A 56520-nucleotide genomic window follows, 5' to 3' on the forward strand; every position below is an offset into this window, starting at 1 on the left:
AAAAACAATGTCTGACCAAACACATGGCTCATCCGGCAACGGAAACACGGGCCTTGCATTCATCGTTGGTATCCTCGTGGCCGTCGTCGCCATTCTGGCGTATTTCATGCTCACCACGGGTGATGCAATCTCGGTCGAAGGCCCCGACACCGTCATCGAAGGCGCCGCCGAAGCTGTTTCCGGCGACTGACGACACCAACAAGACTAAAGACAAGGCCGCCGGGGTGATTTCTCATCCGGGCGGCCTTTTGCGGTGCGCCCCTGTGGCACAGCGATCGGCACTTTTCAGCCGTCAGGCGCGCGTCACTCCGGCTTGCCCTCGCCGAAAGACACCGGGGATTCCCGCCGATGTTGCGACCCGTGCCCCAGCCGACAGACTGGCCTCCCGTAACAAGGAGACACAACCATGGCTGACTATACGACCCACAACGACGGTGTCAGTGGTAAAGGCATCTTTATCGCGCTTTTGGTTATCGGCGCGTTTGTCTTCCTGCTGGCGGTACTGGGTACCGGCACGGTCCCATCCGATCCTGATGCAGCTGGTGATCCGGCAGCCATCGAGTCCGCACCTGCAGCCCCTGCTGAAACAGCACCGGCTGTCGTCGAATAACTCCCACTCAATTGTGCGGACCGCCGGAGGCGGGCGTTTTGTGACGCCCGCCTCTTTGCTGTGCCGCGAAGAGATTGCCGGAATACCCTCATGCTAACGCTGACCTGTCCCGTTTGCGGTGTGACCGCAGAAGAAACCGAATTTCATGGCGGTGGCGAAGCCCACCTCAAACGCTTTGGCCCCGGTGCCACGGATGATGATTTCGAGGGATATCTCTTCATGCGCGAAAACCCCCGGGGCGTGCATTTTGAGCGCTGGCGTCATGCCTATGGCTGCGGCAAATGGTTTCACGCAGCGCGCTGCACCACAACCTTGCAGGTCTTCGGCACCTATCCAGCTCAGACCTTTGAGCCGCCAAAAGAGATCTGTGACAAAATCAGCGAAGCCCGCCCGGGCTGGTCCTGGAGGGCGTTCAAATGATCCCGTGCCCCATTTCTTCTGGCCAAAAATATCCCCGCCGGAGGCTCCCCACCCCGACACCGACGCTGAGGTTTGATCGATGAGCACCCGCCTCGCTGCAGGCGGTCGCCTGCTGAACAAAGAAAAAGCGCTGTCTTTCACCTTCAATGGCAAGCAGATGCGCGGCTTTGAAGGCGATACTCTTGCCTCGGCACTTCTGGCGAACGATCAGATGTTGATCGGGCGTTCGTTCAAGTATCACCGGCCGCGCGGTGTCGTCGCTTCGGGCGCCGAAGAGCCCAACGGTCTGGTGAACCTCGGCGCCGAGGGCAGTTTTGAACCCAACCAGCGCGTCACCACAACGGAGCTCTTCGATGGGTTGACCGCGACCAGTCAGAACCACTGGCCCAGCCTCGAATTTGACGTAGGTGCGATCAACACGCATCTCAGCCGTTTCCTGCCCGCGGGTTTCTACTACAAGATGTTCATCCATCCGCGCCCGCTGTGGAAACATGTCTATGAGCCTTTCATCCGGCAATCCGCAGGGCTGGGCCGGGCACCAAAGGCGCGGGATGCTGACACCTACGAGCATTTCTATTTCTTCTGCGATGTGATGATCATCGGCGGGGGTGTCGCGGGCTTGCAGGCGGCCAAAACCGCAGCGGCGTCAGGTGCAAAGGTTCTTCTGATCGAGCAAACCGCCTATTGGGGCGGGCGTGCGCCGGTCGACGGGGGCACCGTGGATGGCATCCCTGTGGATAACTTTGTGGAACAAACCGTCGCCGAGCTTGAAGCGATGCCAAATGTCACCCTGCGCAAACGGACGATGGGCGCGGGCGTTTATGATCACGGTTACGTTCTGGGATACGAGCAACTGCGTGACCACGCGCCTGAAAAACCCGGTCCACGCCACCGTTTATGGCGAATCCGAGCAGGCCACATCGTGACGGCGACGGGCGCAATCGAGCGGCCACTTTCCTTTGCCGGAAACGACATTCCGGGTGTGATGCTGGCCTCGGCCATGCGCGACTATGTGGTCAATTACGGGGTCTCGGCCGGGGACCGCACAGTAATCGTCACCAACAACGATGACGCTTACCTGACGGCATTTGCCCTTAATTACGCGGGTCTCAGCGTACCTGTCATCCTGGACGCGCGCGTGCTGGCGGAGGACAGCCCGGCGATGGAGCAGGCCAAGGCCATGGGCATCCGCGTGATGATGGGACACGCGGTCGCAAAGGTAAAAGGTGGCAAGCGCGTCACCGGGGTCGCGGTCTGCAGTCAGGCGGGCGAAGGTGCTGTTTTGGAAGAGATTGCCTGCGATGCGGTGGCCATGTCGGGGGGATGGTCCCCCGTCGTGCATCTATGGTCGCATTGCGGTGGCAAATTGTCTTGGGACGACGCTCAAGCGCATTTCCGACCGGATGTGGACAAAGCGCCGACCGGCGCCGATGGACAGCCCTTTGTGACCACCGCAGGGGCTGCGAGCGGCGCGCTGCACCTGAGCGATGTGCTGGGTGATGGCGATCAGGCGGGCAAACTCGCGGCCGCTGCTGCAGGTTTCAAGGTCAAACAGACGCGGTGCCCGGTGGGTGAGAGCCCAGAAGAGGCCCCGATGATGCCGATTTGGTTGATGCCACAGGGCGCCGGCGTTGAGCTGCGCAGTAAATCCTGGCTGGATTATCAGAATGATGTCAAAGTCTCCGACGTGCAGCTTGCCGCGCAAGAGGGATTTGAAAGTGTCGAACATGCGAAACGCTACACGACGTTGGGCATGGCCACGGATCAGGGCAAGCTGAGCAACATCAACGGATTGGCGACGCTGGCCAGCGCGCTGAACACATCGATCCCGCAGGTGGGCACCACCACGTTCCGCCCACCTTACACGCCCATTTCAATGGGGGCCATCGGCGGCGAGGCGCGCGGCGATGTGTTCCAGCCGATCCGCCGCACTCCCATGCATGACTGGCACGATGCCAATGGCGCGGAGTGGGAACCGGTTGGGCAGTGGCGCCGACCCTACGCCTATCTTCGCCCGGGCGAGAGCGTGCATGATGCGGTGATGCGTGAGACGAAAAACACGCGCGAAAATCTGGGTCTGCTGGATGCCTCCACGCTGGGCAAGTTGATCGTGAAAGGTCCGGATGCGGGGCGTTTCCTTGACATGCTCTACACCAACATGATGTCGACCCTGAAGCCGGGCAAATGCCGCTACGGGCTGATGTGTTCCGAAAACGGCTTCCTGATTGACGATGGTGTGGTGGCCCGGATCGACGAGGAGACCTTCCTTTGCCACACGACCACGGGCGGCGCCGAACGCATCCACCAGCATATGGAAGAGTGGCTGCAAACCGAATGGTGGGACTGGCAGGTCTATGTGGCCAATGTCACCGAACAATATGCGCAGGTTGCCGTTGTTGGCCCCAATGCGCGCGCGGCGCTGGAAAAGCTCGGCGGCATGGACGTGTCCAAAGAGGCGCTCGGTTTCATGGAATGGGCGGATGGCGAACTCGGTGGCTTCAAGGTCCGGGTTTATCGCATCTCCTTCTCTGGCGAGCTGAGCTACGAGATCGCCGTGGATGCAGGCCACGGGCAGGCGTTCTGGGACGCGCTGATGGTTGTGGGCAACGATCTCGGCGTGATGCCCTATGGGACCGAGGCCTTGCATATCCTGCGGGCGGAAAAAGGGTTTATCATGATCGGGGATGAGACCGACGGCACGGTGATTCCGCAGGATCTGGGATTGCACTGGGCAATTTCGAAGAAAAAAGACGACTTCCTGGGCAAGCGCGCGCAGGAAAGATCGCATATGACGGACCCCACCCGTTGGAAGCTTGTGGGCCTTGAAACCCTATCCGGGGCGGTGCTGCCGGATGGCGCCTATGCTATCGGTGAGGGCGAAAACGCCAATGGCCAGAAAAACATGATCGGACGGGTCACCTCCAGCTATTACTCACCAAATCTCGGGAAGGGCATCGCCATGGGACTGGTGCTGCATGGGCCGGACCGGATGGGCGAGGTGATCGAATTCCCCGGAACCGAGGGCGCGACCTATCGGGCGCGCATTGTCGATCCGGTATTCTATGACAAGGAAGGGGAGAAGGGGAGTGTCTGAACCGATCACCGCACTTGCCGGCGCCGCGTCTGAGACTGGCATCGCCCGGATTACGGAGCTTCCCCTGCAGGGGATGATCACGCTGCGTGGCGATCTGGCGTCTTCGGCGGTCCAGAAGGCGGCCTCGGGCGTGGCGGAGGTAGAGATGCCCGGCCCCAATCATGCCAATTGCGTTGAGGATCGCGGGATCTGCTGGATGAGCCCGGATGAGTTGTTGATCTTATGCCCGTACGACATGGTGGCGGCGAACATCGACAAGATGACCGAGACGCTGGGCAACGCCCACTCTCTGGCGGTCAACGTGTCGGACGCGCGCGCGGCGTTCCGGATCACCGGTCCGCAAGCGCGCGAGGTCCTTGCGAAACTCTGCCCCGTGGATCTGTCGCCTGAAAACTTCGCGCCGGGCATGTTTCGACGCACCCGGATGGCGCAGGTACCCGCCGCGTTTTGGATGACGGATGCGGAGAGTTTCCAACTCGTTTGTTTCCGCTCACAGGCGCGTTATGTCTTTGATCTTCTTAGTATTGCCGCCCAGCCCGGGTCAGGCGTTAAGATTTATTTAACCTAACTGTTGACGCCACTTGGCGTCAATGTCATCCTCTCTACAGATTTAATTCGGTGCGCGGATTGTGGCGATGGTTCTGTTGGCAAGCTCTGCAGTGTGATGCAGCAACGGATGCCGCGGACGCGCACCTTTCAAAGGACGTGTTCGTGTTTCGGTCTCTGTTGTTTTATCTCATCTTGTTTACCCCTTTGCCTGTCGCTGCGGCTCAGGGCGTGCTTTACGATTGCACTATGACGCAGCTTTCGCGGGGCGGCGGCTGGATTTCTGAAAAAATCGGCATTGCACTGCACGAGAACGGGCGGGTCACAGTAAGTGATCGCATCATTCTGCGATCTAGCTCGGTGCCGATTGATGCAGATCGTGTGCGCAAGACCGACCGGAAGCTGGTCGTGAACTGGGTGCTGCGTGACTTCAAGAACAGCGACAGCCAAACGACCTCGCGGTTCAATTTCGATGCCACCATCCGTAAGGATGGCAAAATCACCGTCTACGCGCGCCCGTCCGGTTATCGCAATCGTTTTTCTGGCACTGGCACCTGCACCACACGCAAGCCTTAGACGCCCGCGCCCAGAGCAGATGATGGTCAATTCTTTGCCATATCGCCGTTGGACCGCACGGGCACCCGGGTACCAGGGCGTGCTTGCGGACAGCGTTAACGAAGATATCGTGCTGGGATGGACCATCCCGTGCGGCACCGATCAGTTCCGCGCCATAACACTGGGTTGGCTTGTGAGCATGGCTTGGAGGCCTTCCCAATCCCTGCGCAAAGGTTTAACTCACACTGAAATGGCCGCGCGACCTTTGAGTTATTTTAATGATTAAGGATCGAGAAGAATGAAGAATTTTTGGATGGGCCCCCTGGCTGCAATGTTATGTGCCGTGGCTGGCGCGGTCCCGGCGGCGGAAACAATCTACGGCTGTGAAGCGACGTATGTGTCTAAGCAGGGTTTTGTTGGACCGGAAATCTATTTCTTCCTGGATGAAGAAAAGGGTACTGTGCGCGTTCTGGATGGTGTTGTGCAATCCGTCACAGACGGGCCCATGGCGGGCAAGCTGACCAAGCGATCAAATGGCATCTACCGGGTCAACTGGACGGTCGCCAACATCAAGGGCCGCACAACTGAGCTGACCGTGAACTACACGGGCAATCTATATCTCGAGAAAAACAAATACACCATATCCGCGGTTGTCAGAGGTTACGACAACAAGGTGCGGGGAGAAGGCCGCTGCAAGATCCTCAAATGAGCCGGCCTTCTTCTAAAAAACGCTTGCCGTCGAAGATCCGGGTGGGCGGATGCATTGCATTTGTACTCATGGTGTCGGGCAGCACGGCCGCGGGCGATCAATCCCGCGGCGTGTTTTACGACTGCAATATGCGCGTCACCAAGAGCAACGATTTCTGGGTATCCAACAAGATCGGCATCGTGGTTTTGAACAACGGCAAGGTCGTGGTGTCGGATGGTGTCATCCTGGGCTATGGCCTGAGCACGGTGACGGCAGAGGTTGTGAGCAGCACGGACAACGAATTGCGGCTCAAGTGGCAGGTAGAAGGCGGATTGCGCGAGAAAAACTATATACTGCCCGATGCGCAGTATACCGCCCGGATCAAAAGACCGTCCAACCAGATCACTGTCCGGGGCAAACTGCCCGGGTACCGCAAGAATTTCTCAGGCAAGGGGCAGTGCACGCTGCGCCAAGAATAGCCTTTTTCAAACAAACCCAAGAGAGTTTTATGCTTATCCGAACCCTATCTGCCTTTTTCCTTATCATTCTGGGCTCCTCAGCTTTGGCTCAGGGAACACTATACGATTGCGAAATGGAACAAACGCGAAAAGGAGGCGGCTATATACCTGAAAGGATAGAATTTTCCATTCAATCAGGCGGCGTGACGATCAAGGTTTTACGTGGGCGGGCACCTATCATTTTCGGTGCCGCCAAGGTTACACGCTACAATGCGCGTAAAACCGTCATATTTTGGACGGGACATGGGCTTGGGGTTTCGAGTAACAACGTGAGTTTGCCGCGTTTCAAATTCAATGCGACAATCCGAAAGGGTGGCAAGATCACCGTTCATGCAAGCCCATCCGGGTATAGCAACAGGTTTTTCGAGACAGGAACTTGCACGATGCGCACCCAATGATCGCGCGAAACGTCGATCACGGGGAACCCGCATGTCAAAGCTAAAGTGCGAAATCGGCGTTTCTGGTACTTTTTAGACTCGTTAACACTTGAACTCGGGAGCGGGTGCGCTTCATGTGCAGTGTACCCAACCAAAATGACAAAGGGGGCCCCAAATGGCTTTTTCACTTCCTGATCTTCCTTATGCCCATGACGCGCTTGCTGGCAAAGGCATGTCAGCGGAGACGCTGGAGTATCACCACGATCTGCACCACAACGCCTATGTGACCAACGGCAACAAGGCCATCGAAGGCACCGAGTGGGAGGGCAAATCCCTCGAAGAGATCATCAAGGGCACCTATGACAGCTCGGCCGTGGCGCAGAACGGCATCTTCAACAACATCAGCCAGCTGTGGAACCACAACCAGTTCTGGGAGATGATGGGCCCGGGCGATAGCGTCATGCCGGGGGAGTTGGAAAAGGCGATCATCGAAAGCTTTGGCTCGGTCGACACATTCAAGGATGACTTCAAGGCCGCGGGCGCGGGCCAGTTCGGCTCGGGCTGGGCGTGGCTGGTCAAGGATACCGATGGCAGCCTCAAGGTCACCAAGACCGAAAATGGCGTGAACCCGGTGTGCTTCGGTCAAACGGCTCTGCTGGGCTGTGACGTGTGGGAGCACTCCTACTACATCGATTTCCGCAACAAGCGTCCGGACTACCTGGCAAACTTCCTCGACAATCTGGTCAATTGGGAAAACGTCGCCTCGCGCCTCTGAGGCTCCGCTTTTCTGCGCATTCGAAAGGCCTCGCCACTTGGCGGGGCCTTTTTGCTTGTTGGCGGGTCGTTTTGGCTTCACAACCCTGAGCGAGAGGGGTTCGGTGATGATGAGCGAACGGGCAAAGGGTGTGGCGGCAATGATCGGGGCCTGCAGCATCTGGGGCCTGTCCCCGATCTACTACAAGCTGCTGTCCCATGTGCCCGCCCTCGAAGTCCTGTCGCATCGCATGATCTGGTCGCTTGTCATTTTCGCGATGGTGTTGGCCCTGCAGGGGCGCTTGCGCGAAATCGCCCGCTCCATGAACAGCATGCGTTCCTTCGGGTTGGTTGTGGTCGCCGCTTTGATGATCGCGGCCAATTGGACCCTGTTCATCTGGTCCGTGCAGACCGGGCAAACCACCCAGACCTCGCTGGGCTATTATATCTACCCGCTGGTGGCCGTGGTGATTGGCCGTGTGATCTTTGGGGAGCAGTTGACGGCGCTGCAGTGGCTGGCCGTTGCCATGGCAACGGTTGCGGTGGCGCTGCTGACTTTCGGGCCCGGGGTTGCGCCGTGGATCGCGCTCACGCTGGCGGCGACCTTCGGCGTCTATGGCCTGATCAAAAAGCAGCTCAACGTGGGCCCGGTGGTTTCCGTGACAGGGGAAGTGCTGCTCTTGACCCCATTTGCTGTCATCATTCTGTTGCAAACCTATCACAACGGTGGCGCGGTTTTTGGGGGTGATTTGCAAACAATGGTGTTGCTGGTCTTTGCCGGGCCGATCACCGCGCTGCCGCTGATCCTGTTCAGCTATGCCGCGCGCAGGCTCGCCATGACATCGTTGGGCTTGCTGCAATACATCAACCCGACCCTGCAATTTGCCTGCGCTGTCTTTGTGTTTTCAGAGCCGTTCGGGCTTTGGCATCTCATTGCCTTTTCGCTGATCTGGAGCGCTCTGGCGCTTTACTCCGCCGCGTCCTTGCGGTTGGAAAGCACGCGGCGCAAGGCCGCGCGCGCCGCCGAGGCATCGGGGACCACCGTATAGTATTTGTGCAGGCTCTCATCGGCAAATCCCTGGCGCGTGACATGCAGCAGCAGCGCGATCAGCGGATCCCAGTAGCCATTTGTATTCACGAGGAAAACGGGCTTTTCATGCAGGCCCAGCTGGCGCCAGGTGAGGACCTCAAAGAGCTCATCCAGCGATCCCGCGCCCCCGGCCAGGACCACCACGGCATCGCAGTTCATGAACATGACCTTTTTGCGTTCATGCATCGTTTCTGTAATCACGTAGGACGTCAAATCCGTCTTGCCGACTTCCCAGTCGACCAGATGCTTTGGAATGACCCCAAAGGTTTCTGCTCCGGCCTGTTGTGCCGAGCGTGCCACCACACCCATCAAGCCCACATCGCCCGCGCCGTAAACCAGCCGCCAGCCTTCCAGGGCAAGGGCCTGGCCCATATCTTCTGCATCCTTGAGATACGCAGGGTCCGCCCCGGGCCGGGAGCCACAATAAACGCAGACGGATTTTGGTCTCATATGGTCATCCCTTGCAGGTGTATTTAAAGGAAATGTGACGGTCGGGGTTTTGACCGGTGATAGAGCAGTTGCTATGTAGGCTCAACGCCTGTCGCCCTGCTCGCGAGAGGCGTCCTAACAGAAAGACGGGATTTATGCGCGAAGACGAGGCTGTCACCAAATCAGGTGGCACGGGATTGATGATGGCTGGCATTGTGATCGCAGGTGTGATCGCAGCTGGTTTTCTCATCGGTTTTCGCAGTGATACCGGCCCCAGCGAGGAAGATCTGGCGGCGGTCGTGGCACCGGGGTCTTCGGTACCTGCCACCCCTGAGACAGAGACAGCGCCCACCTCCGCTGAAGACACCCCAGCCGGTGACAGCGCAGAAGGCGCGGCCGTGGAGCAGGCGGAAACACCTGAGGTATCCACCGAAAGCGCCGCCAGCGCGCAAGCGCCCAGCATTGATGAGGTGCGTCTGGAGGATGACGGGCTGACGGTCATTGCAGGCAACGCGGCCCCCGGGGCGACGGTTTCGGTATTGGTGGATGGCGTCGAGGTTGCCACCACCGTGGCTGATGGCCGGGGTGATTTTGCCGCCGTGGCCGTGGTGGAGCCAAGCGATGCCGCACGGGTATTGACGCTTAAAGCAGAGAGCGAAGAGGCGACGATCGCCTCGGCGGAGGACGTCATTCTGGCGCCTGTCGCCAAACCAGCGGAGACTGCGCAGGCCTCTGAAGTACCAAAGGGTGACGCGGGATCAACGGAGGCGGAAGCGACCCCACCGACATCCGCAGAAATCGCTTCGGGCGCTGAGCCCGCGCCGCAATCGGATACGGCGGATGTGGTCGCACGCGCAGACCCTCCATCAGGAGCGACCCCGGCGGATCAGCCCACACCGCAAGGATTGGCGTCGGAGACACAAGAGACGGATGTTCCCGCAGCGCCAGGACCAAACGAAGATGTCGCAGCGCTGGTCACACCAGAAGACACGGTGGTTGAACCGAGCGTGGATGATGCCCCTGCATCACCGCCGGAGACCGCATCCGAGACGCCCTCCATACCTGAAGCGACGGCGCAGGCTGAACCGAAAACCGACCCAGAAACAACCACACAATCCGTGACCGTTCTGAAATCCACCGCGGACGGCGTCGAATTGCTGCAGCCGGATAGCCGCCCCGCGCCGAATGTGGCGATCGATACCATCGGATACTCCGATACCGGCGATGTGCAATTGGCCGGGCGTGCCGTTCCGGGCACATTCGAGGTGCGGGTGTACCTCAACAACCGATTTGTTGCCTCGATACCGGTGAATGCGGATGGCAGTTGGCGCGGGACAATCGCCGATGTAGCCGCAGGCGTCTACAGCTTGCGCGTTGATGAAATGAACACCGCAAGCGTTGTGACCAGTCGGATTGAGACGCCCTTTAAACGCGAAGCGCCAGCGGTGCTGGCCGAAGCGACCGAAGGCCAGGATGGCCCGGTCACCGCCGTCACCGTCCAGACCGGCGATACGCTCTGGGCAATTGCCCGGGATCGTTATGGCGAGGGGCCGCTCTATGTGCGCGTCTTTGAAGCGAACATCGCGGCCATTCGCGATCCGGACCTGATTTATCCGGGACAGGTGTTCGACCTCCCCGTGGAATAGATGCGTAACCCAAAGAGTTGCGCCTTTCAGATCGCGTAACGGGCTGATCCACAGCAATTTATCCGCCCCAAGACTGGCAAAGGGCCGGGGAGTGAATTAGGTAGCACTCTGAACGCAAGCAGGACCTTTCATGCCAGCCGATACCACTGCTCCCACCGGCGCTGACGCGGCGCAGGGCTCAAAACAGACCGAAATCAAAGAGCGCCAATCAGGTTTGCGCACCATTCGCAAGGTCGCGCCCTATCTGTGGCCCGCGGATCCCGCGTGGGTGCGGCACAAGGTGATCGGGGCCATGGCGCTGCTGATTTTCTCAAAGATGATCTCTGTCGCCACACCGTTTTTCTACAAAGGGGCGGTGGACGCGCTGGCCGAGGAAGGCGTGCCGATGCTGGCGCTCGGCGCCATTGGGCTGACGGTTGCCTATGGCATGGCGCGCCTGATGACGGTTGGGTTTCAGCAGCTGCGTGATGCGGTTTTTGCGCGTGTGGGCCAACGGGCGCTGCGCATGCTGGCGCTGGAGACCTTTGAGCATATTCACCGGCTGTCGATGCGCTATCACATCACGCGCAAGACTGGGGGTTTGAGCCGGATCATCGAGCGGGGCGTCAAAGGCGTCGATTTCCTGCTGCGGTTTTTGCTGTTTTCCATCGGGCCATTGATGCTGGAGCTGGTGATGGTGGGCATCATCCTCGCGGTGGTTTTCGACTTCTACTATCTGCTGGTCGTCGCGGGCACCATTGCTCTCTATGTCTGGTTCACCTTTGCCGTGACCGAATGGCGAGTGAAGCTGCGGCGGGAAATGAACGATCAGGACACGGATGCGAACCAGAAGGCCATCGACAGCCTGCTGAACTATGAAACCGTCAAGTATTTCGGCGCGGAAAGCCGCGAGGCACAGCGCTATGACGCGGCGATGGAAGGCTATGAGGCGGCAGCGATCAAGACCAGCTATAGCCTGGCGTTTCTGAATTTCGGGCAATCCCTGTTGATCACGGCAGGCTTGATCGGAGTGATGGTCATGGCCGCCATCGGGGTCCAGAATGGCAGTCTGACCGTGGGAGATTTCGTCATGGTCAACGCCTATATGGTGCAGATCACGGTGCCGTTGAATTTCCTAGGGACCGTCTACCGCGAAATCCGTCAGGCGCTGGTGGATATGGGCGAGATGTTCGATCTGCTGGAGCAGCCCGCCGAAGTGGTCGACAAACCCGACGCCAAGACCCTGAAGGTCACCGGTGGACGTGTTGAGCTGGATCAGGTGCGCTTTGGCTATGATGCGGAACGCGCCATTCTGAAGGGCGTGTCCATCGCGGCGGAACCGGGCGAGATGGTGGCCATTGTCGGCTCCACCGGGTCAGGCAAATCGACGATCGGGCGCCTGCTGTTCCGGTTTTATGATGTGGGCGACGGGGCGCTGCGGATTGATGGCCAGGATGTGCGCGACGTGACGCAAGACAGCCTGCATGCGGCCATCGGCGTGGTGCCGCAGGATACGGTGCTCTTTAACGACACCATTCGCTACAACATTGCCTACGGTCGGGAGGGTGCGACCCAGGAAGAGATCGAAGCCGCCGCCCAGGCCGCGCAGATCCATGATTTCATCGTGCAACTGCCGGACGGCTATGACACCGCCGTCGGGGAGCGTGGGTTGAAGCTTTCAGGGGGTGAAAAGCAGCGTGTGGGCATCGCCCGTACTTTGTTGAAAGACCCGCCGATACTGCTGCTGGACGAGGCGACATCCGCGCTGGATTCCGAGACCGAACAGGAAATCAAAGAAGCCTTGATGCAGGCGGGGCGCGGGCGCACCGTGCTGACCATCGCCCACCGTCTGTCGACCATTGCAGAAGCCGACAGGATCATTGTGCTGGAACAGGGTGAAGTGGTCGAACAGGGAACGCATGACGATCTGCTGGCCCAAGAGGGCCGCTATGCGCAGCTCTGGCATCGCCAGCAATCGGACGAAGCGGCCTAGCCTTGGAAATCTGAGGCCGCGCTCGCGGATGGTCCGCCGCGCGGCCTCAGGGATGGATGATTATTCAGCTGCGGTGGCTTTGGACGTCAGCTTGTTGAGCGCGCCTGTCATGGTCTGCAGGAAGGGCGCTTCGGCATCAATGCCATGCGCTTCGGCCATGGCAGCGGGGGCGTGATAGACCACCACCGTTTCACCCGCTTCGTTTTCATAGGCCAGCACTCTGAGCGGCAGGTCCAGACCGGAGGTCTGCGCGGCCTGCATGGCCGGGGTTCCGATCTTGGGGTTGCCGAAAATCAAGAGCTGCGTGGGGCGCAATTCGGCGTCGACCTTGGCGGCACCTGCGGCATGATCGACACGTGCGAACACCGTGGCACCGGCACCCTCGACGGCCTGTTCCAGCCGGTCAATGGTGTCGGAAACCGAATGAGGGCTGGTGATCTTGATCATGTCGTCTGCCAGTGCTGATGTGGTGAAAAGGGCCGTGCCGAGGGCAAGGCTGAGAGTTAGGGACCGTATCATGGTGCGCTCCTGCTGCGATTAATGCGACGACCCTAGCAAACTGGTTTCGGGAGTCCCATCACAAGCCTGTGTCCGCATGTCACTCGGCAGCTTTGAGCGCGCTCTCAACGTTTGGCTGGTCTGCGGTGGCGGGCAGATCTTCCCACAGGATCTCGCCTGACACAATGCGGTGCGCGTCCTTTTGCAAGGCCCAGTCGCGGGCGGCGCGCGAGGCGCGTCCCATCGACATCTTGGCCAGCAGCGTCGCGATCCAATGCACGTAAGTGGAGGCCCAGACCCGGATGGCCAGCATGGATGGTGTCACCATGAGTGTCAGCACGGTGGCGATGCCGAGACCAAAGACCACCGCAGTGGCCAGCTGTTTCCACCAGAGGGCCGTGGGGCTGTTGAAGGTATAGCCGCCCTCGGCAAAGTTCAGGCTGAGGCCAATCATCATCGGGGCCAGCCCGGCCATGGTGGTGATCGTGGTCAGCAGGACAGGTCTGATCCGCGCCTGCGCGGTGCGGATGATCGCCTCGATCCGCGGCATGTACTGGCTATATTCCTGATAGGTGTCGATCAGGATGATGTTGTTATTCACCACAATGCCCGCGAGCGCGACGATCCCCGTGCCGGTCATGATGATCGAGAAGGTCTGATCCATCACCAGCATCCCGATCAGCACACCGGTGGTGGACAGCACCACCGCCAGCAGCACCAGGATGGCATTGTAGAAGCTGTTGAACTGCGCCAGCAGGATGATGAACATCAGGCCCAAGGCAGCGGCAAAGGCTGATGACAGGAAGGCCTGGCTCTCTTCCTGCTCTTCCTGATCGCCGGTCCATTCAAATTCGATACCTGCGGGCAAGGGGTTGGTGTCCAGCCATTCTGTCAGCACGCCAATGCGTTCGTTGGAATTGACCGGGATCAGGCGCAGCGCCCCTGCGGTTATGCCCGCCTGCAGGTCCCGCGTGCCATCATCCATCCGGTTGGTGATCTTGTAAGCGGTCTGATCCGCCGTGATCAGATCGGCATCCGCCCCGGCGGGACGCAACATCGCAAGCGTCTCCTGAACATCCACACCCTCTTCGCGGCGGGTCTCGACCACTTTCATCAGGCCCGGGGCCACATCTGCTTTCACGTCGAAATACCGCTTCTGATTGACGCGGTTGATCTCCGCCAGTTTTGGCACTGGCGTACGGGTGATGAAATTCGACAGCGGGATCAGCCCGTCAGCGGTCCGCACCTTCAACGTGTCCAGCGTGGAGAGCACACGGTCGCTTTCCGGCAGGCGCACGCGGATGTCGATTTCCTCGTCCGAGGTGTCCACCCGCATCGTGTCCAGCATCAGACCACGGGTGACCAGTTGCACCATCGCGCCAACGGTCGCCACATCGGCACCATAGCGCCCGGCTTTCTCGACATCGACGTCGATCTGCCAGTCGATACCGGGCAGGGGGCGGGTATCTTCGATGAGCGTGAGGCCCGGAGTCCGGTTGAATTCGGCACGTGCGGTTGCCGCGGCTTCGGTGAGGTCAACAAAGCTGTCGCCCTTGAGGCGCAGGTGCACGGGTTTGCCGGAGGCCGGGCCGTCGGCTACCTCCAGCACCTCGATATTGACGCCCGGCAAGGCGGTCAGCTGTTCCGTCAGTTCGGCAATGACGATGTTGCCATCGAGCTCCGGCCGGTCGGCGCGGTCCTCCCAGGGGATCGTCTCGAACTGAACCTGACCGATCAGGTCCTTGGGTCGCGACCCGCCGGAGGTATCGGTGTTCAACCCGCCTTCACCCGCGAAAGAAAAGGCGTTGCTGATGCCCGGATGCGCCAGCACGATGTCCTCGGCTTGCCGGACCAGTACGTCCTTCTCCTCCAGAGAAAGATTGCCGCGGGCCAGCACGTAGACGATCCCCTGTTCGGGTTCGGATTCAACGAAGAATTCAACACCGTTGTTGTTGTTGGAAAAGAACATCAGGATGCTACCGACAAAGATGAAGACAGTACCAGCTACCACCAATGGCATGACCGGATTGCCCGCAATCGCCGCGATCACATGGCCAAAGCCTGAGCGCTGGTAACCCGCATTGATCTTGTCGGGCTCTGGGCGAAAAAATCTGCTGACCAGCCAGCGGCCAAACCGGCCAAGGCGTGTGAGCAGCGCAAAGGTCGACACCAGCGCCAACATGAAGCCGCCCAGAGCAACAAAGAGGCAGGCGGTCGCCGCGAGAACAAGGAGGAAAACAATGAGCAGTGTCGGGATCACCGAGGAGAGAATTTCGAGGCTGTTCATCGCCGCGAATTGCGCCTCGATCACCCCGAAAATCGGGCCCATCAGGCCTGAGATGGCCATCATCACAACGGCAATCGGGAAGAGCGCCAGATGCAGGTACCAGCGCAGCCCGGCAATCGCCGTCATATAGTCAGACATCCAGCGTTCCAGGCGGCCCGTGACCCCGCCCATTACGGGCAGGTAGATCAGCGCCACCACCAGCGAGGCCGAGAGCACGAAGATCAGGGTGACCGGCAGCATGCCCATGAATTCTCCCGGCACACCTGGCCAGAAGAGCATCGGCAGAAAGGCGCAGAGCGTCGTCGCGGTGGAGGAGATGATCGGCCAGAACATGCGTTTGGCCGCATCCACATAGGCCTGCATCGGGCCGACGCCCTCCTGCTGGCGTTTGTCGGCGTATTCCACCACAACGATGGCGCCATCGACCAGCATCCCCACCGCGAGGATCAGACCGAACATGACGATGTTGGAGACGGAGATGCCCATCAAGGCAAGAAAGGCAAAGCAGAGCAGGAAGGACGTCGGGATCGCAAAACCGACCAGCAACGCGGCGCGAATGCCCAGGGCCGCCAGCACCACGATCATCACCAGCGCAATCGCAGTGAAGACCGAGCCCAGAAGCTGCTGTACCATGCCGTTGACGATGCGGGACTGGTCGTTGGAGGTGCCGACCTCAACCGCGGCCTGCAACCCTTCTGGCCAGGTCTGCGACTTGGCGTCCACCAGCTCCTTCACGATGGCGGCGGTGTCGATCAGGTTGAACCCCTTGCGCTTCACCACCTGCAGGGCCACTGAATTCTCACCGTTAAAGCGCGCAGTCCCGGCGCGGTCCTCGAAGGTCGGGTTGATTTCCGCCAGATCGCCGAGGGTGACGACGCGGTCGCCGTTTGTCTTGACCGGCAGGTCGTAGACATCGCGCGGCTCGTCGAAGGACGACGGGATTTTTACCGCGAATGATCCCTGCGCGGTGTCAACCTCACCCGCCGCGATCAACTGGTTGTTGTTGCGTACCGTGTCGATCAATTCGCCCGCAGTGACGTTATAGGCCTCCAGACGCAGCGGATCGATCAGCACTTCGAGCATCTCGTCCCGACTGCCGGCGATTCCGGCCTCCAGCACCGCATCCATCGATTCCAGATCGTCCTGCAGATCCTTGGCCACGCGGATCATCGTACGCTCCGGCACCGGACCGGTGAGGTTCACGATGATGATCGGGAATTCGGAGAAGTTGATCTCGTTGATGGTATATTGTTCGGCGCCATCGGGGAAATCGGCTTCTGCCTTGCCCATGGCGTCGCGCACATCCGCCAGAACCTTGGTCTTGTCCCAGCCGAACTCGAATTCCAGTGCCACGCCCGCATAGTTTTCTGCGGCCGTGGAGGACATGTCTTTCAACCCGTCCAGATCGACCAGCTCGGTCTCCATCGGCTTGACCAGCAGCGTTTCGCTGTCCGCAGCGGAGATGCCGGGGAAGGGGACGGAGACAAAGAGAGCAGGGATCTCAATGTCCGGTTCGCCCTCTTTCGGCAGGGTGGAATAGGCATAGGCGCCGACGACAAGCGACAGCAGAATAAAGGCCAGCACCATGCGCGCGCGGCTGGCGGCCCAATCGACGATGCCGGTCATTGGCTCAGCTCCCGGTAGGTGGGCGCGACCTGCACCCCGGCAATCACAAACTCCTGACCCAGCACGATGACATCAGCGGTGTCCTTGAGCCCGGTCAGCCAGACCCCTTCGGTTGTGTCGCGCATCAGCGCGACGGGGTGAAATTCGACGATGGCGCCATCGTCGATGGTGCGCACACCCAATGTGCCGTCGTCGTTCAGCGTGAGGGCGGACTGCGGCAACAGATGCGCGGTGGCCCCCTCTGCGGAGATCATGATTTCAGCGGTCTGCCCGTCGCGGATTTTGTTGTCGCCGTTTGGCACCGCGATCTCCACGCGGAAGGTGCGCGTCATTTCGTCAGCGGAACTGGACAGGAAGGTCACCTGGCCGCGGACTTCATTGCTGCGTGCTTCCGGCCCACCGGTCAGAGCACCGCTGCCGGACACAAGGCGCGCCGATGCCGTAGCGCCTAGCGTGACACGCGCCACTTCGGTTTCAGGCACAAAACCGACCAGTTTGATCGGGTCCAGCTGAATGATTGTGGCGCAGAGCGAACCGGACTGAAGCAAAGTTCCCAACTCCGCCGTGTCGCTTTCCAGCAAGCCGCCAAAGGGCGCGGTGAGGGTCAGCCGTTCAATCTCTTTCTCGGCCAGGGCAACACTGGCCTGCGCGCTTTGAATGCCGGATTGCGCTGCCTGAAGCCCTGCGCGCGCGCTTTGCACACCGGCCTCTGCGGTTGCAACGGCGGCTTGCGAATTGGCCACGCGGGTGGTGGAGGCAAAGCCGCCTTCGCTGAGCTTTGTCGAGGCGTTCTGATTGATCAACGCCTCATCCAACTGGGCAAGCGCCTCATCCAGCCGCGCCTGTGATTCCGGCACACGGGAGCGCGCCTCGTTCAGCTCGGCCCGGGCCTGCGCCAATGCGGTGCCCCGGGTGCCTTCATCCAAGCGGCAGAGCATCTGGCCCGCCTCAACACGCGTGCCTTTGCGTAGCGGTTCTGAAACGACGGTTGCGGCGGTTTCCGCGCGGACTTCAACGGTGCGCGCGGCTTCGGTCTGTCCGCGCAGGACAACCGCCGTGTCGATCTGCCGCGCAACGGATCGCTGAACAACAACCTTCACGAGTGACGCACCTGCGGCCTCTGCGTCGATCTGCTCGTCTGATTCTGTCGCTTCTTCCGCGGCGGGATCACCACCAAACAGTGCGAAAAGCCGTGGTCGATCCAAAATGAACATTGCCAAAGCTGCTGATACCACGAGGGCAGCAAGGATTGAAAAAAGTCGCATGTCGTTTGCCTCGCACTGGACTGTCAACGCCACCCACGGTCGAAACTTGCCGTCATATGGCGCACGCTCTGTAGGACAGATACGCTAAACTGACCAGTTCAGATTAGAGATTTCTTTGTCCGGGTGCAATGCTCTGCTGGCGCGCGGCCCAACGCGGGTCTTGGCTTGCTGGAATGGGCAGGTTAAGAGGGGCGCAAATGCAAATAAGCAGGTCCCCATGAGCGACACCGACAGTTTCATCGATGAAGTCACCGAAGAGGTCCGCCGCGACAGGCTTTATGGCATGTTGCGCAAATATGGCTGGATCGGTGGGCTGGTGGTTTTACTGATCGTGGGCGGCGCTGCCTGGTCGGAATACCAAAAGGCGCAGGCGCGTGCACAGGCCGAAGCGCTCGGCGATGGCATGCTGGCCGCCCTGACCGAAGAGACCCCGGACGCGCGGGTCTCTGCGCTGGAAGAGCTTTCGGCTGAAAACCCCACAGCAGGCGCGCTGGTGGCGATGCTGGCCGCCTCCGAGGCGCAACAGGGCGACAATCTGGTCACGGCGGTTGCCGAGCTCGATGCCATCGCGGTGAACGGGGATGTACCTGTGATCTACCGTCAGATTGCGAGCTTCAAGGCATTGACGCTGCAGGCCGAGACGCTGGACGCGGCAACGCGCCGGCAGGGGTTTGAGGCCCTGGCGACCGCAGGATCGCCATTGCGCCTGCTGGCCAGCGAGCAATTAGCCCTGATCGATGTGGCCGAAGGCGAAACCGAGGCGGCCATTGAGCGGTATCAGAACATTCTGCAGGACGCTGCTGTGACCTCGGACTTGCAACAACGCGCCTTACAGGTGATTGTGGCGCTGGGAGGCACCCCGGATCTGGAAAACGTGCCCACAACGGGAAACTAACCCGCGGGGCAATGTGGTTTTGAGGTTTGGGCGGTACAAAGGGCGAAGCGAGCAGGGCATGATGCAAATTCACAAAAGACCTGTGCGGGGGATATTCCCCTTCGCTGCAGTGATCGCGGCGCTGCTGGTATCGGCGTGTTCGGAACCTGACATCATTCTGCCTGGCAAGCGGGAGAGCGTGCAATCCATCCTGCAGGGCGAAGAAGCATTGCCCGCCGCGGTGGCATCCACCGATGAGGCGCGTCCGATTTCCCTTCCTTCACAGCAATCGAATGCCGATTGGACGCAAAGCATGGGCTCGCCCGCGACACGGGTCAGCCACGCGGCGTTCGGCACTGCGACCCAGCAAATCTGGTCGTCCAATATCGGCGATGGTGACAGCCGTCGCCAGCGGATCACAGCAGATCCGGTTGTCGCAGGCGGCGTGGTCTATACGCTCGATTCCGATGCTTTGGTCACGGCGACCTCGACGGCGGGTCAACGTGTCTGGCAACAGGATGTGAGACCGCCGCGCGACGGATCCGGTACCGCCACCGGGGGCGGCTTGGCCTTTGCAAACGGGACGCTTTTTGTCTCGCTGGGATATGGATCTTTGGTGGCACTTGATGCGGCCACGGGCGCGGAAAAATGGCGACAGCGCCTTGAAGGGACCGGCTCCGGCAGCCCAACGGTCTTTGGCGATCTTGTCTATTTGACCTCCGGGGACGACACAGGCTGGGCGTTGCGCGCAGAAGACGGGCGGATTGAATGGCAGCTGTCGGCCTCTGAAGATATCAACAATGTCCTGGGCGCGCCTGCGCCTGCTGTGGCCGATGATCTGGCGGTTTTTGCCTTTGGATCAGGTGAAATTCAGGCGGTCTTTCGACGCGGTGGCCTGCGGCGCTGGGATGCCTCGGCTCTGGGTAAACGCGCCGCCCGCGCCCTAGGGGCCGTTGGCGATGTGACCGGCGCGCCGGTGATTTCCGGCAGCACCGTCTATATTGGTAATCAGGCCGGGCGCATCGTGGCGCTGAATTTCCAATCTGGCGCTCGGTTGTGGACAGCGCGCGAAGGCACCGTTGGGCCGGTTCTACCCATAGGTGACAGCGTCTTTGCCATGTCTGAACTGGGGGAGTTGCTGCGGTTGAGCGCCTCTGATGGTGCGCGGATCTGGGGCACGCAGCTGCCGAATTTCGTGAAAGACCGCCCGCGTCGGCGCTCCGAAGTCTTTGCGCATCACGGGCCGATCCTGGCGGGCGGGCGTCTCTATATCGCCTCCAACGATGGGTTGTTGCGCAGCTTTGATCCGGCCTCTGGCGCGCTTCTGGGCACGGTGGAAATCCCCGGTGGGGCGACCACAGCGCCGGTCGTGGCCGGTGGCGTGCTTTACGTTGTCTCCACGAAAGGGCAATTGCACGCTTTCCGTTGACGCCCATGTAGGGTAAAGCGCGGCTTTAATCCGGATGTCGGAGCCTGTGACATGTCCTTTACACTCGCCATTGTGGGGCGCCCGAATGTGGGAAAATCCACGCTGTTCAACCGGTTGGTGGGCAAACGGCTGGCGCTGGTCGACGATCAGCCGGGGGTGACGCGTGATTTGCGCGAGGGCGCGGCGCGTCTGGCGGATCTGCGGTTCACCGTGATCGACACCGCAGGGCTCGAGGAGGTCACCGACGACAGCCTGCAGGGCCGGATGCGGCGTCTGACCGAACGCGCCGTCGATATGGCCGACATTTGCCTTTTCATGATCGACGCGCGTGTTGGCATTACACCCTCCGATCTGGTCTTTGCCGACATCCTGCGCAAACGTGCCGCCCATGTGATCCTGGCCGCCAACAAGGCCGAAGGATCGGCGGCGGATGCGGGCGTGATTGAGGCCTATTCGCTGGGGCTGGGCGAACCCATCCGGCTCTCTGCCGAGCATGGCGAGGGGCTTAACGACCTCTACACACATCTGATGCCGCTGGCTGACCAGTTTGCCGAACGGGCCGCCGAGGACGCGCCGGAGACGGATGTGACGCTGGATGAGGATGACGGCGACATGGACGCCGCAATCCCCATGCCGACAAAAGCCAAACCTTTGCAGGTGGCCGTTGTGGGGCGCCCGAACGCGGGTAAATCCACGCTGATCAACCAGATCCTTGGCGAAGACCGCCTGCTGACCGGACCAGAGGCGGGGATCACCCGCGATGCGATCTCCCTGCGCACCGAATGGGCAGGGCCTAATGGCGATCCGGTTCCAATGCGGATTTTCGATACGGCGGGTATGCGCAAAAAGGCCAAGGTTCAGGAGAAGCTGGAGAAGCTTTCCGTTGGCGACGGGCTGCGTGCGGTGAAGTTTGCCGAAGTGGTGGTTGTGCTGCTGGATGCGGCGATCCCCTTTGAACAGCAGGACCTGCGCATCGCCGATCTGGCAGAACGCGAGGGCCGCGCGGTGGTGCTTGCTGTGAACAAATGGGACATCGAAGAGGACCGCCAGGGCAAGCTCAAGGAGTTGAAAGAAAGCTTTGAGCGGTTGCTGCCGCAATTGCGGGGCGCGCCGCTGATCACGGTTTCGGCGAAAACCGGGCGCGGGCTGGACCGTTTGCAGGCTGCGATCATGCGCGCCTATGAGGTCTGGAACCGGCGCGTGCCCACAGCCCACCTGAACCGCTGGCTTGCCGGTATGGTTGAGGCACATCCGCCACCCGCACCACAGGGCAAACGGATCAAGCTGCGCTATATGACCCAGGCCAAGACCCGACCGCCGGGATTTGTGGTCATGTGTTCGCACCCGGATAAAGTGCCTGAGAGCTACAGCCGCTATCTGGTCAATGGCTTGCGGCTGGATTTTGACATGCCGGGGGCGCCGATCCGGCTGTGGATGCGCGGTCAGAACGAGGCCAACCCCTACAAGGGGCGCAAGAAGGCCGCACCGTCCAAGCTGCGCAAGCATACCGATGGGCGGCGCAGGGACTGATTTTTAGCTGCTGAATTCGGCGCGTGCCGCGCGCCAGGTTGGCACCAGAAGCGCTCCGGCACCGCCACCTGCCAGGGCTGCAACCGTCGCATCGCCGGACATATTGTGGACGACGATGGCCACCAGAGCCCAGATCGCAGCCAGCCCATAGGTGGGTGCACGTCTGAGGGTGGATTGGATGGCAGAAGCAAGCACGAGCGCGAAAAAGACGAACACCAGCGCGGCGGTCCCAGCGTCCAGCCAGCCATACCCGGCTGTGATCAGGCCCAGAGAAACCGAACTTGCCGCACTGAGCCATCCGGCGTAGAGGCCCACGGGCAGGGCCGCCCACCATTTATCTCCTGTCGGCGCGCGGTAGAGGGCAATGAGTGCGCTCAATAGCATTGCCCAAATCAAAACGGACGCCCAGACCGGGCTTTGCACTGCAACCGCGAGCCAGAACGTACCGATGGCCAGTGAAATGCATAAGGGGTTGCGCATGGCGTGCCACTCAGGATCGTCCGCGCGCCGCAGCAGGCCGTATCCCATGCCAGCAATCAGCCAAAGGTAGATGATTCCCCAGATGGCAAAGGCATAGCCTGCGGGCTGCACGGGCGGGTCAACTTGCGGCACGGGAAACTGATCCGCCGCAAAACCGTCGAAATCGGCGACCAAAATGGGCGATGCAGCAAAGGACAAGGCCAGCAGCAATGCCGCGAGGGCCACAGGTTTTGGTGTCATATCCGTCTCTTCCTTGCGGGGCCGTTCACCCGACCCGTTACCACAGCGCACGCAGCATTAAGCGGCTGCCATCACCCTTCGTGTCATGTCTAGGACGCAAAAGGGGACTGGCAAATGGCTCATATCGCGATTTTCTGCGACGGCACATGGAATTCGGCACGAAAAGGCGCAGCAACACATGTTTTGCGGCTGTCTACCGCCTGCGCGCGCAGCAACAGGCAAAAAGTGCTTTATTTTGAAGGCGTCGGAACGGGCACCGGGATGGTCAGCGATGTGGGCCGATGGATCAGCAAGGTCGGCGGCGGCCTTTTTGGCTGGGGGCTGAACCGCAATATCAAGGCGGCCTATCTCGAACTGTGCAAAACCTACCAACCCGGCGACAAGATCATGATCTTCGGATTTTCGCGCGGCGCCTATACCGCGCGTTCGCTGGTGGGCATGATCCGCAAATGCGGTATCCTGGCGGACCCGACCCCGGCCAATCTGCGCCGCGCTTTCAGCCTTTATCGCTGGCGCGGTCCGCAAAATGGTCCTGACGCCCCGCATATTCGCGCTCAACGCCGCCTGCTGTCGCCGAAATTCGCCACCAGTCAGACGGATGTGCTGGCGCGGGGCGACGATAGCTGTCTGGTCCGCATCGCATATTTGGGGGTCTGGGATACGGTTGGTGCGCTTGGCATTCCCGAAAGTGTCTTTGGTCGGCTCGCCGCGCGTTGGAATGCGCGTTACACCTTCCACGACACCACGCTGTCGCATCTTGTTGAATCCGCGCGTCATGCGGTTGCATTGGATGAACGCCGGGTGCTTTTCGAGCCCAGCCTGTGGGACAACCTGACAGGCCAGGACGGAAATCCGGGGCTGAACCATGGAGACGAAAGCCACGATCGCCCCTATCAGCAAACATGGTTTGTCGGAGATCATGGGATCGTGGGCGGCTCAGCTGAAACCCGCGCCTTGAGCGAGATCAGCCTCGCCTGGATCTGGGAGGGGGCGGCGGCCTGCGGTCTGCAGCTGAAATCAGGGTTGGCTCTGCCACAGATCAAGACCAATCCAAGTGCCGCAACGACGGAGATCGCGGATACAGGCGTGATCTACCGGCTGCTCCCGCGGTTGCTGCAATGGCGCGCGGGGCCTGACCGGGCATTGGATCTGGACAATACCGCGCGCATGCGTCTGGCGAGTGTGCCGTCCTACCGGCCTGCGAGCCTGCGCCGTTTGATGCCCGGCCTGCTGCGCGACAGTTGATCTCATCGCGCGTCCTTTTGCGCTTGTGAGGCGGGGGCAGGGCAGGGTAGGACGCGGGGGTTATCTTAAAAGGGCCGCCGCCAGATGCAGAACTCCGCCGATCCCGATGTCCTAGCGACAGTTGCCGCGTCCAACGGGCGCCGCTTCCTTGGCATCGGCATGTTGGGGTTTCTGGGGGCGTTGGTGATTTATGTGGCCTTTATCTCGCCACCGTCCTTCGGCTGGCAGGTTTTCCTGATCGCCCTCGGCGTTGTCTCGTTGATGATGGCAGATGCAATGCGTCGCTCGACCGCCCATGTGCTGGAACTGACCAAGACAGAGCTGCGCGACAGCGGCGGTGTGGTCATCGCGAAGGTGGAAGACATCACCGGGATTGATCGCGGTGCATTTGCCTTCAAGCCGTCCAACGGGTTCCTGCTGCACATGAAAAACCCCGAACCGCGCAAATGGCGTCCGGGGCTTTGGTGGCGTTTCGGGCGCCGTGTCGGGGTCGGTGGTATGACCCCGGGGCGTCAGACCAAATACATGTCCGAGATCATCGCGGTGATGCTGGCGGAGCGCGACGGCGCCTGAGCCGCAGGCGCGATCAGGTGCCGATGTTGGGTTCCCACTCCACCTGAGGTGCGTAGCGCGGGCGCGTGAAGGTGAAGTTATGCAGCGTCCGAGCCTCCATGCCGATTTGGAAGACCGGGCTGAAACCAGACCATGTTTCCACCACCACCACAGTTGCCGTATCGTACATTTTGGGCAGATAGGCATGCCAGTCCTGCACGACTTCTGATGTCAGCACCCCGTCGGCGCCACGCTCCTGTGACCACAGCACCGAATACTCATCGTCGTCCGCATCATAGGTGACGCTTGTGACCCGGATGGCGGTGGCGGTGTTGGAGCGCACCAGCGTGTTGAAAACCTCATGTGACCCGTCGATGAAAGCGTCGTTCACAGCGCTCTGACGCGAGATCAGATCGGCAACGGTAAAGGCCGCTTTCTGATTGATCGTCTGCTCCTTGAACGCATCGAAATAGGTGTACATGGCCATATGCGTCCAGAACATGAACGGGCAGATGATCACGAATTCCATCGTGACATTGCCCTCTTCGTTGCGTGCAAACTCCCGGGCCCAGTCGCGAACGGTGTTGAGTGCGTAAATCATTCGTTTGGCTCCTGTACGAAGGCAGACATTGCAACCATGCGCGGCAGACCCTCTTTCTGATCCCACTCGAACCCCAGACCGGAGGTCGGAATGACCGGATCGAAAACCAGGCACGCCCGGATCAACATCAGATCGTGGTTGCCACCCTGCACAAAGGTCCGTGGCGGGTTGACCTCTTCATTGGTATCCACGCAGTCCGCAGCAGGCGGTAGCCCGGCAAAGGCGGTTGGTGTGATCGGCGTCATTTCGAGCTTCAGGCGGTTTTCACAATCCGGCAGGAAAGGCGCCTGTTCGCAGACCATGGTTTTCAACTCATCGTGCTGCGGGGCATTGCCGGTGCTCAGCCTGACCGTGCGCACCGCGATCTCCAACCCGCGCTCCATCCACATCTGCCGCATCGAGTAGATGCCCAATTCGATGGAGCTGAGAAAGATCGTGAAGATCAGCGGGACAAGGATGACAAATTCAATGGCGATCTGCCCATCCTCTTCCCTGCGGAACCGCCCCAGCCGCTTTTTGGTTTGACGTATCATTGTGTGAGCCTCAGCTGGGTAATCTCATGGGCGATGGCTGTGAAGGCATCCGCGATTTCCAGGCCGTCCACGTCAAAGAAGTGGCTGGCGGAGCTGGCGCAGTTGCGCAACACGGTCTGCCCGCTCTCCGGCGCCTCAAAGCCGATGGTGAAGACAACGATGCCGTTTTGTTTCGCCTGAGCACAGATGTCATTGGTGCGGCTGTTTTTGGTGCCCGAGCCAACGCTGTCAAAGACATTGTAGTACCAGGGTGTTGCCGCACCAGACATCCAAGGGCTGTAGTTGGTGTAGTAGTTTTCCTTGATCGGCGTATGCGCCCAAAGGCTTGGGAAGCTGATGTTATATGCACCGCCATCTTCGACGCCGGGGCTGCAATCCCAGTCCTCAGGATCTTTGGAGTCCGATGGGTTGTAGCAGCCATAAGGCGCGTTGCCCCAGCGGTCATTCTGCCAGACGTTGCCATCACCATTGGTGTCAAAATGTCTGGAGTAGAAGAACTCTTCCTCGTCGTCGTCATAGACGGAATAGGTTTCTTCTTCGGAATTCCACCAGATGTCGGTTTGGCCGACGCGGTAGCCATTTTCGATGTAATACTGGCTGGTGTTTGCGCCATCCGTCATCAGAACGATGACTTTGAGGTATTCGTCGGAATTGTAGGCAGCGGGGCGCGGGTCAAACTGTGCTGAGACCGAGCCATCCGCGATGAGATCGTCGACGACAGGTTGTAGGCTGGGATCCAGCAGAGCAGTGCCCCACTTCATGCCAATGTCGATGGAGGTGTTCCCGCGTGCGGTCAGCGCCTGGATGTAGTTCTTCAGAATGTCGCGATCTTTCTGCAGCGCCAGGACTTCGCGTTTGCTGTCCGCCTCGCACACCGGTCTGCGCACAAGCTCATGCGGGTCGGAATAACGTCCGTCTCCGGAGCTCAGCGCGCTGTTATATGTCCAGGGGTCGAAGTGCATGGTGCGTTCGTAGGGCACAACCGCTGGCGCACCCGCTTCGTCAGATGGGACACGCATGCCGGGGGTTTCAAAGTCACCCGCTTCGAAGTTGATGCAGTTGGAGTGCTCATTGACACCTTCCAGGTCCAATGCCTCCGCAATGTTGTCGGGCACGGACACCTGGGTCGCGTAGGGGATGATCGAAATTGCCATACGGCCTTCCTGGCTGTTGTTGACGATCTGATCCACGAAGTCCTTCGCGGCAACCTTCAGGTTCACCAGGCGGCTGTTGCTGTTCATCGAGCCCGATACGTCGAGCACCAGGGAAATCTCAAGGTTGCTCACCACCTCCTCGGCTTTACCCGCAACATAGAGCGGCAGGTCGTCCACACCGGTCATCGCCATATAGGGGGATGCCGTCCGGGCACGGGCGAAGGCTTCCACTGTCCGGAAATAGTTTGTTGGCAGGTTGTCGCCCGGGGTTACCGTGATGTCGCCCAGGTATTCTTCGATCCCGGCTTTCTTGAAATAGTCTTTGACCACATCGTCGGGCAGCTGCGTCTGTTGCAGGTCCGCAGCGGCGAGAATGGCGCGATCCAACGTATTCTGGACCTTCACCCGCTCCATTTCATTGCGCATCAGATCCACCGCGATGCCGCAGACCATCAGCAGCATAAACATCATGAAGATCGTGAAAATTGTCAGCACCCCGTCTTCTTCTCGTGAAAAACGGATGAGCCTCCTGCGGATCATCGATCTCACTTCGGGGTTCTCCGGCGAAAAACGTGTCATGTTGATACCAACTCATTGCGATGTGGTGCCCTGCGGCACGGAAACTGACTGATGCTTATCCCTGGGTTTTGTGGCGAAAAGCGGGCGGAAAGACGCTGAAGCCCCGCAAATCGGTAAACTTTTATTTATAGATCAGACATTTCCGGGTGTTTCAGGAAACGGTCGCCACATTGAGGGCCGACTGTTTCTGTCTCGGCGACAGCGCTAAATTTGCGCCGTTCACCGCATCTTCATGAACTGCTCAAAAAACTGGCAATGAACGACTCACCACCATAGGGTGAGATTGTTGTCAAAACCAGAACACTGTTCTGCCAGCAGGAGAAAGACATTGAACCAGCACAGCAGCGAGCCAAGCTTCAGAGAAAGCGTCGACCAAATGTTCAACCGGGCGGTCAGCCTGATGGACCTTTCGCCGGGCTTGGAAGAGAAAATCCGGGTGTGTAATGCGACCTATACAGTGCGGTTCGGTGTCCGGCTGCGTGGCAAGATCCAGACCTTCACAGGGTACCGGTCTGTCCACTCCGAGCATATGGAGCCGGTAAAAGGTGGCATCCGGTTTTCGCTGGGGGTCAATCAGGACGAGGTCGAAGCGCTTGCGGCTCTGATGACCTATAAATGCGCGTTGGTCGAAGCGCCCTTTGGCGGATCCAAGGGTGGGCTGTGCGTTGATCCGCGCGAATATGATGAACATGAGTTGGAACAGATCACGCGGCGCTTTGCCTATGAGCTCATCAAGCGCGACCTGATTAATCCCAGCCAAAACGTGCCAGCTCCGGATATGGGTACAGGCGAGCGCGAAATGGCCTGGATCGCGGATCAATACAAGCGCATGCAAACAACAGATATCAACGGCAACGCCTGTGTGACCGGCAAGCCGCCGAATGCGGGCGGCATCGCTGGGCGTGTCGAAGCCACAGGACGTGGTGTGCAATACGCGCTGCGCGCGTTCTTCCGCGATGACACCGGCGTCAAGAAGGCCGGCATGAGCGGTGATCTGGATGGCAAGCGGGTGATCGTGCAGGGCCTTGGCAATGTGGGGTACCACGCGGCCAAATTCCTCACCGAAGAGGATGGGTGTACGGTCACAGGTATCATCGAGCGGGACGGTGCGCTCTTTAATCCCGAAGGGCTGGATGTGGACCGGGTGCGCGAATGGATCGCCAAACATGGCGGGATTGCGGGCTATTCCGACATGCACCACGTCAAGGATGGCGCGAAAGTTCTGGAAGAGGAGTGCGATATCCTGATCCCGGCGGCGCTGGAAGGTGTGATCAATCTGCAGAATGCTGACCGGATCAAGGCGCCTTTGATCATCGAAGCGGCCAATGGGCCGGTGACGGCGGGGGCGGATCAGGTCCTGCGTGAAAAGGGCGTGGTGATGATCCCGGACATGTATGCCAACGCGGGCGGTGTGACGGTGAGCTATTTTGAATGGGTCAAGAACCTCAGCCATATCCGGTTTGGCCGCATGGGCCGACGCCAGGAGGAATCGCGCCACCAGTTGATCATTAATGAGCTGGAACGGTTGAGCAAGGACAAGGAGCTGGGATGGACATTGAGCCCAGGCTTCAAGGAACAATACCTGCGCGGGGCGGGCGAATTGGAACTGGTGCGTTCCGGTCTCGATGACACCATGCGCATTGCCTATCAGTCGATGGCGGAGGTCTGGCACGCGCGCGATGATGTCCAGGATTTGCGCACTGCTGCCTATCTGGTCGCCATCGAAAAAGTTGCGGCAAGCTACCGCGCCAAAGGGTTGTGAGCCGGATCAACCACGCGTACCCTCGACCCTGAAAAGCAGGCTGGCGGCTGCCTGAAGTGGCCGCGCAGCATCAATTTTTCAGGGCTCGTTTATGACCGATGTTGCGTTTTCTTGCTCTTGCGGCACCCTGAAAGGGGTGTTGCACGATGCCTCCCCCTCATCCGCCTGCCACTTGATGTGTTTTTGCAAGGATTGCAGGGCCTTTGCACGTCACATGGGTCAATTGGACGCGCTGGAACCCGGCGGCGGCAGCCCGATCGTTCAGGTGCTGCCCGCCCGCCTTGAGATCACCCAAGGCGCAGAGCAGATCGCCTGTCTGCGGCTCTCTGCCAAAGGGTTGCATCGCTGGTATGCTGCCTGTTGTAAAACCCCTTTGGCCAATACCACCGGGTCCCCGCGCCTGCCTTTTGCGGGCATGTGGCGGCCGATTTTTGCTCAGGTGGAGGTTTTTGGACCTGTTGTGACCTATGGCTTTACAAAAGCAGCCTTGCCGGGGGGGCCGCGCAAGGACAAGGGGCTGGGCCGCATGCTGGGCGGGCTTCTGAAACGTTCGCTTGCCGCCTACCTCAATGGCACGGCACGGCAGACCCCTTTCTTTGACGCCGGAGGTGCACCGGTTGCGACGCCCCAGGTGATCAGCGCCGAAGCGCGTAGCGCCGCGTATCGAGAGTGAGCATGCCAGTCTTTCCGCGACATCTTTGGTCGGTTTCGGTCGCGGACACCCCGAATGACTGCTGTTAGGATTTGCTGAAAAGCATGGAGTACACCACGTGAGATTTTCGGGCCTGCGTGTTCTGAGGGAAGGCCTTACAGGCAACAAGGGCTGGGCGCCCCACTGGCGCGACCCCGCACCCAAAGCGGGTTATGACGCGGTGATCATCGGCGGGGGCGGGCATGGGTTGTCGACGGCCTACTACCTTGCCAAGAACCATGGCATGACCAACATTGCAGTGCTGGAGAAGGGCTACATCGGCAGCGGCAATATCGGACGCAATACAACGATTGTGCGCGCCAATTACTTTCTGCCGGGCAATTCCGAATTCTACAGCCACTCGCTGAAGCTTTGGGAAGGGCTCGAGGACGAGTTGAATTACAACGTCATGCACTCCCAGCGCGGCCTGATCAATCTGTTCCACTCCGATGGACAGCGTGATGCGTTTGTGCGGCGCGGCAATGCGATGGCGGCTCAGGGCGATGATGCTGTATTGCTGGACCGCGACGGTGTGCGGAAGTATCTGCCCTATCTGGATTTCGACAATGTGCGGTTCCCGATCTATGGCGGTTTGCTGCACCCGCGGGGGGGCACGGCGCGGCATGATGCGGTGGCCTGGGGCTATGCGCGGGGCGCGGACGCGCGCGGCGTGGATTTGGTGCAAAACTGTGAAGTCACCGGCATCGACATCGAAAACGGTGTGGTGCGCGGGGTGCAGACCAGCCGCGGCGCGATCCGGGCAAAGAAGGTTGCGATTGTCACCGCCGGCCGGTCCGGGCAGGTGGCGGCCATGGCGGGCATGCGGTTGCCGATCGAGAGCCATATCCTGCAGGCATTCGTGACCGAAGGGTTGAAGCCCTGCATCGACCATGTGGTCAGTTTCGGCATGGGTCATTTCTACATCAGCCAATCCGACAAGGGCGGTTTGGTCTTTGGCGGTGATCTGGATTTCCATGCGTCTTATGCCCAACGCGGCAATCTGCCCATGGCCGAGCATGTGATGGAGGCGGGGATGACGCTGATGCCGATGATCGGCAAGGCCAAGGTCCTGCGCAGTTGGGGTGGGATCATGGATATGACCCCTGATGGCTCCCCGATCATCGACAAGACGGAGACCGAAGGGCTGTTTCTGGATTGCGGCTGGTGCTACGGCGGCTTCAAGGCCGTGCCGGGGTCTGGCTATGCCTTGGCGCATCTGATGGCGACGGGAGAGAGCCATGAAACGGCGACAGGCTTCCGCCTGGACCGGTTCAGGACCGGGCGCGGGCTCATCGATGAAGAGGGCACTGGCTCTCAACACAACCTGCACTGAGGGAGGCAAGTGATGGAAGCCTCCGGCGGGGATATTTTGGGCCAGAAGAAACAAGGGGTGTCGCAATGAGGCTGACCTGTCCGATCTGCGGCGAACGGGACCGGCGCGAGTTTTATTATCAGGGGGATGCTGTGGCGCTGCGCCGTCCGGCGCCTGATGCGGGCGATGATCCTTGGGCGGATCACCTGCATCTGCGGGACAATCCGGCGGGCGAGACCCGCGATCTTTGGCAGCATGATGGTGGGTGCGGTGCCTGGGTTGTGGTCACGCGCAACACGGTGACACATGAGGTTCTGGCGACCGTCCTGGCCGAGGATGAGGCGAGGGCGCGGTCATGAGGATTGAGGGCAAGGGCCTGATTGACAGGTCGAAACCGGTGCGTTTTCAATTCGATGACGTCGGGCACACCGCCTATGCGGGCGACACGGTTGCCTCGGCGCTTTTGGCCAAGGGGCAACGCCTGATGGGGCGTTCGTTCAAATACCACCGGCCGCGTGGCGTGTTGACGGCAGGCAGCGAGGAACCAAATGCGCTTTTGACCGTGGGGCGCGGTGCCGCGCAGGAGCCCAATGTGCGCGCGACGATGCAGGAGGTTTACGACGGGCTTGAGGCGCGGTCGCAAAATGCCTGGCCCTCGCTGAAGACGGATTTGATGGGGATAAATGATCTCGCCTGGCCCTTTCTGGGGGCAGGATTTTACTACAAGACTTTCATGTGGCCGCGCGGATTTTGGGAAAGGGTCTATGAGCCGATCATTCGCCGTGCCGCTGGACTGGGCGGATTGAGTGGGCAGAACAACCCCGACAAATACGAACGTGCTTATGCGTTCTGCGATCTTCTGGTGATCGGGGCGGGGCCTGCGGGCCTGATGGCTGCGTTGGTGGCAGGGCGCGCCGGTGCCGACGTCGTCCTGGTGGATGAAGACAGTCGGATGGGCGGACGGCTGAATGCCGAGACCTATGAGATCGATGGGATGCAGGGCCATGCCTGGGCGGAGGCCGTCGTGGCCGAACTGCAGGGTATGGACAACGTGCGCCTGATGACCCGGACGACGGTCACCGGTGCCTATGATCAGGGTACCTATGCCGCGCTGGAGCGGGTCAACACACACCGGCGCCTGCTCCCCGATGGTGCCCCGCTGGAAACCTTCTGGCGCATTGCCACCAAACGCGCGATCCTTGCGGCGGGCGCCTTGGAACGCACCATCGCCTTTGAAAATAACGACCGCCCGGGCATCATGACGGCGGGGGCTGTGCGCGCCTACCTCAACCGCTGGGGCGTGAGCCCCGGGCAGCGTGTCGCGGTTTTTGGCAACAATGATGATGCGCATCGAACGGCCACGGATCTGGCGGCGGCGGGGGTGGAGGTTGCGGCCCTGATCGACAGCCGCCCTGATGTGCAGGTTTCGGATGCGTCTTTCCCGGTCCTTGCCGGAGCGATGGTGACGGGCAGCACAGGGCGGCTTGGGCTGACCTCGGTGAGGGTCAAAACCGCAGGCTCCGAGCGCCAGATCGATGTGGATTGTCTGGCGATGTCAGGGGGGTGGAACCCGACCGTGCATCTGACCTGCCATATGAATGGCCGCCCGACATGGCGCGAGGATATTGCAAGCTTTGTACCGACCCCAGGGTCCGTCCCGGGCCTTGTGTCGGCAGGGGCCTGCAACGGCGATTTTAGCACAGTGGCCTGTTTGGCCGCGGGCGCCGAGGCCGCAAAGGCGGCGCTGAAGGAGCTGGGCCAGAAAGCCCCGCGCGTCAGCCTGCCGAAAGCGGATGACACCCCCTATGTGCTGTCGCCGTTGTGGGCCGTGCCGGGCAAAGGCCGGGCGTGGCTTGATTTCCAGAACGATGTGACCGTGAAGGATGTCAAACAGGCGGCCACTGAAAACTTCCGCTCGGTTGAGCATATGAAACGCTATACCACGCAGGGTATGGCCACGGATCAGGGCAAGAATTCCAACGTTGCCGCGTTGGCGATCCTGGCCGATGCCACCGGGCGTGGCATTCCAGAAACCGGCACGACGACCTTTCGGCCCCCCTATACCCCGGTGTCCATTGCGGCGATGGGCGCGGGCGCGCAGGGGGCCGGATTTGCGCCGCAACGCTTGACCACATCTCATGCCATCAGCATCGAGATGGGCGCGCCGATGATCGAGGCGGGCCTGTGGTATCGCCCCAGCTATTTCCCACGCAAAAGCGAAACGACCTGGCGGCAGTCCTGCGACCGCGAAGTGGGCTATGTGCGCGAGGCTGTGGGGGTTTGTGATGTCTCCACATTGGGCAAGATTGACATTCAGGGGCCGGGTGCTGCCGCATTGCTGGATTTTGTCTACACCAACATGTTTTCCACGCTGAAGGTCGGGCGCGTGCGCTACGGCCTGATGCTGCGCGAAGACGGGCATGTGATGGATGACGGCACCACCGCGCGCCTGGGGGAGCATCACTTCGTGATGACAACCACCACGGCGGCAGCGGGCAACGTCATGCGCCATCTGGAATTTGTGCATCAGGCGTTGATGCCTGACCTCGATGTGCGGTTCACTTCGGTCACGGAGCAATGGGCGCAATTTGCTGTCGCGGGGCCGAAATCGCGCGCGCTGTTGAACGAGTTGCTGAAGACGCCGGTCGAGAATGACAACTGGCCCTTCATGGCCTGCGGTGCGGTTACGGTTGCGGGGGTGGCGGGCAGGCTTTTCCGCATCTCCTTCTCAGGCGAGCACGCTTATGAGGTTGCGGTGCCTGCGCGCTACGGCGAGAGCCTGTTCAAGCTGCTGGTGGCACGGGCAGAGAGCATGGGCGGTGGGGCCTATGGCATGGAAGCCCTTAACGTGCTGCGCATCGAAAAAGGCCATATCACCCATGCTGAAATCCACGGCCGCACAACGGCTTTCGATATTGGGTTCGGGCGGATGATCAGTGCCAAGAAGGATTGCATCGGCAAGACGATGGCCGCCCGCGAAGGCATGATCGATCCGGAGCGCGAACGGCTTGTCGGGTTCAAACCCGTCAACGCCAAACAGGAACTGACCGCGGGCGCGCATGTGTTCAACCAAAGGGATGAGGCCACGCGGGTTAACGATCAGGGCTATGTGACCTCCGTAGGGTTCTCGCCGACGCTGGGCCATTTCATCGGGCTGGGCTTTGTGAAACGCGGGTCGGAGCGGATGGGGGAGACTCTGCGCATCGTTGACCAGATGCGCGATTTGGAGACTGACGTGGAAATCTGCTCGCCAGTGTTCTTTGACCCGGAGGGAGGCAGAACCCGTGGTTGATCTTGTTGCAAAAAGCCCCGGCGCAGGGGTGCTGCCCGTCACTGTTGGTGCGCTGACCCTGGCGGAGGTCGATCTGGGTCATCTGACGTCGGTCGCACCCTATATCGGACAGGAAGAGGCGGCCTCAGCGGCGCTGAAATCAGCGCATGGCATGGCGTTTCCTGCGCCCAATCGGGCGACGGGCAAGGAGGGCGCGCGTGCGATTTGGTTCGGACGTGGGATGGCATTGCTGGCGGGCCCCGCTCCGGATGCGGCCTTGGCGACCCCCTCAGCACTGACCGATCAATCCGATGCCTGGGCCTGTGTGACCTTGACTGGTGACGGCGCAGAGGACGCGCTGGCGCGACTGGTCCCGGTGGACCTGCGCGCGGTGCACTTCAAGCGCGGCCATACCGTGCGGTCATTGATCATGCATATGAACGGCTCAATCACGCGGATTGGCGCGGACTGCTTCCTGATCCTGGTATTCCGGTCCATGGTCGGCACTTTGGTGCACGATTTGAAACAGGCTATGGAAGGCGTCGCCGCACGCAGTTAAACTGCCCGCGAAACAACCCATGCGGAGACTTCATATGTTGCGTTATTCTCTGGTTCTTGCGCTTGCCTGGACTGCTTTTCCGGCGCTGGCCCAAGAGGACAAGGAAGTCCTATGTGGGCATCAGGCGGATATCGTGGCGGCCATTGCCCAAGCGCGTCTGGATCGCGTGAGTGAGCGTAAATTGCCCGAAGCACTGGCGGAAACTGCCACCTGGCCTGAGAATTACAACGTGATGATCCCGGTGCTTGCGCCGCATTTGTACGGGCTGAAACGCAAGGATATTCGCAACACCGATTGGCGCGGTGCGACCTTTGAGCAATGCATGGGGGCAGATCTCAGCGCGGCGCAGGGCAACTGAGCCGCCTGTGGCGCTTTTGACATGGCGAGGGGCGTGATGGGGCGCGGATCAAACGGGTGAACTGACCCTCACGCTCTGGACTCTACCCCGGTGCGCGCCGATATATAGTTCATGAGCCTGCCGCCCGGATTTTTGGATGAATTGCGCACACGGATGAGCCTGACCCAGGTGGTCGGGCGCAAGGTCATGTGGGATCAGCGCAAATCCAACCAGGCCAAGGGTGACATGTGGGCGCCATGCCCCTTTCACCAGGAAAAATCCGCCAGTTTCCATGTCGATGACCGCAAGGGATTCTATTATTGCTTTGGCTGTCACGCCAAGGGCGATGCCATCTCCTTTGTCCGCGAAACCGAAAACGTGGGCTTCATGGAAGCGGTGGAAATTCTGGCGCGCGAAGCGGGTATGCCGATGCCAGCACGTGACCCGCAAGCCCAGCAAAAGGCCGACAAACGCAGCCAGTTGGCGGAGGTGATGGAGCAGGCGGTCAAATTCTTTCGCCTGCAACTGAACACGAGTGCTGCGGCCGAGGCGCGCGCGTATCTTGAGCGCAGGGGCCTGGACGCAGGCGCATTGGAGCGCTGGGAAATCGGGTTCGCGCCGGATCAGTGGCAGGGGCTGTGGGATCATCTGAAGGCCAAGAGTGTTGAAGACCAGCTGATCCTGGATGCCGGTCTGGCCAAGCCCTCGACCAAAGGCGGCAAGCCTTATGACACGTTTCGCGGGCGGATCATCTACCCGATCCGGGATGCGCGGGGGCGGGCGATTGCCTTCGGCGGGCGGGCGATGGACCCGAACGACAATGCCAAATACCTCAATTCGCCCGAGACGGAACTCTTCGACAAAGGGCGCAGCCTCTACAATCAGGGGCCCGCGCGAACGGCCGCCGGGAAGGGGCAGCCGCTGATTGTCGCCGAAGGCTACATGGATGTGATTGCGCTGGCCTCTGCCGGGTTCGAGGCCTCGGTGGCGCCTCTGGGCACGGCGATTACCGAAAACCAGCTGCAGATGCTCTGGCGGATAGCGCCGGAGCCGATCATTGCTCTGGATGGGGATACGGCGGGCCTGCGCGCGGCGATGCGTCTGATCGATCTGGCGCTGCCGCTGCTGGAAGCCGGGCAGTCGCTGCGGTTTGCGATTATGCCTGCGGGCAAGGATCCCGATGATCTGTTGCGCGAGCAGGGCGCGTCGGCGTTGCAAAAGCTGCTCGACGAGGCGCTGCCCATGGTGCGGCTGCTCTGGCAGCGCGAGACCGAGGGGCGTGTTTTCGACAGTCCGGAGCGCAAAGCGGCCTTGGACAAGGCGCTGCGCGACAAGATCATGACGATCAAGGACCCCTCGATCCGAAGCCATTATGGTCAGGAAATCAAGGATTTGCGGTGGCAGCTGTTCCGTCCGCAACGCAAGCCCGCAGGTGGCCCGCGCAGCAGTGGGCAACGGGGGTGGCATAAGGCACCTGCACCGGCCTTGGCCTCCACCAAGGCGTCTTTGCTGGCGGCGTCCGGAGACACGCAAAGCACCGAGCATCTGCGCGAAGCTGTCATTCTGGCAGCGCTTGTAACCTGTCCGGAAGTGATTGAACCCTTTGAATCCGGGATTGAGCAGATGCGTTGCGCCGATCCTGTCCATGCTGATTTGCGCGCAACGTTGCTGAGGCACATGGATTTGGACGCCGAGGCATTGCAGGGCAGAATTTCTGAGGTGTTGGGGGCGGAGGCTCTTGAAAATCTGCTGAGCCAGCGCCATGTGGCCATCGTGCCCTGTATTCGTGCGCCGGGGGATGCCGATATGGCGCGCATGACCGTGGCCGAAGAACTGGCCAAACTGCACAGCACGCGCGGATTGAACGCCGAGATTGCCGAAGCTGCAGAGGACCTCAGTGGGGTTGCCGACGAAGGGGTGACGTGGCGCCTGTCGGAGGCCGCAAAGGCAGCGGATATGGCACGCAGAAGCGGGCAGGAAGACACGTCAGAATACGACCTGGGCGAGAATGGTGCCCGAATCAGTCGGCAGGAACGGAGCGCATTGGACGCCTTACTTGATGCCATTAAGCATCAGAAACCGGAGGGTTAACCATATTTGAACGGGAAACCTCCAGAAAAAGACGGTAAACGGGTGGCCGAATCACCCAAAAACGCTAGATGATTCCCTAGTGATTCGGGCAAGCGAATCGATGAGACCTTTGAGGAGCAGTGCATGGCCGCCAAAGACACCAACACCGACGCCAAACCCGACGATCAGGATGCAGGCCATTCGCTTGATATGAGCCAGGCCGCCGTCAAGAAGATGATCGGTGAGGCGCGCGAAAAGGGCTACATCACCTACGATCAGTTGAACACGGTCTTGCCGCCCGATCAGGTCAGTTCCGAGCAAATCGAAGACGTGATGTCGATGCTGTCTGAGATGGGCATCAACATCATTGAGGATGAAGACGCCGAGGAAGAGGAAGCCAAGGGCTCCACCGAGCTGACCACCACGGAAGGCACACGTGAGGTTACGCTGGGCTCCGGCACCTCCGAGAAGCTGGACCGGACCGACGACCCCGTGCGGATGTACCTGCGCGAGATGGGATCGGTCGAACTGCTGAGCCGCGAGGGCGAGATTGCGATCGCCAAGCGTATCGAGGCCGGGCGCAACACCATGATCGCGGGCCTGTGCGAAAGCCCGCTGACATTCCAGGCGATCACGATCTGGCGCGACGAACTTCTGTCCGAAGAGATTTTGCTGCGTGATGTTATCGATCTGGAGGCCACCTTCGGCAACCAGATGGATGAAGACGGTGCCGTGGACGAGCCCGTTGTCGCCGCCGATGGGACATCAGAAAAGAAAGAAGAGGCGAGCCCGGAATTGGATGCCGATGGCAATCCGATTGTCCAGGACGATGATGACGACGAGGACGATCAGGCCAATATGTCGCTTGCGGCCATGGAAGCGGCGCTGAAGCCGCAGGTGCTTGAGGCGCTCGACATCATCGCAGATGACTATGTGAAGCTCAGCGAAATGCAGGACAGCCGGATTTCGGCGACGCTTAATGAAGACGGCAGCTTCACCGATGGCGATGAAGCGCTTTATCAGAAACTGCGTGCCGAGATCGTTCTGTTGGTGAATGAACTGCATCTGCACAACAACCGTATCGAAGCGTTGATCGACCAGCTTTACGGCATCAATCGCCGCATCATGCAGATCGACAGTGCGATGGTGAAACTGGCGGATCAGGCGCGCATCAACCGGCGCGAATTCGTCGATGAATATCGCGGGTATGAGCTGGATCCGAACTGGATGGAACGGATGGCTGAAAAGCCCGGTCGCGGCTGGCAGATGTTCATTGAACGCTCGACCGACAAGGTGGAGGAACTGCGGGCCGACATGGCGCAGGTTGGGCAGTATGTTGGTCTCGACATCTCCGAATTCCGCCGCATCGTGCAGCAGGTTCAGAAGGGCGAAAAAGAGGCGCGTCAGGCCAAGAAGGAAATGGTCGAAGCGAACCTGCGTCTGGTGATTTCGATTGCCAAAAAGTACACCAACCGCGGGTTGCAATTCCTTGATCTCATTCAGGAAGGTAACATCGGCCTGATGAAGGCGGTCGATAAATTTGAATACCGTCGCGGATATAAATTCTCCACCTACGCCACCTGGTGGATTCGTCAGGCGATCACCCGGTCCATCGCCGATCAGGCGCGCACGATCCGGATCCCGGTGCATATGATCGAGACGATCAACAAACTGGTCCGCACCGGTCGCCAGATGCTGCACGAGATCGGTCGCGAGCCGACGCCGGAAGAGCTGGCCGAGAAGCTGCAGATGCCGCTGGAGAAGGTCCGCAAGGTGATGAAGATTGCCAAGGAGCCGATCTCGCTGGAGACGCCGATTGGCGACGAGGAAGACAGCCAGTTGGGTGATTTCATCGAGGACAAGAATGCGGTGCTGCCGCTGGACAGTGCCATTCAGGAGAACCTCAAGGAAACCACGACGCGTGTGCTAGCGTCCCTGACGCCGCGCGAGGAACGTGTGCTGCGCATGCGCTTCGGCATCGGGATGAACACCGACCATACGCTCGAAGAGGTGGGTCAGCAGTTCAGCGTGACCCGCGAGCGGATCCGCCAGATCGAGGCCAAAGCGTTGCGCAAGCTCAAGCATCCCAGCCGGTCACGTAAGTTGCGCTCCTTCCTGGATCAATGAAGCGGCGCAAGCAGTTGAACCTCAGAATCTCGCGCCGCCGTTCCAGACTTCCGGAAGCCAACCAAGCCAACCTCCCTACCGTTTCCGGGGGATTGGCCGCGCTGATATTGTCTCCATTTGTAGCCTACGGGTTTTCGCTTCAGTATTTCGCAGCCGCATTCGATATCGGTGATGGACGTATCGAGGCGGATTTCTTTTTCCGGCTGTCGGGGGTTGTCCTAGGCATGGGTGTCGGGGCGCTTTTGATGGCTCTGGGGTTTTTCCTACTGCATGATGTGCGCCGTGCTCGTGAAAAAACGAGCGCGGGCACATCATTTTGGCAGTTCTTTGGAGCCGCCTTCGCCATTCTTCTGACTGTTATTGGGTTTTGGCTCCTGTCGGCCTCGTTCGAAGGTTGGGGAGCTGCTACGACTTTGATCCGCGAAGTCCTTGATGCGTGATGTCAGGCGCTTGTCGCCACGTGGTCCGTCCTGTTCACGCGCACGACCTCTTCAATAGCGATACTGTGTTTTATTAGAAATCAAATAGTTAGAGATTTTTGATACTGAGATTAAGAAACTCCACGATGCAAAGAAACAGAAGCCTTTTCGCTTGCTAGGGCGGGAGCGGTCACACCGCAAATAGCCGCTTTCAGATCCGTCTTTGCCACCGCAGGGTTGGGAACAAACGGTTGGATAAACCATCGACCGGTTCGCGGAATTGGCGTCGATACAGTAGCGAAATTCCTTTGCAGTCGGGGTCGGAAATCACCTTTACACTTCCTGCAAGCGCCTCTTCCTTCAGAATTACCATCTTAGCGAGCAGGCCAGTTCACGGGTGTAGCCCAACCCACATGGTTCTTCATGAGACCCATTTGATTGCTACGCGTCTGCTGAATTTTATCAAATCGAACAATCGGAATTTCCTACTGGCAGGGAATGCCAATTTGCTCATATCCTCCAATGCTCGCGCAAAATAATATAGAGGGACCAGGAAAGTTGATGCTGATCGTATTTATGATGCGATCATAACTTTCGGCGCACGCCGAAACGGGGTGCACCCATCGTGTTCGGTCTCGAGTTAGTTTAGTAGCTTGAGACCCTTGGGAATAGTTGCGGTTTAGCCCTTATTTCGGGACTTTTGGCGTGATCGGATGTCATCCGATAAATGTGTAGCGATAGGATTGACGTAATCGACAGCCGGGCCCTTTCCGCTAGCCTCGCCTGCAAGCGCCATCAATTGCTAACAGGTCTGTCCCGCGATGAGATTGAACCCCAAGTCGATCACTTTTCCGGTGTCGTCTGCGAGATCAGGATCTGGCCTCGACAAGAATTGCCCCGCTTGTTTTCCCATCTCATAGCGCGGGGTTTCGACAGTCGTCAGACCCACGGGCAAGGCTTCAAGAAATGGCAGCCCATTAAAGCCCGCGAGCGCAATATCTTCGGGCATCCGGAGGCCGTTTGACAGGCAATGCATGATGCCGCCGGTCGCTAAATCATCGTTGGAATAGTAGATCGCATCTGGTTTATCGGGGCGCGAAAGGATTTCTGCCGTCATTCGACGCCCCTTCATCATCGAGGATGGGTTTGGACTGATATTCTCTGACAGCAAGGTTGCCCCTGCTTCGCGGAGCGTTCGCCGGAAACCTTCGAGCCGCTTGCCAGCCCTTAGATCGCGCCCGCTATGGCTGCCTGCGTAAGCAAATCTGCGGTACCCCTGCGCCAACATGTGCTTTGCAGTGGCATGACCCGCAGCAATCTGAGACATGCCGAAGGCCATTGAAATCGGTGTGCCATCGATATCCATGATCTCGGCGACCCGGACACCTGCTGCTGCAATCGCAGCCCGCGTGACATCAGAGTGCTCCAAACCGGTCAGCACGATCCCGGAGGGGCGCCAGGACAGCAGGTCACGGACGAGTTCATCTTCTTTCTCTTCGGAATACTCAGTGACGCCGAAGACTGGTCTGCAACCCGCTTGGGTCAAGGCATCCGTGATACCGCTAAGCACATCGTTGAAAACCGAGTTCCCAAGCGTTGGCAGAACAACCGCGACAAGTGGCGTCTTTTCGGATCTGAGCCCGCGTGCCAGACGATTCTGCACGTAGCCAATTTCTGCCGCCGCTGCCCTGACGCGGTCTCGGACTTCTTCAGAGATGTAGCCCTTGCCATTCATCACCCTGGAGACAGTCATCTGGCTCACGCCGGCCTTTTCGGCAACGTCATCCATGGTTGGGCGGGCATTCCTAATTTTCATTTAGTTTCCTGCCTGTTGCGCGGCAACGTCTGACCGGGATGAGAGAAGGGCTTGACACATGTTTACGTAAACATGTTAATGATGGCCAGTATGTTTACGTAAACATATAAGTATTTCGACGAATTGGGAGGATATCAAATGAATAAGTTTCTTTTGGGTACCGCTTTGGCGGCTGTCTTAGCGACATCAGGCCATGCGGACACTTACCGGCCGGAGTGCTTTGTCCCGGCGCCTGGGACAAGCACGATTCAAGGCGAGGCTAAGGACGGGCCTTACAAAATTGCTTTCGTGAACGGTTTTGCTGGCAACGACTGGCGTATCGCGGCCATTCAAGCATCAAAAGCCTGGGCCGCGCGGCCGGAAAATGCCGCAAATATCGAAGAGTTTACGGTCGTTTCCGTCGGCAACGATAGTGCTGCGCAAATCGCGGCAATCGATAACTTTATTGCAGCGGGTTATGACGCCATTACCTTTATTGCGGTCAACCCAAGTGCCTTTGAACCGGTGATCCGCCGCGCAGATCGTGCAGGTACGGTGCTGGTGCCTTTCGACAACGTTCTGGATACTGACAAGGTGGTCCAGATCAATGAAAGCCAGCTAGAGCTTGGCCGCCTGAAGGCACAAACGGTCATGGATGAACTGGGCGGAAATGCCAGCAAAATTCTGATGGTCAACGGCTTGCCGGGCAATGCCACCGATCGCGACCGTCGTCTGGGCATGATGAGCGTTCTCGAAAAAATTGAGGGTCTCGAGATTGTGGAAGTGGTCGGCAACTGGGACACTGGCACAAGTCAAAAGGTTGTTGCTGACGCGCTTGCCACACACGGCGAATTTGACGCGGTCGTATCGCAGCACGGCGCCGCTGGCACAATCAACGCGATGCAAGCGGCGGGGCACCCGATTGTCCCGATGGGCGTTGACGGTGAAAACGGTGTGCGGATCTTGATGGATGAATTGGATATCCCCGGCATCTCTGCGTCACAGGCCCCGGCCATGTCCGCTATCGCGCTCGAAGCTGCCGTCGCCCTATTGCAGGGGAACCAACTGCCGCAAACCGTGTTCCTGCCAATCCCGCAGGTTCTGGCAAGTGATCTGGAGGCTGGCGTAAATTACTTCCCCGATCTGCCTAAGTCGTTCAACACAGGCACCGGTTTTCCGGACTGCATCGCGCCCTTTACCCCTGAAGAGCTGATCGGCCAAAGCGCTGACGACACCTAAGGGCCTGGCACCTTTTCCCGGCGGCATCCAATGTCGCCGGGTCCACGATCCCGTTTTACAGTCGGATGTTTCAAATGCCGCGATCAGAGACCGCTATTGTGCGCCTGTCTGGCGTCTCCAAAATCTATGGGGCAACCAGGGCGTTGTCCGACGTGGACTTTGCCTGTTTCGCGGGCGAGATTCACGCCATTCTGGGCGAAAACGGCGCTGGCAAATCAACACTGATGAAACTGGTATCCGGGGTCATCCAGCCCACCTCCGGACATATCGATGTTGATGGGATCAGGACCGATCTATCCTCACCGGCTGCTGCGATGGCGCGGGGCCTGATCTGCATGTTCCAGGAACTCTCTTTGGTCCCGGATTTGACGGTTCGCGAAAACCTGATGCTGGGCGCGCCGGGACGCGGCCTGGGGCGGCTGGATACCGCAGTGGTTGAGCGCGCAAAGAGCATCCTGTCGCAAATCGATGGCGAGGCCATCCGGATGAAGGCGCGTGTTGCTGACCTGACATTGGCCGAGCGCCAGCAGGTCGAAATTGCAAAGGCGCTTTCGCGCAATCCAAGGCTTTTGATCCTGGACGAAGCAACCTCCGCCCTGAACGCATCCGTGGTGGAAAAAGTATTCCGGCTGATACGGGCCAGACGCGACGCGGGCGTCGGCGTCTTGTTCATTTCGCACAGGTTTCACGAAATCGAAGCGCTTGCGGATCGCATCTCGATTTTCCGCAACGGGTCCCATGTCGAGACCTTTGACAACGGGGCCTATGATTACGGCGCGATCATCAGCAAGATGGTAGGCCAGCGCATTGATGACCTGTTCCCGGCAAAGCCCGACCCGGTTGCGGACGCTGAAGAGGTTATCAGTCTGAGTGGTTTCAGTTGGGGCGACACGTTGGATGACGTTTCCATTGTGTTGCGAAAGGGCTGCATCACGGGTCTTGGCGGCTTGGATGGGCAGGGCCAGGGCGCGGTTTTGCAAGGTCTGTTTGGGCTGCTCAAGGGCACCCGAGGGGATTGCATGATGGATGGCCGCAAAATCACGGTAAACCACCCAAAGACCGCCAAGTCCCCGAATCTTGGCATCGCTCTGGTCCCGGAAGACCGCAAAACCGAAGGTCTGGTGCTGGAGCAAAGCATTGCGCACAATATGGAACTCGCCGCCTTGGGCGTTGAGGGCCTTGATGCGGGTGATCCCGCCATCTACCAACCCTTCCTCGACGCGCTGGAACTCAAGTGCGACAGTCTGGATCAGACGGTCTCCGAACTCTCAGGGGGAAACCAGCAAAAGGTGGCGCTCACCAAGTGGCTGTCCTTGGGCCCGCGCTGCATGTTGCTCGCCGACCCGACCCGTGGAATTGACGTCAAAACCAAAACCCAAATCTACGCCCTGCTCAGACGGTTGGCGGACAGCGGCGTTGCCATCCTGCTGCTGTCCACAGACTACGAAGAACTGATCCACCTGTGTGACGACGCGCATATTTTCTACAACGGACGCGTTGTGCGCCGGCTTTCCGGAGCCGATATCACGGCAGAAAACATCATCGCCGCTTCGCTGAACATGCATGAGACGCCAACCGCCGCCGAGGGGACTGCTCATGCGTGATCTTCTGCGCGCGAACCAGCGCGAAACAATCGCCTTTTCGGTTCTGGTGGCGTTGCTGGTATCTTACCTTGCAACGCACCCCGCAGGCCCGACCACCTATGTCATGACCATCTGGGCGAACCAGTGTCTCATCCTGGCGTTGGCCGCCATTGCACAGTTCTTTGCCGTCATCGTGCGTGGTATTGATCTGTCGGTTGGGGCAATCATGGCGCTGACCAACTGCATCGCCTCCTATCTGGTCATAGGGACCGGCGTCGAAATGACGTTTGGCATCATCGCCGTCCTGGCCGCCGGGGTCGGATGCGGAGTGTTGAACGGTCTGTTGGTCGTCTATGGCCGTATCCAGCCCATCGTTGTGACCCTCGCGACGGCCTCCGTATTTGTTGGCCTTGCATTACTGTTGCGGCCCACACCCGGGGGGCAGATCGACTATGACCTTGCTGATGCGCTGACCCTGGATGTCCTGGACGTACCGACGGCGCTGATCATCACGGTGGCGGTCATTGGGCTGATTTGGGTTCCCCTGCGCCGGACAGGCTTGGGATTGGGCCTCTACGCGGTTGGCTCGTCTGAACAGGCGGCCTTTCAGTCGGGTATGCCGGTTGCCAAAATTCGACTGGCCTCCTTTGCTTTGGGCGGTTTGTTTGCGGGGCTTGCCGGGCTTTACTTCAGTCTGGTCACAACGACAGGCGACGCCGGGATCGGGCCAAATTTCACGTTGAATTCGATCGCGGCTGTTGTCTTGGGCGGGGTGGCGCTGCGGGGCGGTGTCGGCACGTTGACCGGGGCAATCGCCGGGGCGTTCATCCTCAAGACAATCGGGGCGCTGATGTTTTTCTCAGGGCTTCCGCCACTGGCACAACCCTTCGTCGAAGGACTGATCCTGGCCGCAGCAATCGCGATCGGCGGGGCGGATGTCCTGCGCGTGAAGAACAAGCTGGAGGTGTTCGGACGATGAGGGGTCTGATGCAACGTATGCCCAGTATGGATAGCCTGGTGCCCTACATCGGGACCATCCTGCTCATCCTGGGGGGCAGTGTTTTTTACCCTCAGATCCTCGGATTTGAGTATTTGACGCAGCAGCTACAGATCTCGGCGTTTCTTGGATTGCTTGCGCTGGGGGCGACCCTTGTCATCCTGTTGGGCCATATTGATTTGTCCGTTCCCTGGATCCTGGGCGGCGCTGCAATCCTCTCGACCTCCCTTGCGGGAACAGGCGACGCGGTTTTGACCGCGCTGGCAATCCCGGCCGCGCTCCTCTTCGGGGGCCTGATCGGCATTGTGAACGGTGTTGGTGTCGCGATCCTGCGCATTCCGTCAATGGTCTGGACGCTGGCGGTCAATTCGATGCTGCTGGGCGTCGCGGTCCTGAACACCGGGGGGTTCAACCCCAAGGGCGAAGCAAGTGACACAATGATATGGCTTGCAACGGGGCAGTTGGCCGGGATACCGGCGGCCTTTCTCGTCTGGATGCTCGTTGCGGCGATGATGGCGCTCGTGCTCACCCGCTCAGGTTTTGGTCGCTACCTGTCGGCTATTGGCTACAATGAAAAGGCGACATTCTTGTCGGGCGTTTCAACGCCATCGGTTATCTTTGCGGCCTTTGCGATTGCCGGGGTCTGCTCGGCGCTGGGTGGTGTCTTGTTGGCGGGCTACGCAAACCAGGCCTATCAGTCGATGGGCGATCCGTTCCTGTTGCCGACGATTGCGGCCGTTGTGATCGGTGGCACGTCAATTCTGGGCGGACGCGGCAGCCTTGTGGGCACGATCGGCGGTGTCTTGTTCATTACCTTGCTGACGTCGATCCTGTCGGTGATGCAAATCTCGGATGCCTGGCGCAATATAACTTTTGGCATGATCATCATTGTGATGCTTTTGCTTCAGACACTGCGCAAAAAGGGGGCTTGATATGGGGGCGTACTTTGAAACCTTTGACCGTTCATTTGCGGATATGGTCGACACCAGCCACCCGCCCGAACTGATCGCCCACGGCTATACATGGACAGAAGGGCCCGTCTGGATCGACGACACGCTCTACTTCAACGATATTCCCGCCAAGCGCATGATGAAGTGGCAAGACGGTCAAGGCACAAGTATCGCGCTGCAAAACAGTGAATTCGCAAATGGAAATACGCGCGACGCGCAAGGGCGCATGGTTTCATGCGAACATGGCGGACGGCGTGTCATTCGGCGGCTTGATCCCGAAGACCCGCAAGCGGTCGAAGTGATTTCAGATCGCTATCAGGGCAAGCGCCTGAATTCACCCAATGATGTCATCGTCAAATCGGATGGATCTGTGTGGTTCACGGACCCTCCCTATGGCATCAACTCCGATGTCGAAGGCTACCCCGCCGAAAGCGAGCTTGATGGGTGCTACGTCTTTTGCGCAGCACCTGATGGCGCCCTCACGGCCGTTGTCACCGATTTTGACAAACCAAACGGGCTGGCGTTTTCACCGGATGAAACAAAGCTCTACATCGCCGATTCAGGGGCCATTCGCGGCGCCAGCTTTCCGGGGATAGACCACAGCCTGCCGCACCATATTCGCGTGTTTGAGGTGGACGGCACAACGCTGTCAGGCGGGCAGGTCTTTGCTGAAATTACGCCGGGGGTGCCAGATGGGTTTCGCGTCGATCATGAGGGGTTCATCTGGACCAGCGCCCTGGACGGTATCCATTGCCTCGATCAGGCGGGCGCTTGTCTGGGCAAGATACGCCTTCCGTCACAGACCTCCAATATCTGCTTTGGTGGGGACACCGGAACGGAGATGTTCATCACCTCTTCAGATTCGGTCTGGCGGGTCCGTTCCAACCGATGCGATGCAGCACATAGGCGCAAGACGCAAACCTGAAATCAGGAGAGGTATTTTTTGATGCAAAGTAAGATCGCCGTTATTGGTTTAGGCTCCATGGGTTACGGCATGGCGCAATCATTGCTGCGCGCGGGGCATGCGACCTATGGGTATGATGTTAACCCACGAGCGGCAGAGCGGTTTCAAGCCGAGGGCGGAGAGACCGAAACCCTTGCTGGGATTGTCGGGACCTTGGATGTCGTGGTCGTCGTGGTGCTGAATGCAGAGCAGACACAAAGCGTTCTCTTCGGCTCAGAAGGTGTCGTGGCGCGGCTGAAGCCGGGCGCGGCGGTCATGGCCTGCGCGACCGTCGCACCTGAGTTTGCGCGCCAGATGGCGGCGCGATGTGCCGAGGCGGGCGTCCTATACCTTGATGCGCCGATTTCCGGCGGATCCAAAAAAGCGGGCGAAGGGGCGCTCAGCATCATGGCTTCCGGGTCTGCCGAAGCCTTCGCTGCCGCGCGTCCTGTGCTCGATGCGACGGCAAGCACGGTTTTTGAACTGGGTGACAGCGCGGGTGCGGGGTCTGCAATGAAGGCGGTCAATCAGTTGCTTGCCGGTGTGCACATCGCGGCAATGGCCGAGGCGATGACCTTTGGGATGACCCAAGGTGTGGCACCCGAAACCTTTGTTGAGGTGATCAGCCAATGCGCCGGCACCTCATGGATGCTGGAAAATCGCGCGCCGCATATCGTGGCGGGCGATTACACTCCGCATTCTTCGGTTGATATCTGGCCAAAAGACCTTGGCATTGTCCTCGATGCGGCGAAGTCCGCCAAATTCGCGGCGCCGCTTACCGCCGCTGCCTTGCAACAGTTTTTAGCCGCCTCAGGCTCCGGCTTGGGGCATGAAGACGACGCGGCTGTCGCCAAGGTCTATGCCCGCAATGCGGGTCTGACGCTGCCGGGGGACGCATGATGTTGTTGGGATGTATCGGGGATGACTTCACCGGCTCGTCAGACTTGGCGAACACGCTGTCCAAACAGGGGATGCGGTGCGTGCAATACACCGGCGTCCCATCCACACCTGCGCAAAGCGACGTTGAGGCGGGGATCATTGCCCTCAAATCACGGTCCATCCGGCCTGAGGATGCCGTGCGCCAATCCTTGGAGGCGTTAAACTGGCTTCTGGCACAAGGGTGCGAGCAGATCTTTTTCAAATACTGCTCAACCTTTGACTCTACACCCGAGGGGAACATCGGCCCGGTTGCCGATGCTTTGGCAGATGCCTTGAGCGCGCAACAGGTCATCGTCTGCCCCGCGTTTCCCGGCACGGGCCGTTCGATCTACAAGGGGCATCTTTTCGTCCATGATCGGTTACTCAACGAAAGCGGCTTGCAGGATCATCCGCTGACACCCATGACAGACCCCGACATTCGCCGTTGGCTCAGGCCGCAAACCAAATACTCTGTTGGTCACGTCGATGCAGAGGCAGTTCTGTCCGGTGAAAAGGCCATCAAAAACGCGCTTCAGGCAGAACAAGACGCCGGTCACAGGTTGATCGTTGTGGATGCGTTGCGAGATGCAGATTTGATGGAAATAGGCGCTGCCGCTGATGGCTTGCCACTGATCACGGGCGGGTCCGGCGTAGCACTTGGCCTGCCGCGCAATTTCGAAAAGCGTGGCCAGATGACATCTGACAAAACGCATTGGCGCGGCGAAAGCGGTAAATGTGTCATTTTGTCGGGCTCGTGCTCAAACGCAACGCGCGCGCAGGTGGCTTTGCACAGCAAGACCAACCCAACCTATGAAATCGATGCGACGATGGTGATGACAGGCCAATTGAGCCCTGAAACGGTAACCCAATGGCTGATCAATGCAGATACCGTTCCGTTGGCATATAGTTCGGCTGATCCCGCGGTCGTGGCGGAGATTCAAACGCAATTCGGACGGGACAAAAGCGCAGAGGCACTTGAATCGTTTTTCGCAGAGGTTGCCCGCCAATTGGTTGACGCAGGTATTCGCAAAATCCTCACCGCTGGCGGCGAAACATCGGGTGCCGTTGTCGAAGGTTTGGACCTGAAAGCGCTCGAAATTGGACCGGAGATTGATCCAGGCGTGCCTGCTTTGCGGGCAAGTGCCACGCTTGTCATCGCGCTGAAGTCCGGTAACTTTGGAGCACCGGACTATTTTGAGAAAGCGGCTGCTATTCTTAATCGGGACCGGTGACAAGAACCGCCTCACGCGAACCAATGATGGTGCCCTTCTTGTGTCGCACACATGCACCAGCTTTGGACGACTTGATCCGGCACGGTTCTCGCGCTTCGGCAGGGCAGGTCAGTTGAGCGATGGTGACCAACCGACCAATAAAATGCTGCTCGTTTCTGCATTCTATGCCTCTCGCTGCACTGCTGTCGCGGCGGCATACTTATCCATGTGCCACTCAGTTACCTTGCCTTTGATGCCTGGTATGGCCGAGTAAATTTTCTACCGCTCTTTGCGCCCTATGCGTTTCAGATTTGGGTAAGATCCAACTCATTCCCTTTTCCCGGCCCGGTGATCTTGCGTTGGGCAACGCGGCGCGGGGCTTTTCCAACAAACGCTGCGCGGTATGCGCGCAAATCATGGGCTGCCTGAAATAAAACTAACCTGTCTGGGTGCGACTAGATACGCTATTTGACGCATGCAATCTGTCCCACCAGTGGGTCGCACCGGATGGTTTTGCGCTCGAAAAACGGGTATTAGAAAAAATGGTGGGCGACCCTGGAATCGAACCAGGCGTGCGTCTCCGCGAGGGAGTTACAGTCCCCTGCCACACCTTGCGGCCTGTCGCCCACGCCGCTCTTGCATTGCATGAACGGTGAAGGCGTGATTACAAGCGGTGCCAAGAGGCGTCAAGGCGAAATCAGAACCTTTTTGCCAGCTAAATCAGGTGGACCCAACAGATGAAAAAGCCCAAGTGGGTTGTGCAAAAAGAGCAGGACAAGAAGGCGCAGGGGCGCGAGACCGTCTGGCTCTTTGGATTGCACGCCGTGCGCGATGCGCTGATGAACCCGGACCGCCAAAAAATCCGGCTGGTTGTGACGCTGAATGCCCACAACAAACTCAGCGATGCCATTGATAGGGCGGGGATCACGCCGGAAATTGTGGACCCGCGCAGGTTTGCGGTGCCGCTCGATCCGGGGTCGGTACATCAGGGCGCGGCGATGGAGGTCAAACCTCTTGAGTGGGGGCGGCTTGAAGATGTGTGCATCGGGCCAAAGTCGCCCCGCGTGATCCTGCTCGACCGGGTGACCGACCCGCATAATGTCGGGGCCATTTTGCGCTCCGCAGAAGTGCTGGGCGCCTCGGCGGTTGTGGGCACCCGGCACCATTCTGCACCGGAGACCGGCGCTTTGGCAAAAACCGCCAGCGGTGCGCTGGAGCGCCAGCCCTATATCAGGGTGCGCAATCTGGCGGACGCCATTCGCGCCTTGCAAAACATGGGATACCTCGTGCTCGGGTTGGATGGCGAGGCGACGCAGACCATCGAAATGGCGGTCGAGGGCAAACGGGATCGTCCCGTCGCGTTGGTTCTGGGCGCCGAAGGACCCGGTCTGCGTGAAAAGACCAAGGAGACGGTCGACGCGCTGGTACGGATTGACGCGGCGGGTCAATTTGGGTCTCTCAACGTCTCGAATGCGGCCGCAATCGCCTTATATGCAAGCAAGGCGCCGGTGGACCGCGCATAAGACTGAAGGGAGCGGCATGGCATACGCCACCAAGATTGCAACCTGTTGCTATTGCGGCACCCGCGCGGCGCTGGTGCTGGGGCGCAACCGGCATGAGCTGGCCTGTTCCAGCTGTGGGGCACCGCTGCACGATCTGAAACGCCTGCCGCGGGATCATCCGGGCAAAACGGAATTGGTGCGGCCTTCCGCGGTTCGAAAGTCACCTAGGGGCACCGAGGAAAACTGGCAGCGGAAACGAAAGCCCCACAAGAAAAGCAAAAAGCGGCGGAAGGGGTTTGTTCAACACCTCTTTGAAGAAGCCTTCGATGTGATCGAGGATATTTTCGACTAGGTGAGCACGGGCCTTTTGCCGCCAGAAATTAACGCTTCGTTCACAGATTTGCGAGACAGTCTGGATATGCGCGATTTCGTGCTTATCTACTTGTCATGTCAACGGGCCCGGAACGCCTGTTGAGCTCATGACTGTCCCTCGTTCCGTACCTTTTGCGCCCATGCTTCGCAGCATCGGGCGCTCTTTTTTTCGGCGGTGTGACCGGCTAGACAGACATCATGGAATACACCGACGCCTTTTTGAAAGAGATCCTCACACGCACGCAGCGCATTGCCGTGGTTGGTGTGTCGCTGAACCCGGTGCGCCCGAGCTACTACGTGGCGCGCTATCTGACCCTCAAAGGCTTTGAGGTGGTGCCGGTCAACCCGGTGCACGCAGGCAAGGAGTTGTTTGGCCGGATCGTTCGGGGAGCGCTGTCTGATATCAAGACTGGCGTGGACATGGTCGATATCTTTCGACGCTCAGACGCGGTGCCGCCGATTGTGGACGAAGCGCTGGAATGTTTTGGCGACCTGCAAACGATCTGGATGCAGATCGGTGTCAGCCATACTGAGGCCGCCGAAAAGGCCCAGGCGCGGGGTGTGGATGTCATTCAGAACCGCTGCCCGAAGATCGAATATCAACGGCTCTTTGGCGAGTTGCGCATGGGCGGATTTGCCACCGGTGTGATTTCGTCGAAGCTCTAGGAGCGGCTCGCCTTTTCCGCGATCCCGGACTGGCTCTGACGGCGCGCCAATTCCGCCAGCACCGCGTCCAGGGTGACATCGCGTGCGGCCAACATCACCAGCAGGTGATAGATCACATCGGCAGCCTCGGAGGTCAGCGCGGCCTTGTCTCCCTTGGTGGCCTCGATGATCGCCTCGATGGCCTCTTCACCAAACTTCTCGGCGCATTTTTCCGGACCTTTTGCCAAGAGTTGCGCGGTCCAGCTGCTTGCCGGATCAGCGGACTTGCGTGCTTCGATGGTTTCAAACAGCTCCTGCAGCGTCATGTCAGCCTCATTGGGATGCCCGCGGCAGCCATGTGTTCCTTGGCCTGACGGATGGTAAAATCACCAAAGTGAAAAATCGAGGCCGCCAGCACCGCGGAGGCGCCCCCCTCGGTGACGCCCTCGACAAGGTGATCCAGGGTGCCCACACCACCGGATGCGATGACGGGGACCCGAACCGCATCGGAAATTGCCTTCGTCAGCGGCAGGTTGAACCCGGCGCGGGTGCCGTCCCGGTCCATCGAGGTCAGCAGGATTTCCCCGACCCCCTTGGCGGCCACGGTCTGGGCGAATTCCACGGCATCGATGCCCGTGGGTTTACGTCCGCCGTGGGTGAAGATTTCCCATTTACCCGGGCCAACGGTCTTGGCGTCGATGGCGACCACGATGCATTGGCTGCCAAACTGATCAGCCGCGGCGGCCACCACGTCCGGATTGGCCACGGCGGCGGAGTTGAACGAAACCTTGTCTGCTCCGGCGAGCAGCAATGCGCGGACATCGCCGGGCGTGCGAACCCCGCCGCCCACGGTCAGCGGAATATAGCAATGCTCCGCCGTGCGCGTGACCACGTCGAACATGGTTGCGCGGTTTTCGTGAGTGGCGGTGATGTCGAGGAAACACAGCTCATCCGCGCCCGCTGCATCGTAGGCCACGGCGGCATCTACGGGGTCGCCCGCATCGCGCAGGTCGACGAAATTGACACCCTTCACGACGCGCCCGTCAGCAACGTCAAGACAGGGGATGATACGGGTTTTCAACATGTTACGCTCATTCCGGGACGGGGACCTTGTGCCCCGGCTGCGTGGCATTTGCAACACGGGCAAGTGCGTTGCGCACGATCAGAACGTGGAACGGGAGAATGGCCTGCAAATAGGCCCGGCCGCCGATGTTATGCGGATGCACCCAGGTGGCGAGGTAGACAGTGCTGTCTGCGCTGAAAACGCTGACGCGAAAATCCAGATGCCGGTCGTTAAACCCGACAATGACCTCGGTCGGCGTCGACATCTCGACCGGGAACAGGCCCAGTTTGCGATCCGTCGCCGGCCCGTCCTTCATCAGGCCAAAGGGCGCAGTCAGCAGGTTTCGCAGGGCGACAAGGCCTTTGGCCCATCCGGGAAAATCGACAATGATTTCCGCAGCAGCCGGGGCGGTCAGATCGCTTGCAACCTTGTAGCAATCGAGAAAGTCACCGTTGCCGACGCGTTTGTGCAACGGGCTCTTGGGTGGCAGCTGGGTTTTGGTCACAAGCGGCATCATCGGGTTTACGCTGCCAGGGTTGCAAGCGCCTCTTTGAGATCGATCGCTCCATCATAAAGGGCACGCCCGGAAATTGCGCCGTTTAAATCTGCGCCACAATCGCGCAGGGCGATGAGGTCGGCCAGCGAGGAAACCCCACCGGATGCAATCACCGGGATCGATACGGAGCGCGCCAGATCGGCCGTGGCCGCGATGTTGGGGCCACCCATTGCACCGTCGCGCAGGATGTCGGTGTAGATGATCGCGGTGACGCCCGCATCTTCAAAGGACTTTGCAAGCTCGGTGACGCGCACATCGGTTTCCTCAGCCCAGCCCTTGGTCGCAACAAAACCGTTACGCGCGTCGATACCGACGGCCAAATGGTCGGGGAATACCCTGGCAGCTTCGCGCACAAGGTCCGGGTTTTCAACGGCCACGGTGCCCAGGATGACGCGTGTCACCCCCTTTTCCAACCACCTCTCGATGGTCGCCATATCCCGGATGCCACCGCCCAACTGGATTGGCAAATGGCAGGATTGCAGGATCGCCTCAACCGGTGCCGCGTTCACCGGCTCACCCGCAAAAGCCCCGTTGAGGTCCACCAGATGCAGCCATTCGCATCCCGCGTCCACAAACTCCCGCGCCTGATTTGCCGGGTTGTCGTTGAACACGGTTGACTGTTGCATATCGCCGTGGAGCAGGCGCACAGCCTTGCCGTCCTTGAGGTCGATCGCGGGGTAGAGGATCATCGCGGGCTCCGATCAATGCAGGGTCAGGTGTCACGATGTCTCATGCACGTTTCGATCTGCATTTGCAACGCGACGCAGGGTCATACTTGCACGCCGCGCGCAAGACAAGGGAAGGTGCGCCAAATAGGGAGAATGACCATGAAAACGAAGATAATTGCAGCAGCAGCTTGCATATTTATGTCCGGCGCGGCATTTGCCGATCCGCTTGAAGGGCTGTGGCAAACCGAACCGGATGATGGGGCCTACGCGCATGTCGATATTGCGCCTTGCGGTGCAAATTTCTGCGGAAAGATCGCGAAAACCTTCAACAGCGGCGGTGAATATCAGTCGCCAAACCTTGGTAAAACGCTCGTCATCGACATGGCCGCGCAGGGGGACGGCAATTACAAAGGCAAGGTCTGGCGGCCGTCGAATGACAAGATTTACCTGGGGAAGATTGCACTGAGTGGCGATACGATGAAACTGTCTGGCTGCGTTGCGGGCGGTCTGATCTGTTCAAAGCAAAGCTGGGCGCGGGTAAAGTAGCGACCAAGCGCATCGGAGGCGCATTGCGTTCCGGCGGGTGGATGTGCGCTGCGCTCAACGCTTCATTAACAGATCATGGACTATGAAGGCAGTGTCTCCGCGCGCCCATTTGAAGGTTGGGAGTGTGTTCATTTGATTCTGCTTTGGTTCAACAATGCCTCAACGTCGCAAACCAGCTTCGGAAGTGACACCTGAATACGAAGATAGTGGCCTGTTCAAAAGCAAGGTGGGCCAGATCTCCGTGGAGTTGGTGCCTCAGATGACGCGCAACTCGCGCAATGATCTGGTTGTGCGCGGCTTTGCCAATCGAACGATCGAAATCGAGGTCGCATTTGCGGGTCGCCGAGTGAAAGAAGCGGGGCCCTTGGAGGCCCGATTGCGTGCGATGCTGTCCAATGCCGTTCGGGCATCTTCAGCCGCGGGTGCGGATGCACCGGACATCGACTATATCCGCTTGCCTGTGCTGATTGAGGGGGCATGGAGGCCGAGGTTTCGAAGAGATCAGACCGGATGGGAAACGCGCAGCTATTATCTTTTTGCCGCGCGCTGGTCGATTCTGGATGACGAGGGCAATACCGTGTCTTTCGGTTCCCCGCCGCTGGTGATGATGTCGAACCTCAGCGACTGAATTCGCGCCAAGCGCTTGAGCACTCAAGCATCAGGGCCACCAGTTCAGAAAATTTGCAATCATCCGCAACCCGGCGGATTGGCTTTTCTCAGGGTGAAACTGCAGGCCGATCATGGTGCCGGTGCCAATTACCGCGGTAACGTCGCCGCCGTAATCGACATGCGCGAGCCGCTGCGCAGGGTCGGACACCGCCATATGGTAGCTGTGCACAAAATAAGCGTGATCACCCGTTGCAATGCCCTCGAACACGGGGTGCGGCGCATCGAGGATCAGGTCGTTCCAGCCCATATGCGGCACCTTGAGTGTGGGGTCATCCGGTAGGATTTGGGTGACCTCGCCACTGACCCAGTCCAGACCTTTAGTGTCGCGATATTCACGCCCCCAAGTGGCCATCAACTGCATGCCCACGCAGATGCCCATGAAGGGGCGACCCTTAATCTCAACCGCTTCGACCATCGCTGCATAAAGCCCCGAATGGCCTTTCAGTTCGGCCATGCAGGCCGGGAAGGCACCATCGCCCGGCAGCACGATACGGTCGGCTTTTGCGACCACATCGGCATCGCCGGTGACCACGATGTCGCCGCCATCCGTTTCGCGGGCCATACGCTCAAACGCCTTATGCGCCGAATGCAGATTGCCGCTTTCGTAATCAATGATGGCCGTGAGCACCTCAGAGCGCGCCTTTGGTCGACGGGATGGCATCGGCCTTGCGCGGATCGACCTCAACCGCTTCTCGCAGCGCGCGGGCGACGGATTTGAACGCGG

55 protein-coding genes and 1 tRNA gene (1 of these 56 running past the window's edge) are annotated in these 56520 nt (G+C 59.6%); 40 read left to right on the plus strand and 16 right to left on the minus strand.

The window, feature by feature from the left end; translation table 11 throughout:
- The first annotated feature begins 7 nt into the window (after positions 1 to 7).
- The 11 genes from Q1A20_RS17515 (at position 8) to rarD (ending at position 8610) form a co-directional block, all read left to right on the plus strand.
- Positions 8 to 190 carry a hypothetical protein gene (locus Q1A20_RS17515; RefSeq protein WP_298972415.1) on the plus strand — a complete coding sequence of 61 codons (183 nt, stop codon included), beginning with the start codon at positions 8 to 10 and terminating at the stop codon, positions 188 to 190.
- 216 nt (positions 191 to 406) lie between these two features.
- A complete protein-coding gene (locus Q1A20_RS17520; RefSeq protein WP_298972418.1) occupies positions 407 to 610 on the plus strand; it encodes a hypothetical protein in 204 nt (67 codons plus the stop codon).
- A gap of 90 nt (positions 611 to 700) precedes the next feature.
- Positions 701 to 1030, plus strand: a complete 330-nt coding sequence (locus Q1A20_RS17525; RefSeq protein WP_299502661.1) for a sarcosine oxidase subunit delta — start codon at positions 701 to 703, stop codon at positions 1028 to 1030.
- A 79-nt stretch (positions 1031 to 1109) separates the two neighbouring features.
- The gene (locus tag Q1A20_RS17530; RefSeq protein WP_299917879.1) at positions 1110 to 4124 is read left to right on the plus strand and encodes a sarcosine oxidase subunit alpha family protein; all 3015 of its coding nucleotides are present in this window, start codon (positions 1110 to 1112) and stop codon (positions 4122 to 4124) included.
- The gene (locus Q1A20_RS17535; RefSeq protein WP_299406029.1) at positions 4117 to 4692 is read left to right on the plus strand and encodes a sarcosine oxidase subunit gamma; all 576 of its coding nucleotides are present in this window, start codon (positions 4117 to 4119) and stop codon (positions 4690 to 4692) included. Before Q1A20_RS17530 ends, Q1A20_RS17535 begins: the two co-directional genes overlap by 8 nt.
- A 227-nt stretch (positions 4693 to 4919) precedes the next feature.
- Positions 4920 to 5246 (plus strand): hypothetical protein, encoded by a 327-nt coding sequence (locus Q1A20_RS17540; RefSeq protein WP_299406026.1) that lies wholly within the window; start codon positions 4920 to 4922, stop codon positions 5244 to 5246.
- 277 nt (positions 5247 to 5523) lie between these two features.
- Positions 5524 to 5934 (plus strand): hypothetical protein, encoded by a 411-nt coding sequence (locus Q1A20_RS17545; RefSeq protein WP_299406024.1) that lies wholly within the window; start codon positions 5524 to 5526, stop codon positions 5932 to 5934.
- Complete coding sequence (locus Q1A20_RS17550; protein ID WP_299406021.1) at positions 5931 to 6392, plus strand: hypothetical protein; 462 nt, start codon at positions 5931 to 5933, stop codon at positions 6390 to 6392. Before Q1A20_RS17545 ends, Q1A20_RS17550 begins: the two co-directional genes overlap by 4 nt.
- Positions 6393 to 6421: 29 nt before the next feature.
- The gene (locus Q1A20_RS17555; protein ID WP_299406019.1) at positions 6422 to 6829 is read left to right on the plus strand and encodes a hypothetical protein; all 408 of its coding nucleotides are present in this window, start codon (positions 6422 to 6424) and stop codon (positions 6827 to 6829) included.
- A 154-nt stretch (positions 6830 to 6983) separates the two neighbouring features.
- Positions 6984 to 7583, plus strand: a complete 600-nt coding sequence (locus Q1A20_RS17560) for a superoxide dismutase (protein ID WP_299406016.1) — start codon at positions 6984 to 6986, stop codon at positions 7581 to 7583.
- 106 nt (positions 7584 to 7689) lie between these two features.
- Positions 7690 to 8610, plus strand: coding sequence for an EamA family transporter RarD (gene rarD, locus Q1A20_RS17565; protein ID WP_367180923.1), 921 nt, complete (start codon positions 7690 to 7692; stop codon positions 8608 to 8610).
- Here the strand turns inward: rarD and Q1A20_RS17570 are convergent.
- Positions 8529 to 9101 (minus strand): TIGR00730 family Rossman fold protein, encoded by a 573-nt coding sequence (locus Q1A20_RS17570; protein WP_299406014.1) that lies wholly within the window; start codon positions 9099 to 9101, stop codon positions 8529 to 8531. The genes rarD and Q1A20_RS17570 overlap by 82 nt on opposite strands.
- 134 nt (positions 9102 to 9235) lie before the next feature.
- Between Q1A20_RS17570 and Q1A20_RS17575 the strand changes: the two genes are divergently transcribed.
- Both Q1A20_RS17575 and Q1A20_RS17580 read left to right on the plus strand, forming a co-directional pair.
- Positions 9236 to 10726, plus strand: coding sequence for a LysM peptidoglycan-binding domain-containing protein (locus Q1A20_RS17575; protein WP_299406011.1), 1491 nt, complete (start codon positions 9236 to 9238; stop codon positions 10724 to 10726).
- Between the two features lie 130 nt (positions 10727 to 10856).
- On the plus strand, positions 10857 to 12698 hold the full coding sequence (locus Q1A20_RS17580) for an ABC transporter ATP-binding protein/permease (RefSeq protein ID WP_299917884.1): 1842 nt from the start codon (positions 10857 to 10859) through the stop codon (positions 12696 to 12698).
- Between the two features lie 60 nt (positions 12699 to 12758).
- Here Q1A20_RS17580 and Q1A20_RS17585 read toward each other — a convergent pair whose 3' ends face one another.
- From Q1A20_RS17585 to Q1A20_RS17595, 3 genes are all read right to left on the minus strand, one after another.
- Complete coding sequence (locus tag Q1A20_RS17585) at positions 12759 to 13217, minus strand: DUF302 domain-containing protein (RefSeq protein WP_299406006.1); 459 nt, start codon at positions 13215 to 13217, stop codon at positions 12759 to 12761.
- Positions 13218 to 13296: 79 nt separating this feature from the next.
- Positions 13297 to 17109: an efflux RND transporter permease subunit gene (locus Q1A20_RS17590; protein WP_299917886.1), complete on the minus strand. Its 3813-nt coding sequence runs from the start codon at positions 17107 to 17109 to the stop codon at positions 13297 to 13299.
- On the minus strand, positions 17106 to 18374 hold the full coding sequence (locus Q1A20_RS17595) for an efflux RND transporter periplasmic adaptor subunit (protein ID WP_299406001.1): 1269 nt from the start codon (positions 18372 to 18374) through the stop codon (positions 17106 to 17108). Before Q1A20_RS17595 ends, Q1A20_RS17590 begins: the two co-directional genes overlap by 4 nt.
- Before the next feature lie 217 nt (positions 18375 to 18591).
- Here Q1A20_RS17595 and Q1A20_RS17600 point away from each other — a divergent pair, with 217 nt between their 5' ends.
- Genes Q1A20_RS17600 through der form a run of 3 tightly spaced genes read left to right on the plus strand, consistent with a single transcriptional unit; the run spans position 18592 to position 22207 of the window.
- Positions 18592 to 19269, plus strand: coding sequence for a hypothetical protein (locus Q1A20_RS17600; protein ID WP_299917889.1), 678 nt, complete (start codon positions 18592 to 18594; stop codon positions 19267 to 19269).
- 58 nt (positions 19270 to 19327) lie between these two features.
- The gene (locus Q1A20_RS17605) at positions 19328 to 20677 is read left to right on the plus strand and encodes a PQQ-binding-like beta-propeller repeat protein (RefSeq protein WP_299917892.1); all 1350 of its coding nucleotides are present in this window, start codon (positions 19328 to 19330) and stop codon (positions 20675 to 20677) included.
- 51 nt (positions 20678 to 20728) lie between these two features.
- Positions 20729 to 22207: a ribosome biogenesis GTPase Der gene (der, locus tag Q1A20_RS17610; protein WP_299917894.1), complete on the plus strand. Its 1479-nt coding sequence runs from the start codon at positions 20729 to 20731 to the stop codon at positions 22205 to 22207.
- A 3-nt stretch (positions 22208 to 22210) separates the two neighbouring features.
- Here der and Q1A20_RS17615 read toward each other — a convergent pair whose 3' ends face one another.
- Complete coding sequence (locus tag Q1A20_RS17615; protein ID WP_299405993.1) at positions 22211 to 22927, minus strand: hypothetical protein; 717 nt, start codon at positions 22925 to 22927, stop codon at positions 22211 to 22213.
- Positions 22928 to 23041: 114 nt separating this feature from the next.
- On the opposite strand from Q1A20_RS17615, the gene Q1A20_RS17620 reads away from it, so the two are divergent.
- Both Q1A20_RS17620 and Q1A20_RS17625 read left to right on the plus strand, forming a co-directional pair.
- Positions 23042 to 24172, plus strand: coding sequence for a DUF2235 domain-containing protein (locus Q1A20_RS17620; RefSeq protein ID WP_299405990.1), 1131 nt, complete (start codon positions 23042 to 23044; stop codon positions 24170 to 24172).
- An 84-nt stretch (positions 24173 to 24256) separates the two neighbouring features.
- Positions 24257 to 24745 carry a hypothetical protein gene (locus Q1A20_RS17625; protein ID WP_298972454.1) on the plus strand — a complete coding sequence of 163 codons (489 nt, stop codon included), beginning with the start codon at positions 24257 to 24259 and terminating at the stop codon, positions 24743 to 24745.
- Between the two features lie 13 nt (positions 24746 to 24758).
- Here the strand turns inward: Q1A20_RS17625 and Q1A20_RS17630 are convergent, their stop codons facing one another.
- The 3 genes from Q1A20_RS17630 to Q1A20_RS17640 are packed head-to-tail and all read right to left on the minus strand — an operon-like array spanning position 24759 to position 27591.
- The gene (locus tag Q1A20_RS17630) at positions 24759 to 25325 is read right to left on the minus strand and encodes a hypothetical protein (RefSeq protein ID WP_299405987.1); all 567 of its coding nucleotides are present in this window, start codon (positions 25323 to 25325) and stop codon (positions 24759 to 24761) included.
- Positions 25322 to 25858 (minus strand): TadE/TadG family type IV pilus assembly protein, encoded by a 537-nt coding sequence (locus tag Q1A20_RS17635; RefSeq protein WP_298972460.1) that lies wholly within the window; start codon positions 25856 to 25858, stop codon positions 25322 to 25324. The genes Q1A20_RS17630 and Q1A20_RS17635 overlap by 4 nt, the downstream gene beginning before the upstream one ends.
- Entirely contained in the window at positions 25855 to 27591 is a 1737-nt protein-coding gene (locus tag Q1A20_RS17640) for a pilus assembly protein TadG-related protein (RefSeq protein ID WP_298972462.1), read from the minus strand. Before Q1A20_RS17640 ends, Q1A20_RS17635 begins: the two co-directional genes overlap by 4 nt.
- A 376-nt stretch (positions 27592 to 27967) precedes the next feature.
- On the opposite strand from Q1A20_RS17640, the gene Q1A20_RS17645 reads away from it, so the two are divergent.
- The 10 genes from Q1A20_RS17645 to Q1A20_RS17690 all read left to right on the plus strand — a co-directional run bounded on the left by Q1A20_RS17645 (position 27968) and on the right by Q1A20_RS17690 (position 40160).
- Positions 27968 to 29353, plus strand: a complete 1386-nt coding sequence (locus Q1A20_RS17645; protein ID WP_299406630.1) for a Glu/Leu/Phe/Val dehydrogenase — start codon at positions 27968 to 27970, stop codon at positions 29351 to 29353.
- Between the two features lie 91 nt (positions 29354 to 29444).
- Positions 29445 to 30026 carry a DUF6151 family protein gene (locus tag Q1A20_RS17650; RefSeq protein WP_299917898.1) on the plus strand — a complete coding sequence of 194 codons (582 nt, stop codon included), beginning with the start codon at positions 29445 to 29447 and terminating at the stop codon, positions 30024 to 30026.
- A gap of 97 nt (positions 30027 to 30123) precedes the next feature.
- Entirely contained in the window at positions 30124 to 31377 is a 1254-nt protein-coding gene (locus Q1A20_RS17655; protein ID WP_299405981.1) for a sarcosine oxidase subunit beta family protein, read from the plus strand.
- Between the two features lie 65 nt (positions 31378 to 31442).
- Positions 31443 to 31715, plus strand: coding sequence for a sarcosine oxidase subunit delta (locus Q1A20_RS17660; RefSeq protein ID WP_299405978.1), 273 nt, complete (start codon positions 31443 to 31445; stop codon positions 31713 to 31715).
- On the plus strand, positions 31712 to 34648 hold the full coding sequence (locus Q1A20_RS17665) for a sarcosine oxidase subunit alpha family protein (RefSeq protein WP_299917901.1): 2937 nt from the start codon (positions 31712 to 31714) through the stop codon (positions 34646 to 34648). Before Q1A20_RS17660 ends, Q1A20_RS17665 begins: the two co-directional genes overlap by 4 nt.
- Complete coding sequence (locus Q1A20_RS17670; protein WP_299917904.1) at positions 34641 to 35186, plus strand: sarcosine oxidase subunit gamma; 546 nt, start codon at positions 34641 to 34643, stop codon at positions 35184 to 35186. The genes Q1A20_RS17665 and Q1A20_RS17670 overlap by 8 nt, the downstream gene beginning before the upstream one ends.
- 34 nt (positions 35187 to 35220) lie before the next feature.
- A complete protein-coding gene (locus Q1A20_RS17675; RefSeq protein WP_298972478.1) occupies positions 35221 to 35544 on the plus strand; it encodes a hypothetical protein in 324 nt (107 codons plus the stop codon).
- A 111-nt stretch (positions 35545 to 35655) separates the two neighbouring features.
- The gene (gene dnaG, locus Q1A20_RS17680; protein WP_299405971.1) at positions 35656 to 37614 is read left to right on the plus strand and encodes a DNA primase; all 1959 of its coding nucleotides are present in this window, start codon (positions 35656 to 35658) and stop codon (positions 37612 to 37614) included.
- A gap of 123 nt (positions 37615 to 37737) precedes the next feature.
- On the plus strand, positions 37738 to 39720 hold the full coding sequence (rpoD, locus tag Q1A20_RS17685) for an RNA polymerase sigma factor RpoD (protein ID WP_298972483.1): 1983 nt from the start codon (positions 37738 to 37740) through the stop codon (positions 39718 to 39720).
- A complete protein-coding gene (locus Q1A20_RS17690) occupies positions 39717 to 40160 on the plus strand; it encodes a hypothetical protein (protein WP_299405968.1) in 444 nt (147 codons plus the stop codon). Before rpoD ends, Q1A20_RS17690 begins: the two co-directional genes overlap by 4 nt.
- A 781-nt stretch (positions 40161 to 40941) precedes the next feature.
- On the opposite strand, the gene Q1A20_RS17695 is transcribed toward Q1A20_RS17690, so the two are convergent.
- Positions 40942 to 41955, minus strand: coding sequence for a LacI family DNA-binding transcriptional regulator (locus Q1A20_RS17695; RefSeq protein WP_299405965.1), 1014 nt, complete (start codon positions 41953 to 41955; stop codon positions 40942 to 40944).
- A gap of 138 nt (positions 41956 to 42093) precedes the next feature.
- On the opposite strand from Q1A20_RS17695, the gene Q1A20_RS17700 reads away from it, so the two are divergent.
- The 7 genes from Q1A20_RS17700 to otnK all read left to right on the plus strand — a co-directional run bounded on the left by Q1A20_RS17700 (position 42094) and on the right by otnK (position 49796).
- Positions 42094 to 43173 carry a sugar ABC transporter substrate-binding protein gene (locus tag Q1A20_RS17700; protein WP_299405963.1) on the plus strand — a complete coding sequence of 360 codons (1080 nt, stop codon included), beginning with the start codon at positions 42094 to 42096 and terminating at the stop codon, positions 43171 to 43173.
- Positions 43174 to 43247: 74 nt separating this feature from the next.
- The gene (locus tag Q1A20_RS17705; protein ID WP_299917906.1) at positions 43248 to 44777 is read left to right on the plus strand and encodes a sugar ABC transporter ATP-binding protein; all 1530 of its coding nucleotides are present in this window, start codon (positions 43248 to 43250) and stop codon (positions 44775 to 44777) included.
- The gene (locus Q1A20_RS17710) at positions 44770 to 45735 is read left to right on the plus strand and encodes an ABC transporter permease (RefSeq protein WP_299405958.1); all 966 of its coding nucleotides are present in this window, start codon (positions 44770 to 44772) and stop codon (positions 45733 to 45735) included. The genes Q1A20_RS17705 and Q1A20_RS17710 overlap by 8 nt, the downstream gene beginning before the upstream one ends.
- A gap of 8 nt (positions 45736 to 45743) precedes the next feature.
- The gene (locus Q1A20_RS17715) at positions 45744 to 46685 is read left to right on the plus strand and encodes an ABC transporter permease (RefSeq protein WP_299405955.1); all 942 of its coding nucleotides are present in this window, start codon (positions 45744 to 45746) and stop codon (positions 46683 to 46685) included.
- A 1-nt stretch (position 46686) separates the two neighbouring features.
- On the plus strand, positions 46687 to 47628 hold the full coding sequence (locus Q1A20_RS17720) for an SMP-30/gluconolactonase/LRE family protein (RefSeq protein WP_299405953.1): 942 nt from the start codon (positions 46687 to 46689) through the stop codon (positions 47626 to 47628).
- Between the two features lie 21 nt (positions 47629 to 47649).
- On the plus strand, positions 47650 to 48546 hold the full coding sequence (gene ltnD, locus Q1A20_RS17725; RefSeq protein WP_299917909.1) for an L-threonate dehydrogenase: 897 nt from the start codon (positions 47650 to 47652) through the stop codon (positions 48544 to 48546).
- A complete protein-coding gene (gene otnK / locus Q1A20_RS17730) occupies positions 48546 to 49796 on the plus strand; it encodes a 3-oxo-tetronate kinase (protein WP_299917961.1) in 1251 nt (416 codons plus the stop codon). The genes ltnD and otnK overlap by 1 nt, the downstream gene beginning before the upstream one ends.
- Before the next feature lie 522 nt (positions 49797 to 50318).
- Here otnK and Q1A20_RS17735 read toward each other — a convergent pair.
- Positions 50319 to 50402: transfer RNA gene (locus tag Q1A20_RS17735), tRNA-Tyr, on the minus strand.
- 110 nt (positions 50403 to 50512) lie between these two features.
- Between Q1A20_RS17735 and rlmB the strand changes: the two genes are divergently transcribed.
- From rlmB to Q1A20_RS17750, 3 genes are all read left to right on the plus strand, one after another.
- Complete coding sequence (gene rlmB / locus Q1A20_RS17740; RefSeq protein WP_299917911.1) at positions 50513 to 51298, plus strand: 23S rRNA (guanosine(2251)-2'-O)-methyltransferase RlmB; 786 nt, start codon at positions 50513 to 50515, stop codon at positions 51296 to 51298.
- A 16-nt stretch (positions 51299 to 51314) separates the two neighbouring features.
- A complete protein-coding gene (locus Q1A20_RS17745; RefSeq protein WP_298972502.1) occupies positions 51315 to 51629 on the plus strand; it encodes a hypothetical protein in 315 nt (104 codons plus the stop codon).
- A 218-nt stretch (positions 51630 to 51847) separates the two neighbouring features.
- Positions 51848 to 52315, plus strand: coding sequence for a CoA-binding protein (locus tag Q1A20_RS17750; RefSeq protein WP_299405945.1), 468 nt, complete (start codon positions 51848 to 51850; stop codon positions 52313 to 52315).
- Here the strand turns inward: Q1A20_RS17750 and Q1A20_RS17755 are convergent.
- From Q1A20_RS17755 to hisA, 4 genes are read right to left on the minus strand one after another with little or no spacing between them, the layout of a single operon-like run.
- A complete protein-coding gene (locus tag Q1A20_RS17755) occupies positions 52312 to 52620 on the minus strand; it encodes a phosphoribosyl-ATP diphosphatase (RefSeq protein WP_299405942.1) in 309 nt (102 codons plus the stop codon). The two genes, Q1A20_RS17750 and Q1A20_RS17755, sit on opposite strands and share 4 nt — an antisense overlap.
- Complete coding sequence (gene hisF, locus Q1A20_RS17760; RefSeq protein ID WP_299917913.1) at positions 52617 to 53378, minus strand: imidazole glycerol phosphate synthase subunit HisF; 762 nt, start codon at positions 53376 to 53378, stop codon at positions 52617 to 52619. Before hisF ends, Q1A20_RS17755 begins: the two co-directional genes overlap by 4 nt.
- Positions 53379 to 53385: 7 nt before the next feature.
- On the minus strand, positions 53386 to 53862 hold the full coding sequence (locus tag Q1A20_RS17765) for a DUF2867 domain-containing protein (RefSeq protein WP_299917915.1): 477 nt from the start codon (positions 53860 to 53862) through the stop codon (positions 53386 to 53388).
- A 17-nt stretch (positions 53863 to 53879) separates the two neighbouring features.
- Positions 53880 to 54602, minus strand: a complete 723-nt coding sequence (gene hisA / locus Q1A20_RS17770) for a 1-(5-phosphoribosyl)-5-[(5-phosphoribosylamino)methylideneamino]imidazole-4-carboxamide isomerase (protein WP_299405935.1) — start codon at positions 54600 to 54602, stop codon at positions 53880 to 53882.
- A 138-nt stretch (positions 54603 to 54740) separates the two neighbouring features.
- Here hisA and Q1A20_RS17775 point away from each other — a divergent pair, with 138 nt between their 5' ends.
- Together Q1A20_RS17775 and Q1A20_RS17780 are read left to right on the plus strand one after the other, a co-directional pair.
- The gene (locus tag Q1A20_RS17775) at positions 54741 to 55127 is read left to right on the plus strand and encodes a DUF2147 domain-containing protein (protein ID WP_299405932.1); all 387 of its coding nucleotides are present in this window, start codon (positions 54741 to 54743) and stop codon (positions 55125 to 55127) included.
- A 259-nt stretch (positions 55128 to 55386) separates the two neighbouring features.
- Entirely contained in the window at positions 55387 to 55755 is a 369-nt protein-coding gene (locus Q1A20_RS17780) for a hypothetical protein (protein WP_299917919.1), read from the plus strand.
- Between the two features lie 30 nt (positions 55756 to 55785).
- On the opposite strand, the gene hisH is transcribed toward Q1A20_RS17780, so the two are convergent.
- Both hisH and hisB read right to left on the minus strand, forming a co-directional pair.
- On the minus strand, positions 55786 to 56424 hold the full coding sequence (hisH, locus tag Q1A20_RS17785) for an imidazole glycerol phosphate synthase subunit HisH (protein ID WP_299405927.1): 639 nt from the start codon (positions 56422 to 56424) through the stop codon (positions 55786 to 55788).
- A gap of 1 nt (position 56425) precedes the next feature.
- On the minus strand, positions 56426 to 56520 hold the end of the coding sequence (gene hisB, locus Q1A20_RS17790; RefSeq protein ID WP_299405924.1) for an imidazoleglycerol-phosphate dehydratase HisB. 493 nt of this gene lie beyond the right edge of the window; the window shows 95 of its 588 coding nt (coding positions 494-588); its start codon lies off the right edge, out of view; its stop codon occupies positions 56426 to 56428.

The sequence above is a fragment of the uncultured Roseobacter sp. genome, assembly GCF_947501835.1.
In the GTDB taxonomy this organism is placed as follows: domain Bacteria; phylum Pseudomonadota; class Alphaproteobacteria; order Rhodobacterales; family Rhodobacteraceae; genus Roseobacter.

Bases quoted from the DNA above. Each gene is read 5' to 3' on its own strand.
- Q1A20_RS17515 (WP_298972415.1), top strand. From the start codon at position 8: ATGTCTGACCAAACACATGGCTCATCCGGCAACGGAAACACGGGCCTT.
- Q1A20_RS17520 (WP_298972418.1), top strand. From the start codon at position 407: ATGGCTGACTATACGACCCACAACGACGGTGTCAGTGGTAAAGGCATC.
- Q1A20_RS17525 (WP_299502661.1), top strand. From the start codon at position 701: ATGCTAACGCTGACCTGTCCCGTTTGCGGTGTGACCGCAGAAGAAACC.
- Q1A20_RS17530 (WP_299917879.1), top strand. From the start codon at position 1,110: ATGAGCACCCGCCTCGCTGCAGGCGGTCGCCTGCTGAACAAAGAAAAA.
- Q1A20_RS17540 (WP_299406026.1), top strand. From the start codon at position 4,920: ATGACGCAGCTTTCGCGGGGCGGCGGCTGGATTTCTGAAAAAATCGGC.
- Q1A20_RS17545 (WP_299406024.1), top strand. From the start codon at position 5,524: ATGAAGAATTTTTGGATGGGCCCCCTGGCTGCAATGTTATGTGCCGTG.
- Q1A20_RS17550 (WP_299406021.1), top strand. From the start codon at position 5,931: ATGAGCCGGCCTTCTTCTAAAAAACGCTTGCCGTCGAAGATCCGGGTG.
- Q1A20_RS17555 (WP_299406019.1), top strand. From the start codon at position 6,422: ATGCTTATCCGAACCCTATCTGCCTTTTTCCTTATCATTCTGGGCTCC.
- Q1A20_RS17560 (WP_299406016.1), top strand. From the start codon at position 6,984: ATGGCTTTTTCACTTCCTGATCTTCCTTATGCCCATGACGCGCTTGCT.
- rarD (WP_367180923.1), top strand. From the start codon at position 7,690: ATGATGAGCGAACGGGCAAAGGGTGTGGCGGCAATGATCGGGGCCTGC.
- Q1A20_RS17570 (WP_299406014.1), bottom strand. From the start codon at position 9,101: ATGAGACCAAAATCCGTCTGCGTTTATTGTGGCTCCCGGCCCGGGGCG.
- Q1A20_RS17575 (WP_299406011.1), top strand. From the start codon at position 9,236: ATGCGCGAAGACGAGGCTGTCACCAAATCAGGTGGCACGGGATTGATG.
- Q1A20_RS17580 (WP_299917884.1), top strand. From the start codon at position 10,857: ATGCCAGCCGATACCACTGCTCCCACCGGCGCTGACGCGGCGCAGGGC.
- Q1A20_RS17585 (WP_299406006.1), bottom strand. From the start codon at position 13,217: ATGATACGGTCCCTAACTCTCAGCCTTGCCCTCGGCACGGCCCTTTTC.
- Q1A20_RS17590 (WP_299917886.1), bottom strand. From the start codon at position 17,109: ATGACCGGCATCGTCGATTGGGCCGCCAGCCGCGCGCGCATGGTGCTG.
- Q1A20_RS17595 (WP_299406001.1), bottom strand. From the start codon at position 18,374: ATGCGACTTTTTTCAATCCTTGCTGCCCTCGTGGTATCAGCAGCTTTG.
- Q1A20_RS17600 (WP_299917889.1), top strand. From the start codon at position 18,592: ATGAGCGACACCGACAGTTTCATCGATGAAGTCACCGAAGAGGTCCGC.
- Q1A20_RS17605 (WP_299917892.1), top strand. From the start codon at position 19,328: ATGATGCAAATTCACAAAAGACCTGTGCGGGGGATATTCCCCTTCGCT.
- der (WP_299917894.1), top strand. From the start codon at position 20,729: ATGTCCTTTACACTCGCCATTGTGGGGCGCCCGAATGTGGGAAAATCC.
- Q1A20_RS17615 (WP_299405993.1), bottom strand. From the start codon at position 22,927: ATGACACCAAAACCTGTGGCCCTCGCGGCATTGCTGCTGGCCTTGTCC.
- Q1A20_RS17620 (WP_299405990.1), top strand. From the start codon at position 23,042: ATGGCTCATATCGCGATTTTCTGCGACGGCACATGGAATTCGGCACGA.
- Q1A20_RS17625 (WP_298972454.1), top strand. From the start codon at position 24,257: ATGCAGAACTCCGCCGATCCCGATGTCCTAGCGACAGTTGCCGCGTCC.
- Q1A20_RS17630 (WP_299405987.1), bottom strand. From the start codon at position 25,325: ATGATTTACGCACTCAACACCGTTCGCGACTGGGCCCGGGAGTTTGCA.
- Q1A20_RS17635 (WP_298972460.1), bottom strand. From the start codon at position 25,858: ATGATACGTCAAACCAAAAAGCGGCTGGGGCGGTTCCGCAGGGAAGAG.
- Q1A20_RS17640 (WP_298972462.1), bottom strand. From the start codon at position 27,591: ATGACACGTTTTTCGCCGGAGAACCCCGAAGTGAGATCGATGATCCGC.
- Q1A20_RS17645 (WP_299406630.1), top strand. From the start codon at position 27,968: ATGTTCAACCGGGCGGTCAGCCTGATGGACCTTTCGCCGGGCTTGGAA.
- Q1A20_RS17650 (WP_299917898.1), top strand. From the start codon at position 29,445: ATGACCGATGTTGCGTTTTCTTGCTCTTGCGGCACCCTGAAAGGGGTG.
- Q1A20_RS17660 (WP_299405978.1), top strand. From the start codon at position 31,443: ATGAGGCTGACCTGTCCGATCTGCGGCGAACGGGACCGGCGCGAGTTT.
- Q1A20_RS17665 (WP_299917901.1), top strand. From the start codon at position 31,712: ATGAGGATTGAGGGCAAGGGCCTGATTGACAGGTCGAAACCGGTGCGT.
- Q1A20_RS17675 (WP_298972478.1), top strand. From the start codon at position 35,221: ATGTTGCGTTATTCTCTGGTTCTTGCGCTTGCCTGGACTGCTTTTCCG.
- dnaG (WP_299405971.1), top strand. From the start codon at position 35,656: ATGAGCCTGCCGCCCGGATTTTTGGATGAATTGCGCACACGGATGAGC.
- rpoD (WP_298972483.1), top strand. From the start codon at position 37,738: ATGGCCGCCAAAGACACCAACACCGACGCCAAACCCGACGATCAGGAT.
- Q1A20_RS17690 (WP_299405968.1), top strand. From the start codon at position 39,717: ATGAAGCGGCGCAAGCAGTTGAACCTCAGAATCTCGCGCCGCCGTTCC.
- Q1A20_RS17695 (WP_299405965.1), bottom strand. From the start codon at position 41,955: ATGAAAATTAGGAATGCCCGCCCAACCATGGATGACGTTGCCGAAAAG.
- Q1A20_RS17700 (WP_299405963.1), top strand. From the start codon at position 42,094: ATGAATAAGTTTCTTTTGGGTACCGCTTTGGCGGCTGTCTTAGCGACA.
- Q1A20_RS17705 (WP_299917906.1), top strand. From the start codon at position 43,248: ATGCCGCGATCAGAGACCGCTATTGTGCGCCTGTCTGGCGTCTCCAAA.
- Q1A20_RS17710 (WP_299405958.1), top strand. From the start codon at position 44,770: ATGCGTGATCTTCTGCGCGCGAACCAGCGCGAAACAATCGCCTTTTCG.
- Q1A20_RS17715 (WP_299405955.1), top strand. From the start codon at position 45,744: ATGCAACGTATGCCCAGTATGGATAGCCTGGTGCCCTACATCGGGACC.
- Q1A20_RS17720 (WP_299405953.1), top strand. From the start codon at position 46,687: ATGGGGGCGTACTTTGAAACCTTTGACCGTTCATTTGCGGATATGGTC.
- ltnD (WP_299917909.1), top strand. From the start codon at position 47,650: ATGCAAAGTAAGATCGCCGTTATTGGTTTAGGCTCCATGGGTTACGGC.
- otnK (WP_299917961.1), top strand. From the start codon at position 48,546: ATGTTGTTGGGATGTATCGGGGATGACTTCACCGGCTCGTCAGACTTG.
- rlmB (WP_299917911.1), top strand. From the start codon at position 50,513: ATGAAAAAGCCCAAGTGGGTTGTGCAAAAAGAGCAGGACAAGAAGGCG.
- Q1A20_RS17745 (WP_298972502.1), top strand. From the start codon at position 51,315: ATGGCATACGCCACCAAGATTGCAACCTGTTGCTATTGCGGCACCCGC.
- Q1A20_RS17750 (WP_299405945.1), top strand. From the start codon at position 51,848: ATGGAATACACCGACGCCTTTTTGAAAGAGATCCTCACACGCACGCAG.
- Q1A20_RS17755 (WP_299405942.1), bottom strand. From the start codon at position 52,620: ATGACGCTGCAGGAGCTGTTTGAAACCATCGAAGCACGCAAGTCCGCT.
- hisF (WP_299917913.1), bottom strand. From the start codon at position 53,378: ATGTTGAAAACCCGTATCATCCCCTGTCTTGACGTTGCTGACGGGCGC.
- hisA (WP_299405935.1), bottom strand. From the start codon at position 54,602: ATGATCCTCTACCCCGCGATCGACCTCAAGGACGGCAAGGCTGTGCGC.
- Q1A20_RS17775 (WP_299405932.1), top strand. From the start codon at position 54,741: ATGAAAACGAAGATAATTGCAGCAGCAGCTTGCATATTTATGTCCGGC.
- Q1A20_RS17780 (WP_299917919.1), top strand. From the start codon at position 55,387: ATGACGCGCAACTCGCGCAATGATCTGGTTGTGCGCGGCTTTGCCAAT.